General features: G+C 51.9%; 53 protein-coding genes (2 of these 53 only partly in view). 28 read left to right on the forward strand and 25 right to left on the reverse strand.

Annotated features, from left to right (window positions below; translation table 11 throughout):
• The 6 genes from GJR99_RS11855 to GJR99_RS11880 form a co-directional block, all read left to right on the forward strand.
• Positions 1-837: the 3' portion of a hypothetical protein gene (locus GJR99_RS11855; protein WP_151112404.1), read on the forward strand. It extends 165 nt beyond the left edge of the window; 837 of the gene's 1,002 nt are visible here — the last part of the coding sequence; the start codon falls outside the window, past its left edge; its stop codon occupies positions 835-837.
• Positions 838-1,018: 181 nt separating this feature from the next.
• Positions 1,019-1,957 (forward strand): ImmA/IrrE family metallo-endopeptidase, encoded by a 939-nt coding sequence (locus GJR99_RS11860; RefSeq protein ID WP_151112406.1) that lies wholly within the window; start codon positions 1,019-1,021, stop codon positions 1,955-1,957.
• 73 nt (positions 1,958-2,030) lie between these two features.
• On the forward strand, positions 2,031-3,983 hold the full coding sequence (locus GJR99_RS11865; protein ID WP_151112408.1) for a hypothetical protein: 1,953 nt from the start codon (positions 2,031-2,033) through the stop codon (positions 3,981-3,983).
• A gap of 203 nt (positions 3,984-4,186) precedes the next feature.
• Entirely contained in the window at positions 4,187-4,720 is a 534-nt protein-coding gene (locus tag GJR99_RS11870; RefSeq protein ID WP_225317626.1) for a hypothetical protein, read from the forward strand.
• 69 nt (positions 4,721-4,789) lie between these two features.
• The gene (locus GJR99_RS11875; RefSeq protein ID WP_151112410.1) at positions 4,790-5,047 is read left to right on the forward strand and encodes a hypothetical protein; all 258 of its coding nucleotides are present in this window, start codon (positions 4,790-4,792) and stop codon (positions 5,045-5,047) included.
• 155 nt (positions 5,048-5,202) lie between these two features.
• Positions 5,203-6,045: a transcription initiation factor IIB gene (locus GJR99_RS11880; RefSeq protein ID WP_225317627.1), complete on the forward strand. Its 843-nt coding sequence runs from the start codon at positions 5,203-5,205 to the stop codon at positions 6,043-6,045.
• A gap of 18 nt (positions 6,046-6,063) precedes the next feature.
• On the opposite strand, the gene GJR99_RS11885 is transcribed toward GJR99_RS11880, so the two are convergent.
• Entirely contained in the window at positions 6,064-6,348 is a 285-nt protein-coding gene (locus GJR99_RS11885; protein ID WP_151112414.1) for a DUF3006 family protein, read from the reverse strand.
• Positions 6,345-7,781, reverse strand: a complete 1,437-nt coding sequence (locus GJR99_RS11890) for a lamin tail domain-containing protein (RefSeq protein ID WP_151112416.1) — start codon at positions 7,779-7,781, stop codon at positions 6,345-6,347. Before GJR99_RS11890 ends, GJR99_RS11885 begins: the two co-directional genes overlap by 4 nt.
• A gap of 304 nt (positions 7,782-8,085) precedes the next feature.
• Between GJR99_RS11890 and GJR99_RS11895 the strand changes: the two genes are divergently transcribed.
• Positions 8,086-8,568: a hypothetical protein gene (locus GJR99_RS11895; protein ID WP_151112418.1), complete on the forward strand. Its 483-nt coding sequence runs from the start codon at positions 8,086-8,088 to the stop codon at positions 8,566-8,568.
• A gap of 94 nt (positions 8,569-8,662) precedes the next feature.
• On the opposite strand, the gene GJR99_RS11900 is transcribed toward GJR99_RS11895, so the two are convergent.
• From GJR99_RS11900 to GJR99_RS11925, 6 genes are read right to left on the reverse strand one after another with little or no spacing between them, the layout of a single operon-like run.
• Positions 8,663-10,732 (reverse strand): VirB4 family type IV secretion system protein, encoded by a 2,070-nt coding sequence (locus GJR99_RS11900; protein ID WP_151112420.1) that lies wholly within the window; start codon positions 10,730-10,732, stop codon positions 8,663-8,665.
• Positions 10,725-11,834 carry a hypothetical protein gene (locus tag GJR99_RS11905; protein ID WP_151112422.1) on the reverse strand — a complete coding sequence of 370 codons (1,110 nt, stop codon included), beginning with the start codon at positions 11,832-11,834 and terminating at the stop codon, positions 10,725-10,727. Before GJR99_RS11905 ends, GJR99_RS11900 begins: the two co-directional genes overlap by 8 nt.
• 6 nt (positions 11,835-11,840) lie before the next feature.
• Positions 11,841-12,908 carry a hypothetical protein gene (locus GJR99_RS11910; RefSeq protein WP_151112424.1) on the reverse strand — a complete coding sequence of 356 codons (1,068 nt, stop codon included), beginning with the start codon at positions 12,906-12,908 and terminating at the stop codon, positions 11,841-11,843.
• Positions 12,909-12,910: 2 nt separating this feature from the next.
• Positions 12,911-13,753 carry a hypothetical protein gene (locus GJR99_RS11915; protein ID WP_151112426.1) on the reverse strand — a complete coding sequence of 281 codons (843 nt, stop codon included), beginning with the start codon at positions 13,751-13,753 and terminating at the stop codon, positions 12,911-12,913.
• On the reverse strand, positions 13,750-15,492 hold the full coding sequence (locus GJR99_RS11920) for a hypothetical protein (protein WP_154325989.1): 1,743 nt from the start codon (positions 15,490-15,492) through the stop codon (positions 13,750-13,752). The genes GJR99_RS11915 and GJR99_RS11920 overlap by 4 nt, the downstream gene beginning before the upstream one ends.
• A gap of 25 nt (positions 15,493-15,517) precedes the next feature.
• On the reverse strand, positions 15,518-15,847 hold the full coding sequence (locus tag GJR99_RS11925) for a hypothetical protein (protein ID WP_151112428.1): 330 nt from the start codon (positions 15,845-15,847) through the stop codon (positions 15,518-15,520).
• 1,145 nt (positions 15,848-16,992) lie between these two features.
• On the opposite strand from GJR99_RS11925, the gene glmM reads away from it, so the two are divergent.
• A complete protein-coding gene (gene glmM, locus GJR99_RS11930) occupies positions 16,993-18,342 on the forward strand; it encodes a phosphoglucosamine mutase (RefSeq protein WP_151112429.1) in 1,350 nt (449 codons plus the stop codon).
• A gap of 223 nt (positions 18,343-18,565) precedes the next feature.
• Here the strand turns inward: glmM and glmU are convergent, their stop codons facing one another.
• The 4 genes from glmU to GJR99_RS11950 all read right to left on the reverse strand — a co-directional run bounded on the left by glmU (position 18,566) and on the right by GJR99_RS11950 (position 22,389).
• On the reverse strand, positions 18,566-19,774 hold the full coding sequence (glmU, locus tag GJR99_RS11935; RefSeq protein ID WP_151112431.1) for a bifunctional sugar-1-phosphate nucleotidylyltransferase/acetyltransferase: 1,209 nt from the start codon (positions 19,772-19,774) through the stop codon (positions 18,566-18,568).
• A 121-nt stretch (positions 19,775-19,895) separates the two neighbouring features.
• Complete coding sequence (locus GJR99_RS11940) at positions 19,896-20,774, reverse strand: hypothetical protein (RefSeq protein ID WP_154325990.1); 879 nt, start codon at positions 20,772-20,774, stop codon at positions 19,896-19,898.
• On the reverse strand, positions 20,771-21,511 hold the full coding sequence (locus GJR99_RS17935; protein ID WP_151112435.1) for a hypothetical protein: 741 nt from the start codon (positions 21,509-21,511) through the stop codon (positions 20,771-20,773). The genes GJR99_RS11940 and GJR99_RS17935 overlap by 4 nt, the downstream gene beginning before the upstream one ends.
• Positions 21,508-22,389: a hypothetical protein gene (locus tag GJR99_RS11950; protein ID WP_228717010.1), complete on the reverse strand. Its 882-nt coding sequence runs from the start codon at positions 22,387-22,389 to the stop codon at positions 21,508-21,510. The genes GJR99_RS17935 and GJR99_RS11950 overlap by 4 nt, the downstream gene beginning before the upstream one ends.
• A 361-nt stretch (positions 22,390-22,750) precedes the next feature.
• On the opposite strand from GJR99_RS11950, the gene GJR99_RS11955 reads away from it, so the two are divergent.
• Complete coding sequence (locus GJR99_RS11955; protein WP_151113954.1) at positions 22,751-22,993, forward strand: MarR family transcriptional regulator; 243 nt, start codon at positions 22,751-22,753, stop codon at positions 22,991-22,993.
• A gap of 270 nt (positions 22,994-23,263) precedes the next feature.
• On the forward strand, positions 23,264-24,181 hold the full coding sequence (locus GJR99_RS11960) for an NAD-dependent epimerase/dehydratase family protein (protein ID WP_151112439.1): 918 nt from the start codon (positions 23,264-23,266) through the stop codon (positions 24,179-24,181).
• Positions 24,182-24,230: 49 nt separating this feature from the next.
• On the opposite strand, the gene GJR99_RS11965 is transcribed toward GJR99_RS11960, so the two are convergent.
• The 7 genes from GJR99_RS11965 to GJR99_RS11995 form a co-directional block, all read right to left on the reverse strand.
• Positions 24,231-25,517, reverse strand: a complete 1,287-nt coding sequence (locus tag GJR99_RS11965; protein ID WP_151112441.1) for an RNA-guided endonuclease InsQ/TnpB family protein — start codon at positions 25,515-25,517, stop codon at positions 24,231-24,233.
• A gap of 363 nt (positions 25,518-25,880) precedes the next feature.
• Positions 25,881-27,185: a UDP-glucose 6-dehydrogenase AglM gene (gene aglM, locus GJR99_RS11970; protein ID WP_151112443.1), complete on the reverse strand. Its 1,305-nt coding sequence runs from the start codon at positions 27,183-27,185 to the stop codon at positions 25,881-25,883.
• Positions 27,186-27,287: 102 nt separating this feature from the next.
• Complete coding sequence (gene aglF, locus GJR99_RS11975; protein ID WP_151112446.1) at positions 27,288-28,019, reverse strand: UTP--glucose-1-phosphate uridylyltransferase AglF; 732 nt, start codon at positions 28,017-28,019, stop codon at positions 27,288-27,290.
• Between the two features lie 86 nt (positions 28,020-28,105).
• Positions 28,106-28,606 carry a metal-dependent hydrolase gene (locus GJR99_RS11980; RefSeq protein ID WP_151112448.1) on the reverse strand — a complete coding sequence of 167 codons (501 nt, stop codon included), beginning with the start codon at positions 28,604-28,606 and terminating at the stop codon, positions 28,106-28,108.
• Positions 28,599-29,132: a hypothetical protein gene (locus GJR99_RS11985; RefSeq protein WP_225317629.1), complete on the reverse strand. Its 534-nt coding sequence runs from the start codon at positions 29,130-29,132 to the stop codon at positions 28,599-28,601. Before GJR99_RS11985 ends, GJR99_RS11980 begins: the two co-directional genes overlap by 8 nt.
• Positions 29,133-29,203: 71 nt before the next feature.
• Entirely contained in the window at positions 29,204-31,003 is a 1,800-nt protein-coding gene (gene glmS / locus GJR99_RS11990) for a glutamine--fructose-6-phosphate transaminase (isomerizing) (RefSeq protein WP_151112450.1), read from the reverse strand.
• A gap of 175 nt (positions 31,004-31,178) precedes the next feature.
• The gene (locus GJR99_RS11995; protein WP_151112452.1) at positions 31,179-32,342 is read right to left on the reverse strand and encodes a sugar phosphate nucleotidyltransferase; all 1,164 of its coding nucleotides are present in this window, start codon (positions 32,340-32,342) and stop codon (positions 31,179-31,181) included.
• A 263-nt stretch (positions 32,343-32,605) separates the two neighbouring features.
• Here GJR99_RS11995 and GJR99_RS12000 point away from each other — a divergent pair, with 263 nt between their 5' ends.
• From GJR99_RS12000 to GJR99_RS12050, 11 genes are all read left to right on the forward strand, one after another.
• On the forward strand, positions 32,606-33,193 hold the full coding sequence (locus tag GJR99_RS12000; protein WP_151112454.1) for an acyltransferase: 588 nt from the start codon (positions 32,606-32,608) through the stop codon (positions 33,191-33,193).
• Positions 33,190-34,266 (forward strand): DegT/DnrJ/EryC1/StrS family aminotransferase, encoded by a 1,077-nt coding sequence (locus GJR99_RS12005; RefSeq protein WP_151112456.1) that lies wholly within the window; start codon positions 33,190-33,192, stop codon positions 34,264-34,266. The genes GJR99_RS12000 and GJR99_RS12005 overlap by 4 nt, the downstream gene beginning before the upstream one ends.
• Positions 34,259-35,245, forward strand: coding sequence for a Gfo/Idh/MocA family protein (locus tag GJR99_RS12010; RefSeq protein ID WP_151112458.1), 987 nt, complete (start codon positions 34,259-34,261; stop codon positions 35,243-35,245). The genes GJR99_RS12005 and GJR99_RS12010 overlap by 8 nt, the downstream gene beginning before the upstream one ends.
• The gene (locus GJR99_RS12015; protein WP_151112460.1) at positions 35,242-36,615 is read left to right on the forward strand and encodes a nucleotide sugar dehydrogenase; all 1,374 of its coding nucleotides are present in this window, start codon (positions 35,242-35,244) and stop codon (positions 36,613-36,615) included. Before GJR99_RS12010 ends, GJR99_RS12015 begins: the two co-directional genes overlap by 4 nt.
• Positions 36,608-37,651, forward strand: a complete 1,044-nt coding sequence (locus GJR99_RS12020; protein ID WP_151112462.1) for a glycosyltransferase family 2 protein — start codon at positions 36,608-36,610, stop codon at positions 37,649-37,651. The genes GJR99_RS12015 and GJR99_RS12020 overlap by 8 nt, the downstream gene beginning before the upstream one ends.
• A complete protein-coding gene (locus GJR99_RS12025; protein WP_225317630.1) occupies positions 37,644-38,309 on the forward strand; it encodes a polysaccharide deacetylase family protein in 666 nt (221 codons plus the stop codon). Before GJR99_RS12020 ends, GJR99_RS12025 begins: the two co-directional genes overlap by 8 nt.
• A 256-nt stretch (positions 38,310-38,565) precedes the next feature.
• On the forward strand, positions 38,566-39,231 hold the full coding sequence (locus tag GJR99_RS12030) for a PHP domain-containing protein (protein WP_225317664.1): 666 nt from the start codon (positions 38,566-38,568) through the stop codon (positions 39,229-39,231).
• 8 nt (positions 39,232-39,239) lie between these two features.
• Positions 39,240-40,442, forward strand: a complete 1,203-nt coding sequence (locus GJR99_RS12035; RefSeq protein WP_151112467.1) for a carboxylate--amine ligase — start codon at positions 39,240-39,242, stop codon at positions 40,440-40,442.
• A gap of 99 nt (positions 40,443-40,541) precedes the next feature.
• Positions 40,542-41,585: a DUF354 domain-containing protein gene (locus GJR99_RS12040; RefSeq protein WP_151112469.1), complete on the forward strand. Its 1,044-nt coding sequence runs from the start codon at positions 40,542-40,544 to the stop codon at positions 41,583-41,585.
• Complete coding sequence (locus tag GJR99_RS12045; protein WP_151112471.1) at positions 41,582-42,490, forward strand: glycosyltransferase family 4 protein; 909 nt, start codon at positions 41,582-41,584, stop codon at positions 42,488-42,490. The genes GJR99_RS12040 and GJR99_RS12045 overlap by 4 nt, the downstream gene beginning before the upstream one ends.
• Positions 42,491-42,686: 196 nt before the next feature.
• Positions 42,687-44,600 carry a hypothetical protein gene (locus GJR99_RS12050; protein ID WP_151112473.1) on the forward strand — a complete coding sequence of 638 codons (1,914 nt, stop codon included), beginning with the start codon at positions 42,687-42,689 and terminating at the stop codon, positions 44,598-44,600.
• 97 nt (positions 44,601-44,697) lie between these two features.
• Here the strand turns inward: GJR99_RS12050 and GJR99_RS12055 are convergent, their stop codons facing one another.
• The 3 genes from GJR99_RS12055 to GJR99_RS12065 form a co-directional block, all read right to left on the reverse strand.
• A complete protein-coding gene (locus GJR99_RS12055) occupies positions 44,698-45,768 on the reverse strand; it encodes a CgeB family protein (protein WP_191967119.1) in 1,071 nt (356 codons plus the stop codon).
• A 353-nt stretch (positions 45,769-46,121) separates the two neighbouring features.
• A complete protein-coding gene (locus GJR99_RS12060) occupies positions 46,122-47,675 on the reverse strand; it encodes an oligosaccharide flippase family protein (protein ID WP_151112478.1) in 1,554 nt (517 codons plus the stop codon).
• 3 nt (positions 47,676-47,678) lie between these two features.
• Positions 47,679-49,316 (reverse strand): alkaline phosphatase family protein, encoded by a 1,638-nt coding sequence (locus tag GJR99_RS12065; protein WP_151112479.1) that lies wholly within the window; start codon positions 49,314-49,316, stop codon positions 47,679-47,681.
• Positions 49,317-49,400: 84 nt separating this feature from the next.
• Here GJR99_RS12065 and GJR99_RS12070 point away from each other — a divergent pair, with 84 nt between their 5' ends.
• From GJR99_RS12070 to GJR99_RS12080, 3 genes are all read left to right on the forward strand, one after another.
• A complete protein-coding gene (locus GJR99_RS12070) occupies positions 49,401-49,865 on the forward strand; it encodes a dTDP-4-dehydrorhamnose 3,5-epimerase family protein (RefSeq protein WP_151112481.1) in 465 nt (154 codons plus the stop codon).
• A gap of 69 nt (positions 49,866-49,934) precedes the next feature.
• Positions 49,935-51,008 carry a glucose-1-phosphate thymidylyltransferase gene (locus GJR99_RS12075; RefSeq protein WP_151113956.1) on the forward strand — a complete coding sequence of 358 codons (1,074 nt, stop codon included), beginning with the start codon at positions 49,935-49,937 and terminating at the stop codon, positions 51,006-51,008.
• A gap of 2 nt (positions 51,009-51,010) precedes the next feature.
• Entirely contained in the window at positions 51,011-51,190 is a 180-nt protein-coding gene (locus tag GJR99_RS12080) for a hypothetical protein (protein WP_151112483.1), read from the forward strand.
• Here the strand turns inward: GJR99_RS12080 and GJR99_RS12085 are convergent.
• A complete protein-coding gene (locus tag GJR99_RS12085) occupies positions 51,178-52,080 on the reverse strand; it encodes an SDR family oxidoreductase (protein ID WP_151112485.1) in 903 nt (300 codons plus the stop codon). The two genes, GJR99_RS12080 and GJR99_RS12085, sit on opposite strands and share 13 nt — an antisense overlap.
• A gap of 53 nt (positions 52,081-52,133) precedes the next feature.
• Between GJR99_RS12085 and rfbB the strand changes: the two genes are divergently transcribed.
• A complete protein-coding gene (gene rfbB / locus GJR99_RS12090; RefSeq protein WP_151112487.1) occupies positions 52,134-53,075 on the forward strand; it encodes a dTDP-glucose 4,6-dehydratase in 942 nt (313 codons plus the stop codon).
• Between the two features lie 704 nt (positions 53,076-53,779).
• On the opposite strand, the gene GJR99_RS12095 is transcribed toward rfbB, so the two are convergent.
• The gene (locus tag GJR99_RS12095) at positions 53,780-53,932 is read right to left on the reverse strand and encodes a hypothetical protein (protein ID WP_154325991.1); all 153 of its coding nucleotides are present in this window, start codon (positions 53,930-53,932) and stop codon (positions 53,780-53,782) included.
• Positions 53,933-54,050: 118 nt separating this feature from the next.
• Positions 54,051-55,586 (reverse strand): hypothetical protein, encoded by a 1,536-nt coding sequence (locus GJR99_RS12100; protein WP_151112489.1) that lies wholly within the window; start codon positions 55,584-55,586, stop codon positions 54,051-54,053.
• A gap of 369 nt (positions 55,587-55,955) precedes the next feature.
• Between GJR99_RS12100 and GJR99_RS12105 the strand changes: the two genes are divergently transcribed.
• From GJR99_RS12105 to GJR99_RS12115, 3 genes are all read left to right on the forward strand, one after another.
• Positions 55,956-56,402 (forward strand): hypothetical protein, encoded by a 447-nt coding sequence (locus GJR99_RS12105; protein WP_225317632.1) that lies wholly within the window; start codon positions 55,956-55,958, stop codon positions 56,400-56,402.
• Positions 56,403-56,579: 177 nt separating this feature from the next.
• Positions 56,580-57,308: an ABC transporter ATP-binding protein gene (locus GJR99_RS12110; RefSeq protein WP_151112491.1), complete on the forward strand. Its 729-nt coding sequence runs from the start codon at positions 56,580-56,582 to the stop codon at positions 57,306-57,308.
• A gap of 121 nt (positions 57,309-57,429) precedes the next feature.
• Positions 57,430-57,671, forward strand: partial view of an ABC transporter permease gene (locus GJR99_RS12115; protein WP_225317633.1) — the 5' end (the start) only. It continues 865 nt past the right edge of the window; the window shows 242 of its 1,107 coding nt (coding positions 1-242); it begins with the start codon at positions 57,430-57,432; its stop codon lies beyond the right edge, outside the window.

Raw genomic sequence — 57,671 nt, forward strand, 5'->3', positions numbered from 1 at the left:
CACTGGCAGAACCTTGATGATGCGGTCGGCAAGGTGTTCTTCCTCGTCGAAGCGAACGTTGGCGGGACTGGGTGGCAGCCCATCTTCCGCGCGACGCCGTGGATTGGACAAGAGGTAAACAACGCGTACATTCGGCAGGTTCCTGGTACGACGGGGATGTATCGCGTGAAAGTGCCCTTATCGCAGGCACTCAACCAGGACCCACGATTCAGTGATGGTGATGGTCCGGATGCGTCTGCAAGTCCGCTTGTCATCGCAGACGAACAAGGCAAGCCAGACTACAGCACGCTTTCGTTCCCCGGTGGAGTCGATGAGAGTTCGTTCCTCGATGGGACGAGCATTGGGAGTGCAAGCGCGTATCCCGGTGCCCACCAAGAAGGCGGCCACCAGAACAACTACCACGACATCGATGCGGGGTACTACGGAGCTGCAGCGGATACCTCCGCACTAGACAACCCGAACGATGGAAGTGACCAGACGACGGTGGTCCAACTCCGATACACGTTCGAACTGCAGCGTCCCAACCTGGGTCAGCTGAAGTACCTCGTGGACTTCACGGGGCTGTCGACTGATGAAGAGAAAAAACAAAAGGCAGCAGACGAGCTCGATTGGCTCGAAGTGTCTGATATCGATGCAGGAAACTCGAAGATTGTGATGAACGGCGAAGATGGAAACACCAACTTCGGGAATCCATCCGGAATCCCGTACAATTCGCTCATCGCGAATGCCGACGACCACGTCGGGGTTCTGTCGACGGTTGCGAGCTTCAACGTGAAGGTTCGGAACGAGGGAAGTGACAGTGGTGTCACTGGCTCGTCGAACACCAACGCATCATAGGTTCAGACGTGTGTGGCCTCCCAGATTGAGGTCACCGTATCGGCTCTCCAGACCTTTTTGCGGTGACTGGTGTCCATCTTGTTTGTTTCAGCACCCTTCTCGCTAGCCTGTCTCTCGTCGTCTGAAGGTTTTGTCACCCCCTGACGGGTGCGGGGCGAACTCATTTCCCCGCTGAGTTCAGATGGCTACGACAGAATCTACCCACAGAGAGACATCGTTCAGTGACCGAACCACCCGTGACGATGAGATGCACCTCGTCGTCGATGAATGGCTTGCAGACCTCACCAACGACACAGAACTGGCACGAGAAAGCAAGGTGTTCAAAGACTGGCTCGACGTCCAGAGTCGCTTCCACGACTACTCGGCTCGGAACAGCCTCCTCATCGCACTCCAGTGTCCGAATGCTACACGGGTTGCTGGCTACCGAACGTGGCAGAAGGAGTTCAAGAGACAGGTGTCGAAGGGCGAGTCGGCAATCTGGATCTGGGCACCGATTACGGCGAAGGCGTGTCCGGTATGCGGCGAGACGAAATCCAGACACGACAAAGACTGTTCGAGTGACGGCGTCCCCTACGAGGAGTGGACGACCCAACTGCTCAGTTTCAAGCCAGTTCCAGTGTTCGATATCTCGCAGACAGAGGGTGAGTCACTTCCAGAACTCGACACCGAGGCACGTGGCGACGCAGGCGATTTGGTCGACAGACTGTGTTCAGCAGCAGACTCACTCGCACTCGACGTGAACCTCGTCCATCCATCGGACTGGACGCACGGCGCTGCACGCGGTGTCTGTGAGTTCCCTGAGCGAGGCCAGCCACGTATCGAGGTCGAGCGACGCTCGAACGAGGCAGACATGGCGACGACATTGATCCACGAATTCGCCCATGGGTTGCTGCACGCAGACCGGTCGAACCTCCCCGAACGGGCGAAACGAGAGGTCGAAGCAGAGGCAGTTGCGTACCTGGTTGGTCGGTACGTCAACTTGGATGTGGACAATTCGGCGTTCTACCTTGCGGCTTGGGTAGGTGAGGATACAGACTCCGTGTTCGAGCGACTCAATCGGATTCGGTCGGTCGCACAGTCTATTTGTGACGCAACAATCGGGGTGGCATCGAACGATTGAAATCCACTCCAATTTGTTGTAGGATGGGAGACAAGTAGAAACAAATACATGTGTTCTCTATCTGCCTACTTGTATGCGTTATGTTGCGATTTTCATCATTGTTCTCTCAACTGTCGCTGTAGGGGTTCCAACGCCTGTTGGAGCAGTTGATGAAGTGACGTACGAGGGTGCTCTCATTACGATGCCCGCACCAACTGAGAGGAAGCACCTCGAAAATACAGAGCAAATTCTGTCTGCTGTTGGAATCGAGACAAAACAACATGCATCGATGTTCTTTTTGCGCGACGGAACTCAGTACCTTGTTCTTTCGGATACAGAGCCCTCAGTTGGCGAAGCTACTGTTTCCGGTGTCGAGGTTCTTCCAGCAGATGGCGGGATGGGGATCATCGCCGCATCAGATCTCGATATTGACGAAACCGGAACCAAAGTTCCACTTGAAAAGGTTGAGAAGAACCCGGAACAATACAAATTCCAGTTTATTCAGGTTACAGGTTCGATTACACAGCTCTCACATACTATCGATGCAGCAGATGGCAAGTACGTAGTTCAAGAGTCAACCGCTGGAATCAGTGAGACTCGTGAGCCGTTCTCGTTGATCGAGGGTCCCGGCCGAGAAGGGAGATGGGCGACAGTGAACCTCTCGATGGCGAAACAAGAGGGCAACTTGGACAACAAACCTGCTGGTCAACTTCCAATTACGACCACGAGTATTGGATTATCAAATCACGAGACGAGGTGGTGGATGTCAACCAATGCAACCGTAAATATGGTTGTTCTTAGTGGCGGAAATAGTGGTGTTGGTGCCGTTGTCGGGACTGTCACGCCGCTTTCAACCAAGGTCTCGAGCCTCGAAGAACTCTCTGCTCACTCTGGGGAGGTCGTTATGGTCACGACGAACGCAGTTGGAAGTTCGATTAGTTCGCAGGAAACACTCTTGTCAGCGACCCGGTGCGCTCCGTCATCTATTACGAATCCTGTGACTGGGTGTCTTCCAGTCCCGACAGACGGTGTCGTTCATAGCGGGGTTCTCTTTGACCCGTCTGTCCAGAAGCCGACTGACCTCGTCTACTACGCCGGGGTTTCAAATAAGATACAGAATACTCCTGTGACCCCAGAAAAAGGGACGTATCGTCTCACTGGGCGCGTCGTCGATGCTAGTCGAATTGATCCACGGCTCGAAGGAAGCGCACTCATCGTCTACGACCGCGAGCGAGTTGGCGGTCTCGCCACTTCGAGTAGAATCGCGAATCAGGCCGAGTCCAAACTCACAGAGTATATTCAGGAGCAACAACTTTCTTCTGAATCTGAGTGGAATACAATCGAAGCGAGTGCGTCTGCTTCGGCATCTGTGAATAACCAAACTACGACTCCGAGTTCTGGCAGTAACAGAACGAACCAGACTGGGACTTCAGCACCGACCAATAGCAATACCTCAGATGGGAACGAGGCAAGTCAAGAGACTTCACAACCGCCAAATGCGTCTGTCGTTGATGCAGAGTTTACCCAAAATCCAATTTCCTCTGATTCGACCACACTTCAGGTGACAATAGAGAATACGGGCGGTGCAGGCTCGACTATCGTAGACGTGACTGTTGGTTCATCATCCAGCTCAGAGAAACTCAAGGTGCCAGCAGAGACTACGGTCACCAAAGATGTCTCGGTCGACTTCCCTGTTCCATCCTCGGAATCAGTCAGCGAAAAATCGGTTGACGTGGACGTCGAACAAATTGACGTAGGTACACTCACTTGGCGTTCACCGGACAAACCCTTGAACAAAGCGAACCCAGTGAGTTCGGTCACGAATAGTCTGCAAAAGGTGGCTGGCGATGAAGAGACTCGCGAGATATTGGGTGTCTATACTGGACTCTTCGGTGGTGTCCTTCTAGTTTCGGCTGTCATCGTCTCGTTAATCGATATGGTAGGAAAGTTACTCGGGAAGCCTCGCTTAGAGATGGAATACGAGTTGCACCTTTGGGTCAGTGCAGTAGTGGTACTCGGATTCACATACCTCTTGTTACCTACCTGAAACGGTCAAGCTGGTAAGCTTGCTGTCGGTGTGTCTACCGTAAGTGAGCTACACTTCTTGCCTTCCTGTTGGTTGTTCATGGTGGCTCGTGGTTCGTTGGTGCGATGCAATTCATTCCTCAACTGCCTGGTTGCCATTGCTCAGCCATTTTATCTCCCCCACAGGAGTGCGGGGGAACTCATGAATGCCCCTGAGTGAGCCTAATGACTGTCTCAAACAACCACGAGCGACGCGTATCAACAACCGGTCCAGACCTCGGCCACGACTTGGTCCGCATCACTGAATGGGTGCCTGGAAGCGAACCGACCGACTACGATATCGAACTCTCAGACCTCGACGGCTACCGAACGCGTTTCTGGCGCTGCCGGAAGTGTGGCCAAGAACGGAATCGGAAAACTGAATTCAGAGAGCCATGTCCGGTCGTCGACGGCCAGACACTCCTCAGCGACGGTGGCTACTCTCTCAGTGAGTCGCGGACGTGGAAAGCACTCACCGAGGAAATGGACGTCCGATTCGGTGACGTTGGTCCCACCTACGAAGTCGATTCATCGAGCGGTAACACATACGATGTGGATGTCGAGGAAGGGACGTGTTCGTGTCCAGACCACCGGAAACGTGGTGTCGAATGCAAGCACCTTCGACGTGTTATCTTCGAGATTCGAACGCGAATACTTCCACAGCCGAATGGTCGGTTTGCGACGTGTGAGTTCGATACACAGCACCCACTTCATCTGTAGAGACCCTACACGAGAGATTTTATCGCCCCCTGAGCGGGGGCGGGGCGCACAATGCCTCGCTGATTTCGAATGAGTACAGACACAATCCAAAGAGTCGGGAGTATCGTCGAGCGAACCGAACAGAGGCACGAACTCGTCGTCGTGACCAAGTGGCGAACATCGGCCGACACGTCACTCGAAGATTTGACGTCGTTCGACCAGAACCGACGTCGGTTCTGGCGGTGTCGAGCGTGTGGGCGAGAACAGCCGACGACGAACAAGTTCGACGCAGCATGTCCAACGAGCACGATGAGCGATGACTCCCCACCAGTTCAGACGTCAGACTGACCGCCGTTTTATCTCCCCCACAGGGGGTGCGGGGGTGCCCACGAAGGGCCTTTCCTCACACAGAATACATGTCTCTGAGAGAAATCTACGACCGAACGTTCGACGAATCGTGCGGGAGATCCATTGATGCAACTGCCTGCCCTGAATGCGACGGCATGCTCGAAACGGAGGGTGGCGAAACGAGGTGCGACGAGTGTGGCCTCATCGTCGACCAGTACTACATCGACCACACCCACGGCCCACGCGTGTTCGATGACGACCCAGAACCGACGCGGCGGACGGGAAGTCGGCTCACACCCGCTCGACACGACCGGGGCCTGTCTGCAGAAATTGGCTACAACCGTGATGCGAACGGGGCTCGCCTGCCATCGAAGAAACAGTGGCAACTCCATCGGCTTCGACGTGAACACCGTCGTGCTCGGTTTGGGTCGAAAGCAGAGCGAAATCTTGCACACGCACTCCAGGAGATTGCACGGATGGCGAGTGCCTTGGACCTCTCACAGAGTGTGGCTGAAGAGGCTAGTCAGACCTACCGGCGGGCACAGAACCACGACCTCATTCGTGGACGTTCGCTCGAAATGATGGCCGCAGGGAGTCTGTATGCGACGTGTCGGTGTCGTGGTCTCCCACGTCGACTAGACGAAATCGCAACCGTTGCTCGATGCACGGTCGAACAGGTGCAAACGGGGTATCGAGCGCTCAACAGTGAATTGAGAATCAACGCACAGACGGTAACTGCACGGGCGCACGTTCCACGGCTCGCATCGGATTGCGGTGTCTCAGCGGCTGTCCAAGGCCGGGCATACGAACTTGCAGAACTCGCTGACGACGAAGGGATTTCGAATGGACGGAATCCTGCTGGTGTCGCAGCGGCTTGCCTATATCTCGCAACAAAACAGCGTGGAGGAACGCAGACACAAGCGGACTTTTCGACAGTGGCAAACGTGGCTGTCCCAACCCTCAGAGCCAGATATTACGAACTGAGAGAGCGGGTCTGAGTTACGACGAGACCGAGATTACGACGTGTCGTCGCTCGGCGGCCGACGGGACAGTCGGTCAAACCGTGACTGAGCGGCTTCAGTCCGTTCTTCCGTTTCCTCCGGTTCGTACGTTCCACTTTCGTACTCTCCTTCGGAGACGGTGACAGTCAGTACCGAATTCTGCTTTCTCGCACGCCAGGGGAGTTGAGACCGGTCGACAACGAGCTGGTCGATATCCTGGCCATCCTCTTCGATAAGCAAGACCGCGAGGTCGTCTTCGAAGTGGTCGACTGTTGCCGTGTATGTCCCATCTGGAATCATGTGTACGCCTCCTCAACTACGGTCGCACCGGTATTATTCAATACGGTGATAGTATCGCCACCATTGTTCCAGATTGCCGACTCCGACCCCCAGTAGAGATCGGTCGTTGTGTCGGTGCCCCTCCCAGTGTGGAGCGTGATGGTTGCACCCGCCTCGAGTGTCGTGTCACCCGGGACGGTGTACGTTCTGCCTGCCTCATCAGAGATTGTCCATCCGGAGAGGTCGATCGAGTTGCTCCCTGTATTCTCGAAGACGATGTATTCATCGTTCAGGTTCTCACTCTCTGTCCCTTCGGCATCGGCGTGAACCTCCGCGACGGCAAGCGAAGCACTCATGGTCTCAGTATCAACCCCACCGTCGGTCGCGATCGGTGTGAGGGTCGACACATCCCCCTCTGCTGTAATCTCGGTTCGGATGGTTACATCGGGTCCCGTCCCGGGTTCGATAGCAGCCCCATCACGGAGTTCTGTTGGACTGGTCGGTGCCTCCTGTTGTGTACTAATTGTCACGCGCTCACCATTACTCGCAAAGACAATCGTCCCGTGAGTTGCAGTCCAGTATGTCGGGATTGACTGTGCTGCTAACCGCTCGAGTGTCTCCTCATTCGGGTGTCCATATTGCGAATCGTAGTCGCTTGAGACGACTGCAATCTTCGGCTGGACAGCTTGCAGGAATGGCTCGCTCGTGCTGCCTTTCGAGCCATGGTGGCCGGTCTTCAGCACGGTGGCTCGTAGGCTTTCGTCATAGGTGTCGACCATGTACTCTTCGGCTTCGTGTTCGGCATCGCCCGTGAACAAGAATCGAGTCGACCCAAACTGTGTCATCAGGACGATGCTGTTCTCGTTGCGGTCCTCACTTGCAAGGTAGCCCTCTGGAGGCGACAGCACCGTCGAAGTCACCTGTCCCATCCTGATTTGATCGCCTGCTTGCGTCCGATAGAGTGGCACGTCGTATTTCTCAACGGCGTCAAGGTACGCAGCATACGTCTGCGATGTCGATGCAACCCCTGGGTCGTAGATTGCACCAATTCCGTTCGCCTCTGTTTCGTAGTATTCGATGATTGCGGCGTTCCCACCGATGTGGTCCGCGTCGGCGTGGGAGGTCACGAGATAATCCAGTCGTTGGATATTGTGTGCCTGGAGATACGCGAGAACCGGTTCACCATCATCCCGGAAATCGCCGGAGTCAATGAGCATTGTCTCTCCGTTCGGTGCGATGAGAAGCGTGCTCACCGACTGGCCAACGTTGATGAAATGAACTTCAAGCGTTCCGTTGAGCGACGTGACTGTAGTTGGTGACTGGGTTGTGGTTGCCTCCTCTGCTGTTGTCGTTGGTTCGCCAGTGGCCGTGTCAAGTGTACCACTTCCACCACCGCTACACCCCGCGAATAAGACAAGAAAGACGACCGCAATAGTTCGGAAAGATGCAGACATACTACATCGGTTGGCCGCTTATGATATACCTCTATCCGATTCTTAGCTACGATGCTTCTCCAGTCTCGTGCAAGTGAGAAGAACACACTAAACACAACTGACCGGCCCACGAACTCTAATCAGAACGACGATAGAAATCCACTCTGACGCTGTTAGAATTAGTGTGCAACATACAGGGATTGTCGCCAGCAAACGGTCACCGCCGTTTAACTAGTCTGTAGTAAAGCTGGAGGTGGGCGGATTTATCAAAACAAAGACTTGTTCGCCGGTTATATATTTGGACCGTGTCTCTCTCCTGTACAGCATGTCTCGAACTGGTCCAGACTACGTGGAGTCAGAAGCAGAATTACATCGAGATCTCGACCTCAAGCAGAAGCAGGGGGAAATCTCAGAGGAAACGGCCCAATCTTTCCGTGACCTCTACGAGTTCGCCAAGGAACTCGGGGATGATGTCCGAATCGGGAAAGCAAAGAACGCCAACTTTCGCATGTACGTCGACGCACATCAAGAAGACTATCACACTAATCCGAGCGTGTTCTCGGCCAACGTTTCTGGATTAGTGAAAATTTGGCCAGCGAACATGCCATACCGAGATAATGAACAGCCACCTGTGACTTGGGACGAACAGGACTACGTCAAGTTCAAACGGTCGTTCCAGGGTCTCCAAGGGATTCCTCAAGGTGATCAGGAAGTGAGTTTCCAAACACTGGTCTCGACTGGAAATCTCGATGCGTTCGAAGCAATCGTAGAAGAATTTGTCAGCACTTGCCGGCAAAGAGCCGATTGACGGGTGACCTCGGATGGCCCATGAGAGGAGCGCGCGAACCCCGTCAACGGTAGAGCATCTCGCTAGACCCCACCGCTGAACCAAAAGTACCATCTCAAGCGCCTGGGAGCGACCCCGAAGCTGACTCCGTTGGGTCGAAGTCGATAACCTGCTTCTCCTTGGGCATCGCTTCGACTCGGATACCACGCCACTCGCCGTCGACGCCGACAAGCGCTTCTGAATACCCTGCATCCTCATTCCCGGGAATCGCATCCTGCACGAAGCGCATCTGCGCATAATTCAGGCCGAATTCCTTTGCCCACGCTTCGTCCATCCCATCGAGGTGGTGGAACTGCTTGACAGCACACTGATCGAGGATTGCCTCAGACTCAGCATGTTCGAAGAACTCGTCGACGGTCTGGGTGACGAGTCTGATGGATAAGTCGTGATGTCGGTGATGACGGAATACCGTCTCCAAGAATGCCAGGCTTGCGGCGTCTTGCATGATGTACCGTGCCTCGTCGATGACGAACACGACTTCCTTGTCAGTCTCTTTGGCGCGTTCGTAGACGAGCGAGATGAGAAGTTGCATCGTCAGTGCTGTGCTACTGCTGACGCTGCCTTCTTGCTGGGCCAAGTCAAGGTAGATGACCTTCTCGTCGCGAATGTTGAACTCGGATGCTCTGCCCAGATTTGCATAGCGGCCGCCTTCCTCGAACAGGCGAAGTTGCCCAAGGAGCCACGTTGCGTCGTCACGGAGTTTGCTCGCCTCGGCGTTTGTGCGAACAACGAACGTTTCAGGAGATTCGACCATCTCTTCGAAGACGTCCATCATATCTCGGATGGTTGGACTCGGGTTTCCATGCGTCGCGATCTCGTCAGTGATTCCCTGTCGTTCGTACGCTTGTTGGAGTCCGAGTTCGAGCGTAGTTCGACGGTCTCCAAGTGTGATACCGCGAAGAGCGAAGTAGTTCGTCAGGAAACTCATGGCGTCATCGAGTTTCTCGTTGAACGGACTCGCATCCTCACCCATCGCTCGCTGGACGTGTTCAGGTGTCTGGCGAATCTCCAATGGGTTCAGTCCGAGTGTCCCACCAACCGTAACCCGCTTCGCGTTGAGCGCCTCAGCCACACCAGCCCAGTTGTTGAGCGGTTCGAGGATAATCCCAATCCGGTCTTTGCTTTGTTCGATAGAGCGGATGAAGTTCTGCTTCGAACCAAAGGATTTCCCAGAGCCAGTATCGCCGACTGTGAACATCGCATAGCCGTTGTCACGAGCAAACGGGTCGATAACGACCGGGCTGTGGGTGTCTTTGTGAATCCCGAACTCGACGCCACCCTCTTCGAGAATCGTTGCGTTGTGTGGTGAGGAAAGGAGCGCTCCAACAGCACCACCGAGTGTGATTGACTTGCGGCCCAACACGTTGGCACCGATAGGTGCTGCTGATTGGAGGGCGAGGTCTTGTTTGCAAATCGCAGTTTTCGGTGTCAGACTGGCTGGCTCATCCCGAAGTGCGCTCTTGATACTCTGGACGGCGTCACGTAATTCGTTGCGTGTGTCTGCACGAACAGTGACGAAGAGCGCTTGGTCGAAGACACGGGTCCCGCTCTCGACAGCATTGTACGTCGCCGCAGCTTGATTTGCTCGCTGTTGGAGGTAGCCACCTCGAACACTCTTTTCGAGGTCAGCGTCGACCTGGAGGTCGTCGGCAATCTCTTGGAGTTCGTTCCGAGCACGCTGTTGGTTCTTCGGTCGAATATGAGCGGTGAGGTCGAACTCAACGTCCGTCAGTTGGAAGAGGTCACTGAGGTAGCCATCATTCGGGTAGTCTGGGTAGTCCGTGATGTAGAGCGTCGACGTCCACTGTTCGCCAACGCGGGCCGCACGCGTCCCCCACTCGATTGCAGCGGGTGCGATTGTCGTTTTGTGTGACTCTGCGATATTGTCGAGAAGTCGTCCCTCAGTGTGTCCGGTCTGGATCGTTTCCTCGTCGAAGACGTCCGTGAAGTCGACTTCAGGTTCTTCTTCTGTGGCGTGGCGTTTCCATGCAAAAATGCCAATGAGTGCGATTACGAGCACTCCAGCAGCATAGAGTGCAGCACCTTCCGGTGACGTCGGCTGTCTAAGCCAGTCAAGGAGTTGATTCATGAACTCGCCCCCAAACTGGAGAGTGAGATTATGCATCGACACCATCCTCTCGCCGAGAGCTTCCGATGACGGGCTGGTTGCGAATGATTCGTTTGGGGTTGTCGTAGTCGTGTTCGCGGCCGTTCCAGAAGTCCATCGCTAACACGAACAACTCGACAGTGCTGAGTCGACGAGCAGACCATCCCGGTGCCTGTTGGATGAATCCAGAATCCACAGATTCGATTCGAGTATCGAGTCTCTCGAACATCCGTGCACGCTGTTCGGGCTTCGTGAGGTCTTCGCGACGTGTGACGAACGGGTTGAACAGGATCCCAATAACGGGGATTTGGGTTAGTTTCTCTGCAGGCGTTCGCTCATCTCGGAAGCGGTCATAGACCTCCAACGGTGAGACTTCGACGCCGATGAAGAACCGAATTTGTTGGGTTCCTCGGTCTTTCATCGCCCGTGGGCGCGTCTCTCTGTATTCTTCGAGGAGTTCACGGAAGATAGGATTCTGTGTAACGTCTTCGTCGGAAAGGCGCTGTTCGATCTTCTCAGTGAGTTGCTCAACCGGGAACGACCGCGTCGTCGCGTGGAATTTAAGCTTCGAGTTGAGTTCCTTGTTTGCGAACTCGGCACCTGCGTCTTGGAGACTCGCCCAGTCATCCGACATAGCGAAGTCCATATTCCCGGGATTGACTTCGATGAACGCCTCCATCACACCGTCCGAACGTTGTATGGCACCCGCACCGGGCCATGCACGTTCGATGTTCGTGAGGTCCTGTGTTCGTTCGTCGGGCTTGAATGGTGTGTAGTTCGCGAGACCACCTTCGTTGCGAATGGAATTGTCCTCAGATTCGGCGGCACTGAACGTCCGGCGTGGTCGCTTCGCGTATCGATACACGTCTTTCGACCACGCCCAGGCAGTGAGGTGGTCCGGTGCGACGTAGACGACGGCGGCACCAAGTCCGAATCCACCTGCGATGAATGGTAATGCAAGTGAGTCGATTCCAGTGAGTCCGGCGATGAACAATCCGAGAAGCGGGAACCCAATGAGGACGCCAACATCTCCCTCCTCGATATTGAGGAATGGGATTCGGCTTTCCTCCCCGAATTGGTTCATGATACGGCGTTCTGCAGCGTCTGAATCAGTCGACATGATGAATTAGCGATTGTAGTTGTGTGGGTCGTTCTCGGTTCGGCGATACGAGGATGTGGTCTGGGTGTCGGAGTTACCGTCACCCTTTGCAGCGGCTTTCTGTGCGATCATCTGGCCAGCGGCGGCTTTCGGTCCCCATCGAGCAGCAGTCGTCGCGACACTCGCGCCACCGATGTATGCACCAGTTGCGACGCTTCCGACGACGACTGCGCCTCTGCTGGCCGACCCAATGGCCTTCGCAGTCAGTGGGGTTGCATACGCGAAGGTCTTCCACGTGAGGTAGAGGGCGATGACAGGGAGTGAGACGGCGACGAGGTATTGGAGGAAGGCAGTCGCTGGCGAAAACGTCCCACTGGCGAAAAGCAGGTCGTAGCCTTTGAACACTACCGCTGCCGGAAGTGGGAGGACGACCAAGGGAACGAATCGCTTTGCGAACCCGATTGCGATGTCTGAGAGTACTGGGATGTTTCCGTAGCCAAGTGCGATGGCAATCGGCATCCCATAGACGTAGACGTACAGCAGGATTTCGCGGATGAAGAATAGTGCCTCAATCGACCACATTGAGATGCCACCGATTGCGGCGAGTAGGAGTCCTAAGAGTGGGTTGGAGACAGTTACATGCAGCAATTGAATCATTGCATCTGATAGTGATCCAAGACTTGGAAGTAATGCGATAGTGAGGCCGTCAACTAGGTATAGAGATAGGACTCCCACCCAGTACCAAGTGATGATCAGAAACGCCCCAGTCCAGGCGGTTTTCTTTGTCTTCTGGGCTTGGTACCCACTACCCATATTGAATATTCGAATGACATGACGGCCTTGTACACTAATCAGAAGGAGCAAAAACGAAACCAGCATGATTTCACCCCCAACAAGCGCGTCCTGAATAGTAGGCCACGGGGCGTTTGAGGGGCTCCCAAACATGAATGCACCAGCTGTATTCGGCGTCGGAGTCCCGAACATTGACTCGGATAGGGTATTGTACCCTTCTTTGAGTCCGCTCTCGAAGAGGCTGATAATCCAATCGACGATGTCTTTGAAGCCCTCAATAACGACGTCTATGAGCTCAACCATGGTTACGGGGCAGAAATCTCGATATCGCAGTCACGCATCTCTTCTGAGCCAGAATATGTGACTTTGAACGTTTTCGTAATCTCCAGGCCGGTAACTGTGGACTCGATAACTACTGTGAACTCCCCCTGCGTCCCGTCTGTTGAGCATCCCATTCCTTCATCGCCAAGCTTTGGACCAAAGGGGACTGTGGTACTGAATAGATCGATTTGGTCGTCTGGTGGGACAACAACATGGTCAGTCCCGTACAAGCCGCTTCCTTCGTAATTCTCTGCTAAATAAGGAACATCACCGCTAAATCGAAGCTTGACAATGGCATCGGGACCTGTACCCAGATTTCGAACTTTGACATACGCTTCACTATTTTTGATTCGGTTAGTCTCACTCTCCCCATAGACCTCATCCCACGGCTTGTCTGGGTTGTTCCTGAAGAGGCCGATATCGACGATCTCGAGTTCGGGTTGAATCTCCAAACTCATCTCAGCGAGAACATCCTCATCCTGAACAGCCAGGACACGATATTCACCAGGGTCGTATGCAGTGCCAATCTCGAACGAAACCCGTCGAGCGCCGGCAGCAACCTCACGCTTTCCGAATAGCTCGCCATTCGGCTGAATGAGATTGACCCGCTCTACATCAGCACCACCCCCGAGTTCGACAACAAGCGCGGTGCCCTCAACAGCGACTCGACTCAGGACACCCTGACCATCGGAATCGTCGTTTGCGGTGGTGGCCCCACTACCGGTCTCACCACTACCGTTGAGACAGCCTGCAAGGCCAAAGAGTGAGAGACTGGCTGCTGTTCGGAGGACGGTACGTCTATTGAAATTTGATTTGTAGCGTTTCATGGATATCGTTCAGAATCATCTCTCGGACCGAAGAATCGGAGGACGCGCGTACCAGCATAGAGCATCACGACGAATGGGATGAACTGCCAGCCGACCTCGACGAGTAATCCAAACCACCCACTGAGAGTGCTGAGTGGGTGCCACCGCGCAGTCGCCGTGTCGGAAACGTACGCGGGATTAGCCACAAGCCACGCTCCGGGGTGGTAGCGTGCGGTGTAGATTCCGGGTTGGTCGACGGTCACAATGGCGACGCCTGACTCATTCGTCCGAACACGCCGGTCAGCGATTGTAATGTATCCACCACCCGGCTCTCCGTTGAGCGATGCTCGGCGGTCATCGGTAGTGAGGTCGATTGGCGAACCAGTCTCGTTGTCTCGAAGTTCGAGACGGATAGTCGCATCGTCGTTCGTCTGATTGATTACGTCGGCAGTAAGCCGACTTTCGCGGAGTTTACGCTCAGAGCTACCCCCCACGTTAGAGGTGATGGGCGTCGCGTTGATGCCGCGGACGATGCCTGCGACACGAAGTGCGTCGCGGTCGACGTCGTTTGATCGAACGGCGAGTCCGTATGTGGGCGTGTACGATTGGTCAACGACTTCGACAGAGACAGTGTCTGGAATTGTCGACTGCGGTGTTGCTCGTTCTTGACCCCACGATTCGAGTATCGTCGGCCCACCGCGAATCGGCTCAGTTCGTGGCCCAATCCTCGAGGGATATGCGTGGACATACACTGGAAGTGCGTCTGATGCAACCTCGGTCTCGTTCGTGTCGGTCGATCGAACGAGTGTATCCCAGCGTGGGTCACGAGCCGTGTAAAAACGCCAGACACCGCGAACGCTTGACTCGCCATCTTCGGTCAGGGTGTACCCTTGCCACGGTCGAGACTGGAAGATTGCGATACCTGCGTCGCCATTGGGATACTCCGCGTAGTAGGAGTACGCTCGCAGATTGTAGACCTCGACGCCGACCGAATCAGAGACGGTAATCGTTTCAGTCGGATACGTGACCGTCGTCTCAGTACGGTTTCCAATCGTAGTTTCCGTTGTCTCCTCGAGTCGGACTTCGATATCGGCTTCGAGGGAGAGTGTTGTACTCCACGTCTCGTCGAGTAGGTAGTCGAGTTCTGGGGTGTGACTCCCTGCTGACTCGGCGATGACGTCATCATCCGATTTCAAACGGACCTCAGAAACTTCGTCGTCGACGAGTGACCACCTAACAGACGAGCTCCCGGATTGACTCCCATTTGGAACGCGAACACGGTAGTCGACGAAGCCGCGAACAGTTCCACCAGGAGCGACGTACAGTGGCGTTTCGCCCGCCTCCAGATGGCCTCGAGTTGATGGGTGAACAGCGAACAGTGTCGCGTGCGCATCGTCGATGAAAACACCATCTTTGAGAGCGGCGTGTTTCGGGTGAACCGACGTCTGTGCGTTGCCTGCGTTCAGGTCACGGAAATCATTACGTGTCCACGTCGCTGCAGTCGCGGGTGGACGAGTGAACGTGATGTCCGTCCCGTTGGCAAGTTGTTGGATTGGGGTTCGATTTTCACCAAAGCGTTGGCGATACGTTGTCTCGTTCATGTACTCGTCCGAGTCACGAGACCATAGCGTCGCAGATTCGTTTTCGGTCAAGCCATTGTCTTCTGTCCCCGGGCGTGGTGGAGTTGCCGTGACGATGCCGGAGATTCCACTCGTGACGAGGAGGCACGCAATCACGATCGACCACGCGTCAGTACGCATCAGGGCTCGAAGGTGAGACCTCGAATTACCACGGCGCGAGGTTGACACACTGGGCGAGCGGCAGTCCCATCAACGACCCTGCAACAGTGTACAATGGGCCGAGTACAACCAGGATGGTTGCAGATTTCAGTGCTGCCCGCTTGTGTTCTTTGAGCTTGGCCTTCTGCTCGTGATTCATCGTGAATAACTCGAAGAGAGAATCACCTTGCCAAACAACGACGAGTCCGATGAGACCGAGGCCGGTCGTCAGTTGGAAGAAGCCCTCGATAATCTGTGGAAGTTTGCTTGCGCTGCAGACAACTCCCTGGGCTGCAACAGGTTGCGTGAGGACAAATAGACTCAATAGGACAGTCATCGCGACGATACGGCGAGGCGAAACAAACCGAGACGATTCTTGAATTGAATTGGGTGCAGTATTGATTGATTTGCCTTTTTGATTGGACATGTAGATTGCTTGTTGGTTGTGCCAACGTGGCTCAATTCCTGACCATCTCAACTTTGAGCTAGAATTAAACTCTATTGGTTGAAAATTTGTGGATTGTGTGTCAATATCTGGTTGTTTTCTAGATAATGGGTCATGTTTCAGGATTCAAAATAGAATTCCAATATGTTGTGTAATCCTCATTAGCAATGTGAAATTTAAAAATTGGCGGAATGTTTCATTGGGTTGTCGAGTAAATTTGAATCAGCGGTACGTCTGAGAGGCAAGTATATTGTGAAATAAAAACAATAGTGAGAGGTCGTTTTGTGCCTTCTCCACCGTCATATATAATAAAAATTATTATGTCTAATCTGATCTTTCTGCTTTATATTTCGTTTGTCTCATTCCCCAAGAAGAGCACGTGACTCTGAGCGGTACAAAAGTGACGGCCACGACGATGGTCTTGTTGGCGATGCTGTAACCCGCAGAATGCTCGTTCCAACAGAAACAAATGAATTGCTGAGTCTAAAATCGAGATGGAACCGAAAATGAGAATCTGCGGCAGCGGACAGAAACACTGTGGACTGAATATTCGGCCCTCGGAAGTCATGGGCTAGATCGCCCCCAGCTCAGGCATAGTAGTAGTCTACACTTTTGCTATTCGAGCTTTTAATCAAATATCTTATAATCAGTGGAATTCGGGTGGTTGACATAAATAATACAATACTGTGGTCATCAATGTGGTACCACGGACTGTAATTGCAGATGACTTTTTACTGGTGTGATTCGATGAGTTGGCTAGCTGTTGTAATGGGTGTAGGGCTGTTTTTTCAATGTAAGGTCACTGTTGGTTGACCTGTTGATGTTGTTCAGTTTTCCCCGAGAACAAGGTCCACACGGGAATCGAGATTTTTCTCTATTTCGCACTCGAGGTGAGTTCCTCGGGTGTTTGAGAGGGGTCTTGGAAGGACACGGACGGATGTTCCTGTGGGGTCAAAAATTGTGTATGCAGAGACTGTGTGGGGACATAATCTCAACTAAGGCGAAGCGTTCATGGCCTGAAAGATAAACCGTCGTATATGTTCGGAACAAGCGGTGTACGCGGTCCCGTTGGGGACCTCATTACACCCGAACTTGCGACGGCGCTTGGGCAGGCACTCGCGGCCTGCGGTTCGGAGAGTGTCGTCATTGGTCGCGATGCACGAACGACGAGCCCACTGCTCGCTGATGCTGCGAGTGCAGCGCTTCGAAGTGCTGGTGTCGATGTCGTCCGTGCTGGGCAAGTCTCGACACCCACGCTCGCTCGTGGTGTCGCTTGGTCCGAGTCTGATGCTGGACTCATGATTACGGCGTCGCACAACCCACCAGAAGACAATGGGTTCAAGCTCTGGCAACCCTCCGGGCAGGCATTTGGGGAAGCCCGCCGCAACGACATCGAAGCGGCGCTTACCACCGATGAGCGAACGTACGCCGCGTGGGATGCCGTTGGGTCTGAGCGAACCGACGAGACCCTTACTGCGAAGCACGTCGATGCACTCTGTGATGCCGTGGATATCGATGGTGACTGCTCGGTCGTTGTTGACCTCGGCAACGGAATGGGTGGTGCGACCGTCGAAGCCTTACTCCGGATGGGCTGTGACGTCCAAACACTCAATGCGACACCTGATGGTCGGTTCCCCGGCCGACCCAGTGAGCCAACTGCAGAGACGTGTGAGACGCTTTGCTCCGTCGTCGCGAACACGGATGCGGACCTCGGAATCGCACACGATGGCGATGCTGACCGGATGATGGCCGTCGACGAGACAGGGTCGTTCATCGAGGGTGACGAACTCCTGGCGCTGTTCGCCCGTGACGTCGTCGCTGACGGTGAGCGTGTTGCCGCACCCTTGAACACGAGTCTCGTCGTCGACGACGTTCTCGACGCACAGGGCGCCTCACTCACGCGCACGAAGGTCGGTGACGTATTCGTTGCCGAGGCTGCCCAGGACGACGATGTCGCCTTCGGTGGTGAACCCTCGGGTGCGTGGATTTGGCCTGATGAAACTCTCTGCCCAGACGGTCCGCTTGCGGCCTGCAAACTCGTCGAACTCGTCGAAACGCATGGGTCGTTGGCTACCCAGCGTACGGAGTTGGCGTCGTATCCACTTCGACGGGCGAGTGTGGAGACCACCGAAAAGTCTGCGGTCATGGCCGATGTTCGTGATGGGTTGCTGGAAGCGTACGACACCGACCGGATTTCGACGCTCGACGGCGTGCGTGTCGAACACGACGATGGCTGGTTCCTCGTCCGCGCCAGTGGGACACAACCGCTCGTTCGGCTGACTGCTGAAGCACGTGATGAGAAGCGGGCGGACGACTTGCTCGCTGAGGCACGGCAGTTCGTCGACGACGCACGAAAGTCCGTCGCTGGGGTAGAGTCGTCTAACTGAACCCACTCTTTTGTTTCCAGTCGAGTACACCCCTTTCGGGGATTGGGCGTCACTGTACACCCTTCAAATCACCGGGTGTCAAGCCTGAAATAGTGCCTGAAGATTTCGACGGCGACGTTGAACGCGAAGTCGTCGTGTCCTATTACGACGACGCGATGGCACGGTGCGGTCTGTGGGGCGACGCTCGCTGGCGTTCGTAGAGGTAGCTCGTCAGACTGACTGTTTAGTTTTCGAACTGAGGGTCCTTCAGAACGACTTCGTTGGGTTTCGTTCGTGCACCTGCGTCGAGTTTCACACCTGCGTTGAGGGTCGTTTGGATTCCTGTCTTCACGTCGTCGCCACAGACGACACCGAATTTTCGCCGTCCAGTCGAGGTAATCTCACCTTTCACCGGTGTCTTGACGGCTTCGTTATCGTGCCGGAGGTTCGCGACCATGGTCGACGCACCGAAGTTCACGTCACGCCCGAGGATGCTGTCACCGACGTACGAGAGGTGGCCGACTGTGGCACCTTCCATGAGGACGCTATTTTTGACTTCGACGCTGTGGCCCACCTTTGCATCTTCTGCGATGAGTGTGGTTCCCCGGATGTAGGCGTTCGGCCCAACAGTCGCCCCACTTTTGATGAGTGCAGGCCCTTCGATGACGACACCAGCATCGACGGTTGCGCCGGCCTCGACGACGACGTCACCACGGATGGTTGCGTCCTCGTGGACGTCCCCTTGGTGTTTACGAGAGAGCTCACCGATTTTCCACTCGTTGGCTTCGAGGAGTTCCCATGGTCGGCCGACGTCCAGCCATTGTTGGAAGGGAACTGCAGTGACAGCGTGTTCGTTGCAGGCGCGTTCGAGCACGTCTGTGAGTTCGAGCTCGCCGCGTTCGCTTTCGCCCACGTCGAGCCACGCCTGTGCCTCAGCGGGGAAGACGTACGCGCCCGTGTTGATGAGATTCGATGGTGGGTCTGCCGGCTTTTCGATGACGCCCGTGACACGAGTGTCGTTTGTAGACTTCTCTGTGTACAAGACGCCGTACTGGGTTGGATCTTCGACGCGGTACGACCCGACTGCCGGTGATGACTCGTAGAGGCGTGTGAGAGAGGCTTCGTCGTAGAGCGCGTCGCCATTGAGAACAGCAAACGGTCCGGGTTCGAGGTGTGGCTCAGCAGCACGGACGGCGTCAGCAGTCCCGCGCTGTTCAGTCTGTTCTGCAAACTCGACAGGGACGCCCGTGTACTCGTCACCGAAGTATTCTCGGACAGCCTCTGATTCGTACCCGACGACGACGATGAGTTTCGAGGCACCGGCCTCGACGGCGGTTTCTGCCGTGTGTGCGGCGAGTGGTTTGTCTGCTACCGGGAGCATTGGTTTTGCTCGGTGCTCGGTGAGCGGTCGCATCCGGGTACCCTGTCCAGCAGCGAGCAGGATTGTTTGCATGCTTGTTGTTGGTAATACGATTGCTTTATTCACTTCGAACCACGGATGTTTCGTAAGCGATTCACCATTCGGTAGGATATTTCCCGCGTTTTTTCAGTTCTTTCTCTCGTATTTACCTCTCTTATACCGGTTTCACTCGGAGCTCACCGAAGCCATATCGGGAGTGGGAGCCAACTCGCGTGAGCGCATTCTTCGCGGTTTCGACCGGACGGTCTCCCAGATACTTCACGACTTGACCGTGGTCGACGGTCTGCAGACGGAAGACCTCGCGTTGTTCGAGTATCTTCTCTTCACGGAAGCGCAGATCATCACGATCTTCAGCCCACCACCACGGGATAGGCTGGTCCTTCGTTCCTGGGTACTCGGATTCGAGGACGAACGGCGTCACCAACTCGATGAGGTATGTGTCTGTCTTTTCGAGCCGCGAATAATTCAGTTCGTCAAGGTCCACCATTTGGGTGTCTTTCAGCGTAACCTCGCCGTATCCGTAGTTCCGCTTCCCACCAAATTGGGTTCCTCCTAATGTATCTGCATGTAGAGGGAGCACCGTTGGGTCATCAGCGTGCAAGTAGGCGTGGATGTACCACTTCGTGGTCTGACGGTCTTTTCGTTGGTCGGGCCGTCGTCCCATGATAGTCTCGTGAGCTAGTACTGGATGCCCGCAGTGAATCCGGAGGTCGTGCGTGTTCAACGCGTCTCGAGCACGGGATTCGAGAAGCCACGAGTGGGACGCCTGCCGATGGATGAATAGGTCGTCGTAGGCTTCAACGTCCGGCAATCCACTGCCGAGATACGGACGGCCACCCGACAGACTGTGCTCCTCCGGGAACGTTCCGAACTGACCGGGAACGAATACTCCGTGACTGGCTGACAGTCCTTTGTGCGTCTCGTAGTCAAGCTGTTGACCGAGTGCGTGAAGGATAGCATTCCCACTCACGTAATACGGGTGTCCGATGTAGTCCATTCGTAGCTCCCAGAGGAGTTGCTGGATGCGTGTCATCGGTCGGGTCTCCACGATGCGAACTCCTCGATATACTGAAGTGCGGTACTCCACGACCAGATGCGACGTAGGTTTGCGTCGAGTGTCATGTCGTACTTGTCACGGTCCGTCTCGAGTGGATGTGCTGTGAGGCGATTCCACGAGGATGCCCAGGATTGCCATGGACGATTCCCCAGCCGGGAAGATGGGCGTCCACCGTCATTTGCGTCGAGACGAAGTGCGAACCGTTCCCCGTGGAAGACAGTACGGAATGGGAAGACATCGCCTGCCAAGTCAACAACTAGTCGAAGGTCGGAAAACGTGTGGCCAGCACGGTAATTGTCGAGAAGCGCTGCCACGAGAAGCGTGTGGTACTTGAGAGACGTGTACGGGTGATACACCGACTCACTGAACAGAGTAGCTACATCAGACGTCAACCACTGCTCGTGGGCCGTCTCTGCATCTTTGATGGTCAGGAGTTCCGCCACTTCCCTCTTTACCGCTGCCTGAGGAAACGTCTCAGGGCTGTAGGCTGTCTCGCCAGTTAGGAGCGACAGGCGTGTGTTGTCTACGTGTGTTGAGACAGTTGGTTTCTGTACACTCTGTGGACGTGAGAGTGCTGCTGCATCACTATCAGCGCCCTGTGGAACCGGTTGGTTCACACGGACACCGGAAAACGTCTCACGGGCGTTATTGTGGCTCTCCCCCGTGAATTTGTGAGCGTCGTGACGGTACGCGAGTAGCATCGCGTCGCTCATTGCCTCGTCTCCACACGCTCAGTGAGCGCCGACTGGAACTCTGGAAGGTAGTCGTGAGCCCACTCGTCGTCTTTCGTGTCCATTTTATTTGTGTTGCTTTTGCCCCGGTCGAATACGCGCCAGAACTCGGACTCTTCGTAGAGCGGGTTCACGAGTTCACAGTCAACGATACCCCCGCCGAAGTTCCTCGCACCACCGAGTTGATGCATGAAGTCTGTTTGGTGGGTGTTGAGGTACTCGACACCCTCTGCGAGCAGCCCAATGAACTCGGGTTTAACCTCGCGGAACGAGAGATGCCACGCACCGTCAAGATTCGCTACGGCGTCTACCTCGGTGTTCCGAAGTGGCTCGCGATTATCGCCTTCGTTACGTGAGACGACGTTCCGATTGAGGCGACGATAGTGACCCTCAGCTTGTCCGCGTGTGTAGTCTACACTGGTGCGGACAGGCGAGAATTTGATTGGACGACGCATTACGTTCCCTGGGAAGTTTCCGAATCCACCAAAGAGGTCGAAAATCACGCACCCGTCTTCATACTCGTCTAGACACTCGCCCTTTGGATGATAGCCAGCATCAAGATCACGGTTGTAGAGTCCTTCTTTGCGGAAGTTGGCATTGGATTCGCCTGGGTGGCATGCTGTTCTTCCATACCGTTGTACGACGCACTCCATCCCATGGCGAAGCCACCCTGACAGAGAGAACGCTGGGATAATTCCTCCAATCTGATTTTGGGGGTCGGTATCGACGTAGTTGCCATTCGAAGCGTGGTGGCGGTCAGTGATAATCGAATCGTCAATGACGAGTAGCTCAGACTTGATTCGGACGAATACATCACGGAACGACGCGATCTCTATATCTGAGAGAGTCATTGTCGACATCAGACCTCCTCTGGACGTCCTTGTTCCCGAAACACTCTACAGTCGTGGTCTTCAATTTGTTCAGGAAGGCCGACCGCATTACAAACAGGGCACTCCTGTAGATGTGGCTTTAGATACTGGTCATCGATCTGTTCGACAGATTCTTGCTGCGCTTGGTCTGAGTTCTTCATGCTTCGTCTGATGGGCGAAGCGTGGGGGCGGTGTCTCCAGCACCGTCCTCGATTTCGATGAGGTATCCCGCGCTTCTCACTACTCTCTACACGGTAGTGTTACTTAGGTCTTTGCTAAGCAAAATGCTAAGCAAACGTCTCTGCGAATGGCTGAATATTATGTCTGGGAAGGGGGAACGCACACACAACAGATGGTCAACGAAAAATACGAACCAAACGAGCGGGAGGATGTTATTCTCGATTTGTTCAAGCAAGGACAGGATTCTGGCAATCCATGGGGACGAGTTAACCCATTGTATCTTCGAGAACATTCAGACCTCGACAAGGGCCAGGTCGAATATGCACTCCGGAATCTGACAAACGCTGGCTGGATTAAGCAGCTGAATCGTGGCGGCCTCTACGAGTTGGTAACTGATCCCCGTGAAAGAGAGTAATCTTGGTCTGATTTTATTCTATTACAAGAGTGGATGACACTCTTTTCGGCAGGTGAGGTATCTTCGATGTGGTCCTTTCTGTTTTGATCTGTTGATTGTGTCCGGTTCTCGAGTATAAATTCGATTCCCCTGACGTTCGGCCGAGCCAGCAATACGCGACCACCACGGTGTCTGTTACGAAAACCGTAGTTGTTTGACAGGCTATTATCTTCAGGGATGATTTGACACCCTCTTCGGCACATATTTGTCACTTCGTGAGTGGTTCGAGATATGGAAGGAAAACGTGTCCTCGTCACCGGTGGGGCCGGGTTCATCGGTTCGAATCTCGCCAACTCGCTCGCAGAAGACAACGAGGTTGTCGCCCTCGACGATCTGTATCTCGGAACGCCCGAGAACCTCAACGAATCCGTGGATTTCCATGACAAGAGTGTCCTCGACGACGATCTGCCGACTGAGGATGTGGACGTCGTGTTCCACCTCGCAGCGCTGTCGTCGTACAAGATGCACGAGGAAGACCCGACGAAAGGTGCTCGTGTGAACATCGAGGGGTTTGTCAACACCGTCGAACAAGCACGGAACGACGGGTGTGACACCGTGGTGTACGCAACGACGTCCTCTATCTACGGGTCGCAGACCGAACCCTCTCCGGAAGACATGCCGGTCGAGTCCCGCACGGGCTACGAGGCGTCGAAGTTAGCTCGAGAGCGATATGCCGAGTACTTCCACCACCACTACGATATGCAGTTGGCCGGGATGCGCTTCTTTTCAGTGTATCAAGGATTCGGCGGGGCCGAAGAGCACAAAGGCGAATTTGCTAATACGGTCGCGCAATTCGCAGATCAGATTGCAAACGGTGAGTCGCCCGAACTGTTCGGCGATGGGTCGCAGACGCGTGACTTCACTCACGTCGACGATATCGTACGTGGTTTAGAGATGGCCGCTGACGAACGACTGCAAGGCGTGTATAACCTCGGAACGGGCGAGAGCTATGACTTCAACGAGATGGTTGGCATGATTAACGAGGTTCTCGGGACGAACGTCGAACCAGTGTACATCGAGAACCCGTTCGAGGTGTACGTCCACGACACGAAGGCGGATTACTCGAAGATACACGAGGCGACTGGGTGGGAGCCCGAGATTACGTTCGAAGAAGGCGTCCAGCGCGTGTGCGAACCGTATCTGGAGTAGGTAATCCGACTGGAGTGAGAGAGTACATTTCGTGTCAGTAGCTTACAAATCACTTCGCAGGCTTGTCAGTGGACTCCCCTTCTATCTCCGCGACGGAGAAGGCGTTGAACTCGCCGTTCAGGTTCAGCGTCCCTGACGCTAGCGCACACTGACTTGGTGCGCCTCCACTCGAAGACTTTTGCCCCGACTGGAGTTCTTTCACGAGGTTATGAGCGATGTTTTTGCTCGCATTGTAATCTGCATTCAGTTCGTATCTGCACTTCTGGCACACGAACTGGTGTTTTGACTGTCGATTCGACTTGTGTGTAAACCCACACTTCGAACAGCGTTGACTCGTGTATACTGGGTTGATCTGTCTAACCTCGACGTCCAAGACCTCTGCTTTGAACGTAACATACTGATACAGACGACGGAACGCCCATGCATGAAATCGCTTCATACCGCCCATCCGCTTACGAATGTCAGTTAGATTCTCGAACGCGATGTGGGTACAATCGTAAGTGGCGGCTTCTTCGAGAATTTGATTCGAGGTGCGGTGCAGCTCGTCCTGCATCCAGCGGTGTTCGCGGTTGCTCATCGACTGAATCGTCAAGTGTGCAGACCGCGTTCCGGTCTGATGCATTGAGCTACGAGTCTTCTCGAACTCGCGCTGACGATGGTTCATCTCGTCAGCGTTCCCGATGAACACACCCGTTGAGGTTACAGCGAGAGACCCGTCTACGTTCAGATCAACGCCAAGGACTGTTTGGTGCTTGGTATCGGTAGACTGAGCCATGGCCGACTCTATTTCGTCGGTAGCTCGCATCATTCTCGCGTGAAGATAGAACGATTCTGTAGACTTGTCGTACTGCAACGTGGACATGCGAAACTCGAAGTCTTCGTTCAGCAAGTACTTCCCAATGGGAGTGCCGTCTGGTTCTTTTGGGATTACATAGTCACACTCGACCCGACCGTTAACTGTGGCGAGCGAAACGTAATCTCGGTGGAACGTCGCAGAACGCTTGTCGTAAACGATACTCCACGCTCTGAAATGTGGCTGACTTGCCTTGTCACCTTTCTTGAGTCGCACAACACCGCTTTTCGTGGCCTCGATACCACGCTGAATTCCTTTCTGGACGAGATTTGCAACGAGCTCTGTTTCCTCACGAAGTGGTTGATAGAGTGCGCTGTGAGCGTCCAGGTATGAGGTTACGCAGTAGCCGTTTGGATGTCTCCACGCCCAGTCGGCTGTTCTATTAGCGCAGTGAAGGAATTGGTCTTTGGTTTGATGGAGGTCATCGCACCGCTCGGTGGGCACGTCGAGCTTCACTTTCACGGTGCGAATTATCCCGGCCACATCAGGGTTTGGCTCTGTTTCCGTATTTAAACATTCACATGAAAGTGTACCTTGAATTGATTTCCTCCTTCATAACAAGTGAATTGCGCCAAGGGCGGTAGCTGCTTCGATGGTGGTACGCAGATACAGTCCTAGCTTGGTGGGTGAATTCACTTGGGTGGTCTGAGTTGGGTATATGACACCTATGTGGGCATCAACTGGAAGGCGTCTGCAAAAGAGATAATAGACAGTGTCAACCGCGAACAGGACAAAGACACAGGGCCGCGTTAACTCAGGGACAAGGAGAACGGTACGAGGATCGAACACAATATTTCACCGACTGTGTTGTGTTAAATCCAGCCAAACAGAATTCTGGCTTCTTGACTACCAGGTAAGGCCTTCGTAGGTCATCGCCTCACGTGGTTCGATTACGCGACGGCCATCGACCACAACCTGCGTTTTCATTTCCTCGAACTCATCGTCGAGCACGGCGAATTCATCCCAATCTGTACAGACGACACACGCAGATGCATCGGCAAGTGCATCAGCCGCAGAGTCCGCATAGTCGATTTCGGGGAATCGTGCTTCCATGTTTTCAGCCGCGACGGGGTCGTACGCTGTAACGGATGCCCCGCGTTCACGCAGCCCTTCGATGACAGGAATCGCACGCGAGTTCCGAATGTCGTCGGTTCCAGGTTTGAATGCAAGTCCAAGAACGGCAACCTTCTGCCCACTCACGTCCGTGTGATCATCTAAGAGGGAGAGTAGACGTTCTGGCTGGGAGTCGTTTACTTCGACTGCTGCTTCGAGGACAGCTGGCGTGTAGCCCTGTTCTTTCGCCGCGTGAATGATCGCATTGGTGTCTTTGGGGAAGCAACTTCCTCCCCATCCAAGTCCACTCCGTAGGAATTGTTCTCCAATTCGATCATCGAGACCGATTGCCTCTGCAACCTCATACGCGTCGACACCGAACTCTTTGCAGACGTTTCCGATGTCGTTAATGAGCGAAACCTTCGTCGCCAAGAATCCGTTGTTGGCGTATTTAATCATCTCTGCTGTTCGGGTGTTCGTTTCGACGATGTGTGGGTCTGCGTCGGCGATGAGCGGCGTAAACACGTCGTGCATGTCTTCGAGTGTGCGTTCATTATCCGCACCAAGGACTACCTTTTCTGGGTGACGGAAGTCGTGAACTGCGGTCCCTTCGCGGAGGAACTCTGGGTTCATGCCTATTCCGAGCAATTCGCCTTCGGTTGTGCCACTTGCTTCTTCAATAATCGGTGTGATGACTTCCTCCGTCGTCCCCGGAACGACGGTACTCTTGACGACGACAGTGTGCCATCCTGATTTTTGGGCGAGTGTCTCACCAAGTTGTTTCGCACCGGCCTCCATTATGGAGAGGTCAATTCCACCATCGGACTTTTGTGGGGTAGGCAAGCAGAGGAACGTCACATCTGTATCGAGAACCGCGGAATAGTCCGTGGTCGCTCGAAGTCTGCCAGTTCCATCTTCCCCTGCATGCATTGCGATGAGTTCTGGTAGTCCATCTTCGTGAACAGGTGGTTCACCACGGTTGATTGCATCTACAATTCCGGTGTCGATGTCCACGTTGACGACGTTGTGGCCGAGGTCAGCAAAACAGGCTGCAATCGTTGTTCCCACATACCCACTCCCGATGACAGAGATATTCATTGCAACAATTGTCTAACGTAGGTCATATGAAATGCCCGAAGAAGATGGGACAAAACGTTCGACACGAGCCTCCAATGGAACCCGAATTCTGTTCAGTGCTGCTTACTTCGCTTCTGCAAGCGGTTCGTCACTGAGACGTTTTTCGGCCTCGTCTCTGTCTTCAGGGTACCCGATATCCAACCGCCAGCCATCAATACCAATTGCGTCGATTGTCCGTCCACTGTGGATAAGCAGGTCGATAGCTTCGCTTATTTCGTACTCATTACGATTCGACGGCTGCACGAGATGGCACGCGTGGAAAATCTCCGGGGAGAACGTATAGAAGCCAGTCATCACGAGGTTCGATGGCGGATCATCTGGCTTCTCAACGACGTCGGTGATCTCTCCATATTTGTTGGTATCACAGACTCCGTACCGGCTTGCTTCTTCCCAGGGGACTTCTTCGACGAGGAACGCTGCATCGGCGCGCTGTTCCTGTTGCCGATTAACGACGTCACTGAGATTAGCGTTGAAGATGTTGTCGCCAAGCATGAGCATGAAGTCGTCATTGATGTGCTCTTCGACGGTGAGGAGTGCATGGGCGAGTCCCTTCTGCTCTCGCTGGTGAGCATACGTGATTGGCATCCCCTGGAATTCGTCACCGTAGTGTTCGATGATTCGTTCTTTGAGGTAGCCGACAACGACGACGAGTTCGTCAGCACCGAGTTTGGCGAGTTGCTCGAAACAGTGTGTAAGGATTGGTTTGTCGTTGACCTCGACCATTCCCTTCGGTTTGTCTTCTGTGAGTGGGCGAAGACGAGTTCCTTTGCCTCCTGCTAAGACGACTGCTTTCATGTTAGCATCTGTGGAGTTATCTTGTATAGTTCTTGTTACCTATCTCACTTTCCGCACTGTGTGAGAGATCGGTTCTCGATCGCATTTCATGATTCATATGGCTCCCCTTGGTATCGGGTCACACCGTATACGAGGAGGGCAATTGTACCAAGGACGATTGCTGGTCCGACGTCCGTACTCAGGTACAGGCCCGGTGTTGGCGGGTAGATTCTCGTGAGTGGCCAGAGGAGTGGATACGATACTCCAGTGGGTTTCAGTAAGAACGCGTCTGCGATGAGGTGCGACGAAGCGCCTAGTGAAAGAAGGAAGAAGACCTGTTTTCGTTCCTTTGCGTGGACTAAGAGGACGCCAATGAGAACTGAGCAGATGACTGCACCAGTGGTGTGTAGACCGAACCAGTCGAATGGGACCCCGAGAAGTTGCTCGATTCGAGCGCTTGAGAGAACCAGCTCAGCCTTCGCCATATCTGGAATGAACGCACCGGCCATCGCCACCGTCACGTAGGGTTGTGTGATCCACTCGTAACGCCACGACGCAACCATGGCGAGGCTGTAAGCCAAGAGCGCGTGTGAAAGCAGATCAGGCATCGGGCTCCTCCGTCTCCTGGCTCCAGACACTGATGTTGCTCAACCTGAGAGGTGTTGAACGTGGCTCCAACGACCAACTCGCCCAATCGAGACGCCACGTTCGAACGAGTCTTCCGAGTACCCATACGCCGGCGACGAAGGAGACAGCGTACATGTACAGGTAGTTCGAGGGCGGAACTGTGTAGGCGTTCAAGGCGCGAATCGTGTGGTCTTCTTCGACGACACCGAACACTGCGAGTCTGTCTCCTTGCTGTGCGTCGACGTCCGCGCCGACAACTTGGAGAGTGACGTGCTCACCAGCCCTGTACTCGTCGGTGATCGTGACCGGATCAGTCTCAACAACCGTCCCGGCGAGGCTGGCTTGCTCACCTACCCATGCATCGTACTCTGTCCCCATCTCGGTCGAACTTGGATACGCACCCACTGCAGGATTCGGTGCAAGTGACCCGAACCACATTATAAGTCCCAGTAGACACCCCAGTAGGACGATGATGCCAATGAGGCGTCGAACTGGTGTCTGTTGCATTACTCGCCAGTACCTAACTTGGGTGAATAAACGTTCCCGAAAACGAACCGATTCAACAGTACCGACGTCAGTTATTCGACCGTCACGGACTTCGCGAGGTTCCTTGGTTTGTCGATGGGGCGACCCATCTCGTTCGCAACGTGGTAGGCGAATAACTGCGTCGCGATATTGGCGACGAGTGGTTCGAGTCGCCCGAGGTTCGGAATCTCGATTGTGTGCTTGCAGAAGGACCCCGAGTTGCCCTTTGTGGTGAGCCCGATGACTGGTGCGCCACGTGACTCGACTTCTTTGACGTTGTTGAACGTCTCTTTGGGCGACGCACTCTCGTTGAGGAAGGCGAGTACAGGCGTGTTCTCGGTGACGAGCGCGAGTGGGCCGTGCTTGAGTTCGCCAGCAGCGAAGCCCTCCGCGTGGGTATAGGAAATCTCCTTGAGCTTGAGTGCACTCTCAAGGGCAACAGGCTGTGCAAGTCCACGTCCAATGAAGAAGAATGCGTCACTGTCAACGTACTGCTCTGCGAGACATTTGATCTCGGGTTCGGCGTCGAGGACTGATTGGACGGCGTTCGGGAGACGGCGGATGTTCTTGAGAATGTCTGCACCATCGCCTGCGGAGAGTGTGCCACGGGTTCGGCCGAGATAGGTCGCGAACAGCGTGAGTGCCGTCACCTGCGAGACGAAGGTCTTCGTCGCTGCAACACCGATTTCGGGGCCGGCTTTGATGAACAGCGAATCGTCGACTTCGCGGGTGATGGTGCTTCCAACCGTGTTGGTTACGGCGAACGTCGTCATCCCAGGTGCCTTTGCACGACGGATTGCAGAGAGCGTGTCTGCCGTTTCACCGCTTTGTGTGACTGCGACGACGAGGGTGTTTTGGGTATCGTGACCGTCGTACACTTCGTACTCGCTCGCGATGTCGACACGGACGGTGACGTCGATGAGCGGTTCGATGAGTTCTTTCGCGTACAAGCCTGCGTGATAGGAGGTTCCGCAGGCGACGATTTGTATTTCGTCGATGTCTCGGAGGAACTCGTCGTCGAGTTCGATGTTGAGCGACGCATTCCCTGAGAGTTCGTCGATGCGACCGGAGATTGCTTGTCGGAGTGCGTATGGTTGCTCGTGGATCTCCTTGTGCATGTAGTGGTTGTGACCGGCTTTTCCGGCTGCCGACGCATCCCAGTCGACCGTCTGGATTTCGCGTTCGACGCGCTCGCCGTCATTGAAGATGGAGATGCCGTCAGCACTCAGGTGGGCAACGTCTCCGTCTTCGAGGTACGACACCCGGCGTGTGTATTCGACAAATGCGGTCACGTCGCTTCCGAGGTACATCCCATCTTCACCGTGACCGATGACGAGTGGGCTGTCTTGGCGTGCTGCGACGATACCCTCGTTATCGACGTGAGTTGCCGCGATTGCGAAGCTGCCTTCGAGTTTGTCGAGGACGCGCGTGACCGCTGCGCGAAGGTCTGCGCCACGGGCGATTTCTTCTTCGATGAGGTGTGGAATGACTTCGGTGTCCGTCTCGCTCTCGAAGATGTGGCCACTGAGTTCCTCTTTTAACTCTGTATAGTTCGAGATAATACCGTTGTGGACGACTGCAACGTCTTCACGACAGTCTGTGTGTGGATGAGCGTTCTCGTCGGTCGGCTCACCGTGAGTCGACCACCGTGTATGGCCGATTCCGTGAGACGCCTCAGTCCCGGTTGGAATCGTCAATCCGTCGATCGTCCCCTCTTGTTTGTGTACGTCCACCTGGTCACCGACCAGCGCAATTCCTGCCGAATCGTACCCGCGGTACTCTAGGTTCTTCAATCCTGTAGAGAGAATGGATGCGCTTTCTCCCCTGCCAATGTATCCCGTTATTCCGCACATAGTAGTGTAGGCTCCCTCATGACTGCTTCCGATGGTACATACCACTTGGTCTGCAGATACTAGAAATAAAGAATAGGGGTATTTAGTGTTATTGCACCGACTAATTTAGACGTGAATATTCATTTGCGAATTATAAGATGAGTGTTATAACGTAGATATGGATGTACCACCTGTTTCAGCCTCGGAAGACGTGTGCATCTCCCGGAACTCGACCGGAGAGTGTCGACCCGCTCTCGACGTGGACGCCATTGCCGATGATAGTTCCCGCTTCGACCGTCACGTTCCCACCGATTGTGACGTTGTCTCCGATGAAGCCGCCAAATTTGATGTCCGTGTACAGTTCGTCGTCGACTCGAACGTCAGTTCGGCCCCCCTCGATTGAATTCAGCGGTCCAATTTCTGAGCCCGCACCGACAATGCAATCGGTGATGACTGCCCCCGGTTTGACGATTGTGTCTTCGAGGATGACCGCATTGGTGACGACGGCGTTCGCACCGATGGTGACGTTGTCTCCGATGACTACGTCGTGGAAGAGACGTGCGCCAGGTTGGATATGTGAGTGGTCACCGACGACGACGGGGGTACCGAGTGTTGCGTCTTCGCTAATACTTGCAGAATCGGCGACCGCCGAACTCGTTCCTGACAACACTCCATCGTTAACCGAAAGGAGGTCCCACGGACGAGAGAGCTCGAGCCACATCCCATCATAGTGGACGGCGTGGAGTGCGTGATTTTGAATGTACTCCCTGAGTGTGTCGGTGAGTTTGAGTTCGCCGTAATGGTCGGTTTGGCGAATGGCCGAGAAGATTTCTGGGCCGAAGGCGTAGACGCCTGCGTTGACGAGGCTCGATGTGACTTCGTGAGGTTCTGGTTTTTCTTGGATATCGACGACTCGGCGTGCTTTGACTGCAACTGCACCGTAGGCGGTCGGGTCGTCGACCTCGGTGATTGCCATGCACGCTTCGTTCGTCGACCGATAGCGGTGGATAAGCTCCTCAAGGAGTTCTGGTTCGACGATTCGGTCGCCGTTGATTACGAGGCAATCGCCACCGATGTTGTGTTCCGCTTCAAGGAGAGCGTCTCCCGTGCCACGGGGATTCTCTTGGACGACGTATTCGATATCGACGCCCCAGTCGTCGCCGTTTTGAAAGTGGCTTTGGACTCGTTCGCGTTTGTGGCCGACGACAAGGACGACCTCGTCGATTCCGGCTGCTTCTATGGAGTTGATGATGTGCGCTAAGAGCGGTTTGTCACCGATTGGAAGCATTCCCTTCGGTCGTGCTTTTGTGAGTGGATGGAGACGGGTCCCTTCACCGGCAGCGAGGACGATGGCTTTCATTTTCGTGTTCCTCTTCCCTGGGAAGGTACAGTCATTTCCAAGTTTCTCCGCTGAACTGTTCTGGGCTCTGTTGGTGCTGCCACGTTATTCTGACTTGCCGGTTGTACCATGATGTATTTTTGCATGCTCAGTGGACATTTACACGAATGGAGTGTGATTAGCGGTGATGTCTGAATGAGACGATATTCTTTTTACAGATGATGTATAGGTTCGAGATAACGTGAACCGTTCTAGAATCAAGAAATTCAGCACTACGTAATAGGATGGCGAGTTCAGTTTCTCTTGGGGAAGGGTGTGACATCGCGTCTGGCGCGACAGTTGGCCATTGGTACGACTCGGATACTCAACCTCCCGTAATCGGTGACGAGGCAACGATTCGCACAGGCACGATTGTGTACGACGACGTCGCAATCGGCAACCGATTCAACACCGGACACAACGCCGTCATTCGGGAGCTCACAGAGATCGGGGACGACGTCTTGGTCGGTACGAATACCGTGATTGACGGCCGGACCTCGATCGGGTCGGGTGTGAGTTTACAGACGGGCGTGTACATCCCGTCTCACACGACGATTGGAGATGACGTGTTTATCGGCCCTCATGCCGTCCTCACGAACGACCCGTTACCGATACGAGCAGATGTCGACCTCGTCGGACCGACAATCGAAGATAACGTCTCGATTGGCGGGAATGCGACGATTCTTCCTGATGTCACGATTGGAGAGGGCTCGTTCGTCGCAGCTGGGGCAGTTGTGACGACCGACGTTCCACCGAACACCCTAGCAATCGGTGTGCCTGCGGTGCACAAACAACTGCCACCAGAATTAGACACCCCTAATCAAATCCGATGATTCCAATTGCAAACCCCGAGATGGGACAAGCCGAAAAGGACCGTGTTGTCGAGGTGATGGACAGTGGGATGCTCGCTGACGGCCCCGAAGTTCGTTCCTTCGAAGACGAATTCGCGTCGTACTGCGGTACCGAACATGCTGTCGCGACATCGAACGGGACGACCGCACTCCATGCTGCTCTCAAAGCAGTTGGAATTGGGGCAGGGGACCGAGTTCTCACAACACCGTTCTCGTTTATCGCCACAGCGAACGCGATTCGTCTCACGGGGGCAGATCCTGTCTTTGCAGATGTCGATGCTGCAACGTATAATCTCGATCCAGAAGTTGTCGAGGAAGTCCTTCGTGAACAGGGGGACGAAATTGATGCCATTCTGGCTGTCCACCTCTACGGACTACCATGCGACCTAACGCGATTGTCTGAATTAGCTTTGGAGTACGACATCCCACTCATCGAAGACGCTGCTCAAGCACACGGTGCGACGTTCGAGGGTGACAAAGTCGGGTCGTTCGGAGACGCTGCCTGTTTCTCGTTCTACCCTACGAAGAATATGACAACTGGAGAGGGCGGAATGATTACGACCAGCAACGACGAAGTCGACGACAAGGCCCAGCGATTCATCAACCACGGCCGTACGGCAAAGTATGGCCACTCCGAAGTCGGCCACAACTTCCGCATGACCAGTATGAGTGCGGCAATCGGCCGCGTACAACTTGAACGACTCCCTGAATATATTGAGGCTCGTCGAGCAAACGCCGAGACACTCACAGAAGGGCTGTCGTCTACGTCTCTCACACTCCCATTCGAACCAGAGGACCGGACTCACGTCTATCACCAGTATACGATTCGGACTGAGGACCGGGACGACCTTCGGTCGTATCTCGAAGACCACGACGTTGGTTCGGGTGTCTACTATCCGACTTGCATGCACGAACAACCCGTCTACGACGACATCGACCACGACGCACCGGTCGGTGAACAGGTTGCAAGTGAGGTGCTCTCACTCCCCGTTCATCCCACACTCTCCGAGGGTAATCTCGACCACATCATCGAGGTGATTCAAGACTATGAGTAACAACGATACCCCACTCAACGTTGGAGTAATTGGTGTTGGTTCAATGGGCCGACATCACGCACGTGTGTACAGTGAACTCCCAAGTGCTACTCTCGTCGGTGTCTCCGACGTCGACACAGAACAAGCACGGGAAGTCGCACAAAAACACGGAACAGAAGCGCTTCCGATGGACGACCTGCTCGACCGGGTTGACGCCGTCTCAGTCGTCGTTCCAACGCAGTATCACCTCGACACAGCAAAGCAGTGCCTGTCTGCAGGTGTTGCGCCGTTGATCGAAAAACCGGTTGTGGAAAACCAACGACAGGGTGAGGAACTACTCTCGCTTCGAGATACGGTTGGACTTCCAGTGCAGGTCGGCCACATCGAACGCTTCAATCCGGCAATTCAGGCACTGACCGACGTGCTCTCCGGGTTGAACGTCTTGAGTATCAAAACCGAACGCCTCGGCCCACCGCCGAGACGAGAGATCGACGACAGCGCTGTCCTGGACCTGATGATTCACGACCTGGACATCGTCCTCTCACTCGACGATAGCGACGTCGAAGAAGTCCACAGTGCTGGCGTTCGAGAGAACCGACACGCGACTGCGACGCTCCAGTTCGAATCAGGTACGATCGCGAATCTGACTGCGAGCCGGCTTACTCAACGAAAAGTCAGACGGTTGGTCGTAACTGCGGAAGAGTGTCTCGTTGAGGTCGACTACATGGACCAATCTATTGAGATTCATCGCCGATCGGTTCCGGAATATATCGAGAACGGTGGTGACATCAAATACCGTCACGAGAGCATCATCGAACGGCCAACCGTCAATCATGGCGAACCACTGAAGAACGAACTCGAATCGTTCATCGGGGCCGTTGCAAACGGTTCGGAACCTGTGGTCACGGTCGAAGATGGGCTCAACGCGCTGGAACTCGCCCAGACCATCGACGAAAACGACGCGCCCGAACACAAGAAAACAATCAACCCGATACAATGAGTACGAAATTAGCCGACAAACTGTACGGTTCTGAACGGCCAGAACCTGTGCAGCGCGAGGCCCTCACCAATGGTCAAATTCCTGTGGCTGTGTATGGGCTCGGAAAGATGGGGCTTCCGCTTGCGTCTGTATATGCTGAGACGACTGGAAACGTCACCGGAGCGGATGTCGACCCCGATGTCGTCGAGACGATCAACAGCGGTGGATGCCATGTGAAGCGTGAACCTGGACTCGATGCTTTCGTTTCAGAACTCGTGGCTGATGAATCACTCACTGCGACGCCGGAGCCACGAGACGCTGCAGCACGAGCGAACGTGCACGTGGTAATCGTCCCAACCCCGATCACCGACGAACACGAACCGGACCTTGCCATTCTCGACGCCGTTGTCGAGGATATCGCAACTGGACTGTCACGTGGAGACCTCGTCATCATCGAATGTACGGTCCCACCACAAACCACAGCACACCGAGTTCGCTCCACACTCGAATCGAAATCCGGTCTCGAACTCGGTGAGTTCGGCCTCGCGTTCTGTCCGGAACGAACTTCGAGTGGGCGAGCGTTAGAAGATATTCGAGGCGCGTATCCGAAAGTCGTCGGTGGGGCTGACAACGAAAGCACACGCGCAGCGACCCTCATTTACGAAGAGATCAATTCGAAAGGAGTGCTCCCGGTCTCGGATACGACCACCGCCGAGGCAGTGAAAGTCTTCGAAGGCCTGTACCGAGACGTCAACATCGCGCTCGCGAACGAGCTCGCGACGATGACTGACGAACTCGGTATCGATGTCAACGAAGCCATCGAGGTTGCGAATACGCAGCCGTTCTGTAATATTCACGACCCTGGCCCAGGTGTCGGCGGTCACTGCATTCCGTTCTATCCGTACTTCGTCATCGAACCGTTCGAGACGGAAACACCGCTCATTGAGACAGCACGCGCTGTAAACGACTCGATGCCACAGTTCGCTATCGACAAGCTTAGAGAGGAGTTCGACGCTGAGGGCATGGCGTTCGAAGACTCGTCGATTCTTCTGCTTGGTCTCACTTATCGCCCCGGTGTCGAAGAGATTCGCGCCTCTCCTTCGTTGGATATCGCTGCTATCGGTTCGGAGTGGGGTGCGGACATGTACGGTGTGGACCCGATGCTAGACGATACGTCTGCATTTGACCTCACACAACTGGACCTCGAGGATATCTACGAACAGTCGTTCGATGCAGTCGTGATGGTGACGCACCACGACGACTTCGACGACATCCGGTGGGACGAGATTTCTCGCTCGGAGGGGCAACTCGTCGTAATCGATGGTCGTGATACCCTCGACTTAGACGGGAGTGACCACCGTGTCTACACGATTGGAGGTGGATATGTATAGAGAACATACGATAGGAGTCGTCATCCCTGCGTACAACGAAGAGGGGTTCGTGGGGGAAGTCATCGACACGATGCCCCACTACGTCGACCGGATGTACGTCATTGACGACTGTTCGACCGACGGCACGTGGGATGAAATCCAAGAGCACGCAGCGGAAGTCAACAGACCGCTCGACGACGAAGAGACGTTCAAGTTCCGTGAGGATTCGGTAGAAGCGCTCACTGATGGAGGGGCTGCGTTCGACAATCGGGTCGTGCCGATCCAACACGAAGAGAATCGCGGTGTCGGCGGTGCTCTGAAAACGGGCTATCTACGGGCACTTGAAGACGAGATAGACATCACCGCAGTTATGGGTGGCGACGGGCAGATGGACCCCGATATTCTGGATCGGTTCTTAGACCCAATCGTGGAGGACGATGCAGACTACACGAAGGGGAACCGTCTTCTGTACAAAGATTACCGTGAGGGAATGTCGAAATGGCGGTTCTTCGGGAACTCGATTCTGACATTCCTCACGAAGATCGCCAGTGGGTACTGGAAGATGATGGACCCACAGAACGGCTACACGGCGATTTCCTACTACGCTCTCGACAACGTGGGAATTGAGGATATGTACGAGTACTACGGGTACTGCAACGACCTCCTCGTGAAACTGAATGCGAAGGGCATGAAGATTGCTGACGTCGCGATGCCAGCGGTTTACGGTGACGAGGAGTCAAGTATCAAGTACTCGTCGTACATTCGGAAGGTCTCGCGGATGTTGCTGGGTAATTTCCTCTGGCGGTTGAAAATGAAGTACCTAGTATTGGATTTCCATCCGCTTGCGATATTTTACGTGTTCGGTGCAATGACCACATTTGTTAGCCTCCTCGGCCTTGGTTGGTCGATTTATTCAAAAATTGCCTGGAATAACTCTCTCTTCGTTCGTGGTTCTCTCAGCCTGATGCTCTTTATGACTGGGAGTTTGTTCCTGATGTTCGCGATGTTATTCGATATGCAGGTGAACGAAAGCAAGGAGGTTCAGATCCATGACTGACGAGAACAAGCTCGCTGTCTCTGTTGACGTCGAAGATTGGTACCACGTTCCGGCAGTAACGGGGTCTTCTTTTTCGGAATACAGTGATGTTCACGAGTTCTTCAACAAATGGGATAAAGAGTACGACTACCTGACTAAACCAACTCACAGGACTCTTGACCTTTTTGAAGAACTTGGAATTAAGGCGACGTTCTTTGTTGTTGCAGACGTTATTGATAATTATCCTGGTTTAGTAGAGGAAATTGCTAATCGAGGTCACGAAATTGGCTGCCATGGTTTGCATCACGAGTGTGCAATTGATCCTGATACGAAAGAGCCACGTTTCACAAAAGAAGAATATCGCGACCAGATATCAATAGCGAAGCAGAAGCTCGAGGATGCAACTGGAGAAGACGTCATCGGTTTTCGGGCACCTAACGCTTACGTGAGTGGATGGGTACTTGACATCATTGAAGATCTCGGATTCAAATACGACTCATCCGTAGCACGAAACTCATTATATAATAAGACTGACCAATCATTAGACTGTATTGAAACAGAACCATACACACCAAAAAGTGGATCACTTGACCCAGGTGGAAATAGAGAACTTGTCGAATTCCCATGGCCATATTTTGACTCAATAATTGGGAAAGTGCCTACTGCGGGGGGCCATTGATAAGATTGTTTGGCCGCCGAATTGTCGAGGCAGGAGTTACTCAAAGTCTTTCGCGTGGTAATTCCGTATTCTATTTCCACCCTGTTGATATCGCACGTCAGACATTTCCAAAGGTGGGTAACATTAAACGTCGACCTGCATATTGGATGTTTAAAGGAAAGCGCGCGGAGAAGCGGATCAGAACATTGCTAAAAAATATGAATAACGTAGAATTGACTACCTGTCGAAAAGTCCATCAGGAGGTGGTTGATCAATGATGTGTGATCTCCATATTCATTCGAAATATTCCTTTGATTCCTTGATGAGTCCTTCTCTAATTACCCGTGTGGCAAAAATCCGAGGGCTATCTGTAATCTCAATCACTGACCACGGAAATATGAGGATCTATAATAATGAATTTTCTGACCAAAACCGCAAAGAAATTTTTGAACAGCACGGGATATACATAATAAAAGGAATGGAAATTAAAACTAACTACGGAGATATTATTGGTTTGTTTTTGGAATCTGAGATTTCATCAACAGAGTTTGACGATGTTATTTCTGAGATTCGGAGCCAGAATGGGGTCGCTGTATTACCCCATCCATTCCATAGGAAAGTTAATCCAAAAGAGTTGTTACCAAAAGTTGACCTTGTTGAAACTGTTAATGGCCGTTGTAATCCTGAGCAAAATATGAAAGCGAGGTCGTTGGCAGAACAAACTAGCACGCCCGTTCTTGGAGGGAGCGATGCGCATATCTATTGGGAGATTGGTCGGGTTCGTTCTAACTTCTCTCAGAATTCAGACAATCTATCATTTTCACCAGACAGTGATTCATGGATAGTTAATAATCAACGCACAGTTGAGGGATCTCCTCTCCCATACCTTCTGACACATGGAGTAAGTTTCATCAGTGGTCGAATAAAAAGGATATTAAGGTGAAATAATTAATGACCGTTCTGGTATTAGACGGAAGTAAGCGAGCTTCGTTAGCTATGGTTCGATCCTTGGGCCGGAATGGTGTTCCGGTTCACGTTGGTGAGTGCCATCATGGTTCTTTATCTGCCTTTTCGAAATACGCAACTGAAAGTGTACAGTACGCCAATCCCCAGGATAGCCGTGAGGCGTTTGTAGATGACATTAAACAAATTTTATCTCAACACGATTACGAGATGGTGCTTGCTTCTAGAGAGGTTACTACTCTCCCACTGTCATATTATAAATCTGAGCTCGAAACTGAAACAATCATCCCTTATCCTGGTTGGGAAATGATGAAATTAACGGTAGACAAGTCAGAAACTTTTAAAATTGCAGAAGAGATTGGTCTTCCGACACCTGCCACATATTATTTAGATTCTCCAGACGAATTAAACAGACTTACTGATGATTTAGAATACCCATTGGTAGTGAAACCACGATCAAAAACAACTTGGGTGGGTGACAAACCTAAAATGATGAAAGTCACTTCTAGCAACTACGTTGACAATTTTGAGGAACTGCAACAGATAACATTGGAAATATACGATGCTGTTGGAGTAATGCCACTAATTCAAGAATATATCCCAGGAGATGGGTATGGTGTTGAGGCTTTGTGCGACGAGGGTCAAATTCAATCTCTCTTCATGCATCGACGCCTTCGAGAGTATCCAATCACAGGTGGTGCAAGTACATATCGTGAGAGTGTCTGCAAACCTGAATTAGAACAACCAGCAGTTGACCTATTAGCATCTTTAGAATGGAATGGTGTAGCTATGGTTGAATTCAGGTTAGATAATAGAGATGGATTGCCAAAGTTGATGGAGATTAATGGACGGTTCTGGGGTTCGTTACCACTTGCTATCGCTGCAGGTATTGAGTTTCCTTATCAATTGTATCAACAATATCGTGGTGAGACGGTACCGTCTGTTAACTACGAAGAAGGAGTAACAAGTCGTTGGTTATTACCTGGTGACCTACTTTGGTTTGTGTCGTCATTGAAAAACAGCTCTAGTAAGTTAAACACGGTCCAACAGTTTGGTGCATTTCATAACCAAAATTACGATATTCTCTCGATAAGTGACCCGTTACCAGTTATTGGAGCAATACAAAACATGTTGCACCAAGGTATTGATGTGTTGAAGGGGAATAGAAACTTATCTGGAGAAGTCATATAACGCAGAGATCTATACAATATGACAAAAATCTTGGGAGAACTTAATCGTGAATACTAACCTTCATCACACAGGTTATAAAACTGGTACCTGGTAAATATTATGGACGTACTATTTGGAATTGGACACCCAGCCCATGTTCACTTCTACAAGAACGCCATTAGCAAACTAAAAAACAAAGGGTATGATGTCCATGCCATCACCAAGCGAAAGCCTCTAGCAATTGAGTTGCTTGAGAGGTACAGTATCGATTATACTATTGCAGGACGAAATAAAATCCAGAATAAAAGTTTACTGAAAACAGGATTGGCCTTCATTTCTTTTGAGATCGATGTTCTGAATGAGGTGAGAAAACACAATCCCAGCATAGTCACTGGGGTTGGTAGCATTGCACTTTCACATGCGTCCAGCGCGTTTAATTGTAAGTCGTTGATATTCACGGACACAGAAAATGCAAAGTTAGCCAATACAATTGCATTCCCATTTTCTGACTACATTTACACACCTGAGTGCTTCGAAGAAAACATTGGCCGAAAGCAATTTTGTTATCCGGGATATCATGAGCTCGCATATCTACACCCCAACTGGTTTGAACCAGACCCGACAGTTTTAGATGAAGCAGGAGTTGATCCAGATGAGAGATTTGTGATTCTTCGATTAGTCTCCTGGGATGCAATTCACGATATTGGAGATGGAGGATTCGAAGACGTTCAAGACGTGATCTCCAAAATTGAAGACACCGATACTCGTGTGCTGATCACCTCCGAAGAGAGTCTTCCTGATGAATTAGAACCGTACCAAATTTCAATAGAACCGCACAGGATTCACCATCTAATGAATTTTGCAAGTCTATTTATTGGCGAGAGTGCAACGATGGCTACCGAAAGTGCTGTTCTAGGTACACCGTCGATTTTTGTGTCTACAAGTCAGAGAGGATACACAAATGAGTTGGAAGACAAATATAGACTGGTATTCAATTTTTCCGAGAAAAGACGTCAGAGAAACGCAATAAATAAGGCAATCTCGATACTCGAGAATTACGACCGAAGAATTTGGGAAGAAAGAAGAGATGAGATGCTTGGTGAAAAAATTGACACGACTGGATTCTTACTCAGTCAGATTATGTCGCTTGAGGAACTAGAATGAAAGTTCTAAATTTAGTCACAACACCAAGACCATTTTTTGATAGCCAATTACAATCACTACGCGATTTAGGGGTTGAAGTTGATGTCTTGCCGGTTCCTGGACGAGATTCTCAAGAAGAGTCCCGATCGATCACAGATTACTTTGAATACTATCCTCAGGTTCTCAGCGAGCAATCCAACAACTATGATATTATACACGCAAACTATGGAAATACAGCTCCATTTGCAGTTTTTCAGCCCACACGACCAATCGTAATTACGTATTGGGGGTCTGATTTAATGGGTCCACTCAGTGCTTTTAACTCTAGTTTTTCACATGTTTTTGATGAAGTAATTCTTCCGTCACCCGTCCTCAGCGAATATATTCCAAACGAACATCATGTGATTCCGTTTGATGTTGACACAAAGCTCTTTAGACCAATTTCTATGTCAGAATCAAGGGATGTATTAGGATGGAAAGACGGTACTAACTATGTATTATTCCCATATTCCAAAAGTAGAAGTGAAAAAAATTACCCTCTTGCAAAAAAAATTGTGGATGACATTAATCGAAGTGTGAATTTAGTCACCATCTCGGACGTTGAACACGAGATGATGCCCCTCTACATGAATGCGAGCGATGCGGTCCTTGTAACGTCAAAACGCGAAAGTGGGCCAATGGTGGTTAAGGAAGCCGCATTGTGCAATGTTCCTGTTGTTTCTACTGATGTAGGGTTTGCATCAGATGTACTATCTGATGTGAAGAATTCATATGTATGCAATTCAGAAACCGAAATTGTCAATAGATTACAAGATATTCTTAGATCTGGACAGCGATCAGACGGACGGAAGCATGCTGAAAAATGGGGTAAAGAAGCAATGGGAAAAAGACTACTCAAGGTTTACGAGTCAGCATTATCTAAATAGCCTGTAATTGTCGGAATAATATTTGTTGCACAATTTACACTCAATCTAATTTTCTTTCGTTGATTGATCGTTGATACGTCCTTTGGAAACATCTGTCTTGCAGGTACACTGTCTGTAGCTCCTTCAGCTGTCTCGACTACGATACCACCAAGCTGTATCCGCAACAATTTTCATCTTGGCAAGTAGCAATATTCCCGTGATATACCGATTGAGGAATGCAATCGAAAACAAACATTTTCTGGCGTCCGTTCTTATCGCCGTTGGAGTCTTTGGTGCGGTTGTGGCGTTTATGTCTCCCAACGCATACACAGTTGCCCTTCCCCCTGCAATTGTCATTGCAGGCTTCTGTTTATTTTGGACTTCTGATGCAGACCTTCCGGTTCTGCCGATCGGTCCTAAACCTGCTCTTATTTTCTGGTTTATTGCAGGCTCTCTAAATATATTGATATTTGTCGGCTCCGATTGGACACGGACTATTTTTGTCCATTATGCAACCGTTCTGTGGCTCATTACCACCGGAATTGCGGTGTTCTCAATTTCAATTAGGGCAATTCCGCTGATTGTGGGATGGGCCACTGCACATCGTATCATGATATACTACAGCAGCTGGGATCCACTCGGAAATGATACTTTATTCCACCTTCACCATGCCGGGGAAATTGTTCGTATTGGATACGTGGGATCCCTATCTACATCGAAATACGCATACACACCACTGTTCCACGTTGGTACTGCAATCTCCGGCATAATCGGAAACATCTCGATGGAATCTGCAGGTTTTCTGTCTATTGGAATTCTAGCAGTAATTATCCCCATCCTCGTCGCGGCTCATCTTGGAAAGTTGCTATGGTCTCCAAAAATTGGCGCTGTAGCTGGATTTCTTGTTCCGCTTGGTGACTTTACAATAGCTTGGTCTGTGCGCCCTACTCCAACAACGCTCGGGTACTTGTTCTTTGTAATCACATTCGGTGTCTTGTTGACATCTTTTCGCACACAGAGTAATGTCTTTGACAAAGTAAGTCTTGGTCGTGTCAGAATTAGTAAGTGGAAAGTCGTACTTCTAATCATCATGATTGGTATGTATGCTACACACCAAATTTCAACGTTCATTTTAGTAATTTCTTTAGGATGCTTGATGTTGAGTTATAGATTGTTCAATCAAAACTACTTCATAATTATGGGGCGGATTTTTATCATATCTGGGGTGATAATGTCTGCTTGGTGGCTTGTTGTTAGGTACTCTGGACCTTCGAGTTCACTAGAATTCTTAGTAGTTGTTTTAGTGAATTTAATAACTAGACTTATCGAGACCTCTACTGGAGCAGTTTCAGAACCAACTGGCGAATTCGTCCTTTCCGGAGCACGTGCTCTTACGGTCTACCAGTCGTTTGGACTATCCATACTCCTTGGCCTTGCATCGTTAGGAGGGGGAATCTGGTTATCATCTTCAAAATCTCAACGAGAGGGATTAGCCATCTCGGTTGTCGGAGGCTCCTTAGCATTCTTCGCATTTGCTGGTCCACTGATTGGTATTAATTTCTTGATTCCGAGGCGATGGTTCGTATTCTTCTATTTCCCTGCCTCAATCCTAGCTGCGGTTGGATTACGTGGCCTGTTGAGAGTCCGTGTTCCTACGATATTGAGCAGCCGAGTGTCGCTAGGTGCGACAATGCGAACCATAATGGCTATTCTTGTAATATCATCTATGTTCGTTGGTATGGGGTGGAATTATATGGGTGCCATGGACAACCCACCATTAGATAAAGCTCCTGGGTCAGATCGACACATCACAACAGCAAGTGAGCAACATCTCTACTCTTTCGTTGTCTCATATCGAAGCGGAGAGACAAGTATTGTTGCTGACTTTCGAGCGCATCAATTACTAGTCAGACATTATAGGGTTAATGCTCTTCATCTGAGGTTAAAAAATAATAAAATCCTTCATTCTGGTCGACTACTGGCAGTTGACAGAAAGTATGCCCATTCAAAACATGCAGGGTACTACGTCTGGTCGCATAATACTTGGTGGCGTGTCTATGGACCAGTCTCGTTCCCACGTGGGTCAAAACCTTACGATAATGGTGATGGAAGTCTTTTGTGGGCCCCTTAATGAAATATAGTATAAATTGATGTGTGAAATGGAATGACTCAGTGGTTAACAGAACGGTCAATATTGTATGCCTTTTCGTTTATAATAGTACAACCATTCATGCTAGTTCAAGAACATCGTCGAGTATCTCCTTGGCTCTTGATTTAAACGTGTGATCTCGTCTAGCGGTTATATGCCCCTGTTGGGCAATCGAATGTCTCTCATTGGGGTTTTTCAGATAGTATCGTATTTTTTCAATCAAATCATCTGAACTATAATAGCATACTAAGTCCTTATTATTCTCGAATAAATTAGTGATTTGACTGTTCTGGTCGACAAGCTGGAATCCACCTGCACCTAGTATTTCAAACGTTCTTGGGTTCACAGCTTTTGAGGCATCAGGACGATGGATATTCAGGCAAATAGATGACGAATTATACAACTCAGATACTCTTTTTTGACCAATATTATAATTATTCAAGCTTTTGTCTATTTTTCTACGTTTAATTTTAAATTCGACTACTGACTTTGGATTAGACCAATTCCAATTACTGCCCCATATCTCAACGTTTTTGTTTGGAAAACTATTAATTACTTTATTTAATATCTTTATTCTATTTTTATATAATTTACCAACGAAAACTATGTCTGTGTCTCTTTTTGAATAATCTTTTGCGGAATAGTTCTCATCGTCGAAAGCCATTGGCAAAAATTTGCATGATATTCCCCGGGAGTTCAGGTATTCCACATCTGTAGCGTCGAACAGGTAAAATAGGTCACTTAATGCCCCGATTTCAGTAGCATTTGGACAGTGAGATAAATCATCGTATATCCATGTGACAATTACTGTGTCGGTCTCTTCTTGGATTTTCTGAACTGTAGAAGGCTGAACAAGGTCCCCCCGAATTATCAATAAGATGTCTGGCAAGCTCTCTTCAATTAAATTTAATAATTCCTCGTTATACTTACCAACTTCAAATCGGTGTTGTTGCAACTGGTATTCATGTCGTTCTCCTAATGAATCAAACCCAGATATTTTTGATTTTAAATATGATAGATACTTGGTGAGATTTTTTGAATATATTTCTGGCCACTGATGGAGAATAATGTTTGCCCCACACCTCCTAAACCCATTAGAGATTGATTTCACGTAACCATGGTGGTTTGGCCCTGAGACTATGACATCCATGTTCATAAATTCAAATATTCATTCATAAAGTCTTTACTGCATAATATATTGGTGAATTACCACTTCCGGTTTTGCCAATTTGAGGAACGAACTGGTCGTTGGGGCAGTATGAACGGTGTTCACTGTTCAGTTTCACGTTACCGGTTCGGCGATTTTTACAAAGAAAAAACTGGGAACCGACCGCTTCCATAATTCATTGGTGGATAGCAACGCGAGCGCCGGAGGGTTGGTTCATACCACTCGCATAAGACGTATCTTTCAACGACTGGGTCAAGCGCTCAAAGGGCGAACACAGCTTTACGAGGTACTATCTAGGCAGTACACATGCAAAAATTCCAAAGGACCTCCGCCAGCTACTCTTCAGAATTGAGTACTGCCACCCCATCTCCCGGTGAAATTATGGTTTGTACAACGGAGAACCCGAGTCGATCATCAATTCGGCTAGCAACCTGAAAATCATCCTCAGAAAATCCATTAAATAGGCGTAGCCCCAAAACGAATGTACCCACGACGGTGGGTGGTAAAATGAGGGCTGTGGGGAACTTCCCCAAATTGAGAAAGACAATAGCCCAGCCTATTATGCAGGAGGGTATAATCCCGAGCCAGACCCTGAATAGTTTATTAGTATACGGCGTCACCGAACGTAAAAAGTGAATTTCGAGAACACCAATAGCACCCCCCACAGCAAGTGCGGTACCTGTTGCTATTCCTGCTCCAAGAATCCCCAAAGTTGGTATTAGAACGAAGTTTAGCAATGTGTTGGTGCAAACGAGCACAGCAGTGTTGAAAAGTGTGAGTCTGGTATGTCCAAGCCCTTCTAGGACCATTCCTTCTGGCCCGAAAGATGCGTTAATGAGATAGCCGACCAGTAGCGTGACTAGTGCAGTCGCTGCAATAGAGTATTCACTGGTGAAAAATATTGATAGATAGGTTTTTGGAGCCAATATTAGTGTGAGTGCAATTGGTAATGTAAGCATGGTAACCCACCGCGTCGCTAGCTGGTACCGACTCTCGAGGAGAGCGGAATCGGATTGATTCTCAGCAATCATGGGCTTAAATATCGGTGTAATTGCACTGAGAACAATGAGTAAATTGCCGGATAGTAGGTATGCCACTCGATATTGTCCTACTTCGGTAGAACTGTAAAAGTAACCAATCACAAAATAATCGATTTGACCAACGAGTGAATACAGAACTCCAGCAAACACCAAGGGAACAGAGTATGACACAAGGTCTTTGTTTGAGACATTCTTCGAATCTGTATTCAGTATCCAGCCAGCTTCATAAAATAATAATATTGACCCAAGTAAGATTGCGATTAATAGTCCAAATATCTGGCCAGCAATGAGTCCAAACACCCCATATCCCGCGAATACAAGACCTGCTGCGCCAATCGTACGCACGAGCGGATTGAGCAAATCGCGCATTAGGACACGGCATTCCATCTTTTTTATACTATTGAATGAAGAACTTAGGATTTTGTAAACCGTGTATAGCGGAATTAAGGCGGCTAGGTATGGTATGAATCCTACCAGCTCGGGCTCCTGAAACAGCGCCGAGACCTGTTCTTTAACTGAAATTAAAATCAACGAACCAATTAAAGATGTAAATATGCCAATTGAAAATACAGTTATGAGTGTACTTTTTGCGTGTCCGTATTCAGATTGGTTTAAAAATTTGGGGATAAAATAGTCCAATGAGCGGTTGATATTCAAACTAGTAAAACCCTGGACAAACATTACAATCGAGATTCCTAAGGTAAACAAACCATATTCAGATGGAGAGACCAATCGGGTTGCCACAATAACAAAAATAAAACCGAGACTTTTGCCACACACTTTACCAAATAGGCTGATACCTCCCTGGCTTGCAAGTGTAAAAATGCTACTATCTTTCTGATCTTCCATCTGTCAGCCAAGATATCCCATGTCGCTCAACCGTTTTTCAATTTCCGCTTCTTCATCATCGCTCCATTGTCGTCCACCTCTGTTTGACCGCCCATACTGGTCTGACTTCTTGATGTCTTTTTGGTTTAAAATTCTGCTTGAAAGTGCACTTTTCATAACAGACCCATCGATCACGTTTGGGATTGGACAATCTTGAAGGTGCAATAATGTTGGTGCAATATCCAAAACATTTGCTCCATCGAAAGTCCCTGATCTGAATGATGGGCCGCTCGCGATTAATATCCCCTCTGATCTGTGGTCTCCTGACCTATCATGTTTGTTCTGTGCTGAAGATTGCAGAAGCGACTCTGAGTATCCTCCCTTCAACGTACAGTTTGGAACTGTCCGGACAATCAAGTCTGGCGCATCATCTAATTTCCACCCCTCAAATTCCTCATCACTTCGGATCACGCTCTCCACAAGTTTCTCACCGGTTTCTGGATGCTTTATCGAACATATTGACTCACAAACTTCTTCGACAATTTCGTCGTACTGTTCTGGGCTGACTTTCCCTTTACTAAATCTATTTTTTAGATTAATATACAGTGCTTGTCCAGATAACGTCGTAAAGAATGCTGTTGTATCTCTCCAAACCATGTTTCGGTGTGGCTCGTGTCGGAGGTTGCTTCCGAATAAGAACCAAGATTCTGGAAGAACTGATTTAATGATACTGTCTAAACCAACTTGGTTCATAACGTGCCATCCCTCCACAACTATTGTTGAAAGGGCACTTTTAGCAATATTATTCTTAGAACCTGGCGATTTCCTCACAAGAAGTCCTTCTCTTTCTAGCCATTCATCGATGTATATGTCGTGTGAAAGTGGACCAAAACCGTGATCTGATATTACTACGACATCACAGTTATCCCCAGTTTCTTCCAGCAACTCACCGATTCCCTGATCAACGGTCTGGTAGTACTCTTCAATCGCTCCTGATAGTGGTGACTCAGGATCATAGCGTGGGTGCGTTTCATCGAAATACTTCCAAAAAAAGTGTTGTATCCGGTCTGAGCCGTCATAGACCGTCATTGAGAAGTCTGTTTCATTCTTTCGAATGAGTTCAAGAAAGATTTCAGTTTGGCGCTCAGCAACTTCGATTAAATTCTGTTTGAATGCTTCGTAGTCCCCTGCTTGCTGTAAGGACCAATCTTCGAACAAATCTTCAACAGGCCCTACATCCTCCAAGAGCGACTCAGGAGTCGCAAAATCTTTAACGGTGTTTGGTGTTGGAAACCCAGTGACCATAAACCCGTCAACGTCTTCCGGCGGATATGTGAAGGGAACCTTGAATAACCCGGTTGTTGTTCCTTCATTGTTCATAATTTCCCAAAATGGTGTTGCACTCCGATCTGACGAGTTGATTGAACGTCTGTTGTAGTTCTCGTCAAAAGTACTGAAATCAAAGATGCCATGCTTGCCTGGATTGGTTCCTGTTTGGATTGAAGTCCAAGCAGGAGGAGAAACAGGTGGTGTAATTGACTCTAGTGGCCCAGAAACACCCTCCTGTTTGAGTTGAGCTATATTAGGCAACTTCCCTTCTTGAATTAAGGGATTAATTACGTCCCACTCTCCACCATCAAGTCCAATGACGAGAGTATCCATGTAAGTAACGTCTTCTCATCAATACATATGAATCCTTAGGTATACATCGTAAAGCAAATACTCCAACGTTGGGAGGAACAATTGATGATCCACGACGTCGAAGTCCGCGACCTCCAAGTCAACACCGACGAACGCGGCCACCTCGTTGAAGTATTCCGAAGAGACTGGGATGAATACGAAATCGACCCGGAGATGTCCTACTACTCGATGACGTACCCCGGAGTCGTCAGAGCCTGGCATCGCCATCTCGAAGGCCAAATCGACCACTTCGCATGCCCCAAAGGCCGCATCAAGGTCGCAATCTATGACGACCGAGACGACTCGCCCACAAAGGGCAAACTTGACGAGTTCATCATCGGTGAACACAACCAGCAAGTCATCCGCATCCCTGGCGATTGCTGGCACGGCTTCAAGGCTATCGGTGACGAGCCGGCGTTCCTCATCAACTACCCTACGAATCTCTATGACTACGAAGACCCCGACGAAGAGCGAATTCCGTACGACGATGAACGGATTCCGTACGACTGGAACGCCGAGGTTCACGGATGAGACCCAAACAGACAGCAATAGTGGGGTCACAAACATATTTAACACATGATTGGAAAGTCACATCTGTCGATGAAAGGCGTCTTACTGTCGGGAGGGACTGGGTCTCGACTTCGGCCCATCACCCACACCGGACCGAAGCAACTCGTCCCAGTGGCGAACAAACCGGTCCTCGAGTACGCAATCGAGGACCTCAAAGAAGCGGGCATCACCGAGATTGGAGTTATTCTTGGACACAAAGGTCGGGAGGAAATTCAAGACCTCCTCGGCGACGGCTCTGAGTACGGTGTCGAAATCACGTACATTGTCCAGGGGAACCCACTCGGCCTCGCGCACGCGGCAGGGTGTGCGAAGGACTTCGTGGGCGACGACGACTTCGTGATGTACCTTGGCGACAACATCCTCAAGCAGGGTGTCGTCGATCTTGTGGAGAGCTTTGAGTCGGGAGACCACGGGGCGGGTATCGCACTCCAAGAAGTAGACAACCCGCAGCAGTTCGGCATAGCGGACGTCGACTCGGCGGGCAACGTCACCGAACTCATCGAGAAACCCGACGAACCCCCGACGAACCTAGCACTCATCGGGATGTACGTCTTCTCGCCGGCGGTCTTCGACGCAATCGAGCGTTTAGAACCTTCGTGGCGCGGTGAACTCGAAATCACCGACGCGATTCAGACGCTCCTTGAAGACGGCTATGCAATCGACTCGCACGTCGTAGAAGGCTGGTGGAAAGACACTGGGAAACCCGAAGACATCCTCGAAGCGAACCAGCTCGTCCTAGAAGATAAGTCACTCCGGAAGGAAGGTACGATAGAATCCGATGCAACCGTCGACGGCCGTATCGAACTCCACGAGACGGCGACCGTTGAAGACGGCGCAGTCGTCCGTGGGCCTGTCTCTATCGCCGAAAAGACGGTCATCAAGTCGGGAACTTACGTCGGACCGTACACTTCGGTCGGTGCCAACTCGACGCTCGATGGCGTCCACATCGAGAACTCGGTCGTCATCGGTGATTCGATTATCGAGGCGTCCGGCCGAATCGTCGATAGCCTCCTTGGGAAAGGTGCGAACGTCGGCAGTGCTGACGAGTTCCTTCCGGAAGGTCGCCGGCTCATCGTTGGCGAAAATTCACAGCTGAAACTCTAACAATGCAAATCATCACTCATGCTTGCACGAAGTGCGGTACCATCGTCTCTGCAAACGAACTCGAATCGAACCGCGTGATGAAGTGTCCCGGACTTGGCTGTCAGAACGTCGTTCGGTTCGACGACCTCCCTGCAGACGACCGTGAACACTTCATCGAGAACAGAGAACGCTACGACATATAATCGCTGAACGAGCCTTCGATTGCGACGAGATCGTCTGCCAGCGTCGGCTGTGGACGTCCCAGTTCTTCTTCCACCTTGGAGACATCCAAGCACGAGTTTTGTGGTCGGGCTGCCTTACGGTTCAGGTCCGACATAGACGAAGACTCGATGAGTGCATCGTCGCCGCCGGTGAGGTTACAAATCTCCTCCCCAAACTCGTATGGTGTGACACAGGACCGACTCGTCACGTGGAACGTTCCAGTTGCGTCTGCTTCGAGCAGCGAGCGCGTCGTCTCTGCGACGTGACCTGCACGACTCGGTGTGAATTGCTGGTCTGTGAATAGCGGTACTTCGTCACCTGCCGCCAACGTCGATGCGACCCACTGTGGGAACCCAGTCAGTTCACCCGTGTCTCCTCGGGCTCCGTAGACGAACGATAGGCGGAGGATAAGCGCATCCGAGTCAGCATTACGAACGGATTCCTCTCCTGTAAGTTTCGAGGCACCGTATTCCTGAACAGGTCCATTCTCCCCGTCCTCTACGTACCGTTCGTCCGAGTCCCCGGCGAAGACGTAGTCAGTTGAGTAGTGGACGAAGTCGATATCTCGTTCGGCACAAACCTCGGCGATAGCACCTGGAGCAACACCGTTCACTTCGTTTGCGAGTTCAGAATTTGTCTCACATCCATCGACATCGGTGAAGGCAGCACAGTTGACGACGGTGTCGACTTCGTAGTCACTGACGAGTGTTGCAACTCGCTCAGAATCTGTGATATCGACTTCATGAAGTGGAATATCGAACTGCGGCGGTTCTGAGTGATACCCACCGACCACGTCGAAACCCTGCCCGAGAAGCGTCTCCACCACGACGCTTCCGAGTAGTCCATTTGTCCCAGAAACCAGTGTGCGCATGCAACCTCCGTGTCGATGAAAATGTAAATATATACCGCCTCAGACATTCGTGTATGGACATACTCGTTACTGGTGGCGCTGGATTTATCGGATCCAATTTTGTTCGGTTTCTACTCCAAGAACGCGACGACTCGGTAACCACGCTGGATGCACTCACATACGCAGGGTCGCGTGACAATCTCGAAGGCGTTCTCGATGACCCGAACCACCGATTCGTCGAAGGGGACATTCGTAACCGTGAACTCGTCGAAAATCTTGTGACTGACGCAGACGCAGTCGTCAACTTTGCTGCGGAATCTCACGTTGACCGCTCGATCAACGGTGCGGAACCGTTTGTCTCCACCAACGTCCAGGGGACGCAGACGCTCCTCGATGCCGCCCTCAAGGCCGACATCAACTGCTTCCTCCAGATATCGACTGACGAGGTCTACGGAGAGATTCACGAAGGCCACTTTACTGAAGACGATCCACTCAACCCACGAAACCCCTACTCGGCGACGAAAGCGAGTGCAGACTTACTCGTCCAGAGCTACCGAGAAACCCACGACCTTCCGGTACTCATCACTCGAACCTGTAACAACTTCGGCCCACGCCAACACCCTGAGAAGCTCATTCCAAAGTTCCTTAAGTATGCTGCAGCAGGTGAGACACTCCCCGTGTACGGTGACGGGTCGAACGTCCGCGAGTGGATATACGTCGAGGACAACTGTACGGCACTAGATACGGTTCTCCGCGACGGGAAAATCGGCGAGATATACAACATCGGGAGTGGAGTCGAACTCTCGAACATCGAAACGACGGAAAAGATTCTCGAAACAGTCGGTGGTTCGACTGACCAAATCGAGTTCGTCGAAGACCGTGCTGGACACGACCAGCGGTATGCCATCGACGCGAGTAAAATAAAGCAAATTGGCTGGGAACCGGAGTGGAGCTTCGAGGAAGGACTCGAAGCATGTGTCGACTACTACCTCGGGGGGGAAACCGTTGATGTCTAAAGAGTCGCTCCTAGAGGACAAGCCGATTCCAGACGACGAGTGGGAGACTATCGTTCGAAACGTACCACTCGTCTATCCGCATCCTTTCACCCGTCTCGCTTGAGTATGACGTTGCAGTCAAACACTCGCAATTGAGGCTTTTGGGGTTTCCAGCAGTCCCAAAAGTACACACCATAAATTTCGCATTTTTCGACACAGAGGTTTTCAGCGTGAGGTGATTCGTACCAATGCCAATAAAATGCGTTACCTGACTCATCATTTTCTCCCCCACTATTGCATTTCAAGTCGATAATGGCTGGCGAATCCAAAAACTCGACCCGCTCAACTTGGCCCCCACTCGAAGTGGAGGGATAACCGTGAGTCAGCGGTTCACTTATTGTCATTTCACCATTCCCACCATCGACATTTGTCACACGGCCGAATTGCCAGCGTCCACCAGCGTCGGGTGTCGACTCCAGGGGCAGCGTCCGTGTCGTAGGTGCCTTCCATTGGTCGTCTCTCTCACCGGAGTACAGAAAGAAGTTCTCGAATCGTTGAGCGGAGAGACCGGCCCACCGAGTTTCGTTGCCCAGAGATTGACCTGCCCGGTTCAACACGTTTCCACCGAGTATGGCGATTCCCGAGGAACTACTCGTGGGATTTCCTAAGAGAGCATCTCTTCTTCCTAATTCACCAGCCTGTTTTACCGTGCGTACGCGACCCCGTTAGTCCGCGTCCGAAAGGACGTGACGTGTGGTCACAATCGGACTCGGCGCGTCTACCAGTCGCCGAAGCGTGTCTTCCATCGTCTCACTGTCACGGTTCTGTGACTTGATGTACCCGTGGAAGGCTTCCGACACCCGAATGGATTTGCTCATATGTCAAACATTGTCACAGAGTCGCATAAGTGCCATTATTCATACAATTTTTTGAGTTTCAGACCATCGATACGGTGTCTCTACCGGATACGTCGGCGAACAGGGGAATAAATGATGGTTAGCGGAATGACGGCGGGACCTGCACAACCTCCACACCGTTGGCGAGTTCCGTCTTGAGGTGCCGGTAGATGATGGCCACGACGATTAGCCAGAGGAGCACCAGCAGGTACGGAAGCAGACTGCGAGATTGCTCGACAGGTGATTCAACAACCCCTGCATCGAAAGTGTCGATAGGGGCACCGATGTCTGCACCGGCGACGGGCGTTTCCGTCTCGGGAGTTTCGGTCACCTGCACGGGAGTCGTCTGGCTGTCACCGCGTGCGTCGGCACGCTCTTCGTCGCCACCGCTGTCATCCACGTCTACCTCCGGAGTGTTCGGGGCGTCGGGTGTCGGAACGGCGGTTGTCGTCGACGAACTCGTTTGCGCCCCACCACCACCACCGCCACCACCGCGTTTCGACGACCCACCACTGGACGCTTTCGTGTCGTCGTCGGTGTTGGACGAGTCGTCGGTTGGCGTGCTGGCGCTCTCGTCGTCAGTTGGCGTCGATGTGTTCTCGCTGGTGGGCGTCGACGAGTTGTCGATTGGACTTGTGCTATTCTCGTCGACAGGGTCTGTCGAGTTGTCCGTTGGGTTCGAACTATTGTCGACTGGGTTCGAACTATTGTCGACTGGACTCGACGAGTTGTCGGTCGGTGCAGTGCTGTTGTTCGTCGGACTGCTGGTGTCGTCGGTGGGGTCGCTACTGTTGTCGGTCAGTGTGGAACTGTTGTCCGTAGAACTGGAGGTGCTGTCTGTCGGTGTAGTGTTGTTGTTGTCTGCGGGGTTGTTACTGTTATCGACTGGATTTGACGAGTTATCGACGGGGCTCGACGAGTTGTCGTCGACAGGGGGAGTGCTGTTGTCGTCGGTGGGGTTTGAACTATTATCTACTGGGTCAGACGAGTTGTCTGATGGATTCGAACTGTTGTCGGTTGGGTTAGTGCTGTTGTCGGTTGGGTTAGACGAATTGTCATCAGTCGGCGTGGAGTTGTTCTCATCGCCGACGTCACCGGTTCCGTTGGAGTCACCACTGTCGTCGGTGTCGTCGTCGACGCACTCATCGACACCACCGGATGACCCAGTCTGTTCACTCTCGTTGAGCAGGTCCGACACGTACTCAGAGACCTGTTCGCCCACGGTTTCATTGGATGCCGAATTCTCGTCGGAAAGCGTACACTGAGTCGGCTCCTCGACGGGCGAGTCCTCACAGTGTGGATACCCGCTCGCGTTGACCAGGTCGTGGACGAAGTCGGAGACGTTCTGTCCAATCGTCTCTGACTCACCGGAGTCGAGGTCACACCTGTTCGAGTCAGAACCCTGCTCAGTCGATGCATTCGCGGCGTTCCCAGTCGCCGCATTACTGGATGTATTCGCGTGCGCTTCCGGAGTGGTCGCATTCGGTTCGTCAGCCTGGAGGGGACGCCCATCGACACTGCCAGAAGCACTGGCCACTTGCGCATCGCTAGATTGGATAGCGACGGCGGGAACGATTCCCGACGTCAAGATAGCCAGAGAGATAACGAGAATCGTGATAGTCTTGAACGGCACCATAGTACGTCATCTGAGAAATTGTTTTATGCTGATAAGGTAATTCTCAGAATAACTTGGGTTAGACGCCCCATTCCTGCCGAATCACGTTATTTGTGGGTGGTAACTAGGGGGTGCAATTCGATTGTGAGCCCCACGAAGACTCCGGGCCATCCGCTCTCCTTCTTCAATTCATCGAAGGTGTCGCTCTTCCAGCATCCAGACGTATCATATACTTCTCGGTTCACTATGATGCCCGCCCCGGAAAGGGTGTTACAATTGATTCCGCCCGCAAAACCGCGTAGTAGTAGGCAGCTAAGACGGTTTACCTACTCGGTTAGATTTTAATTACCGTTGTTCACCGATTTGTAACTAACTCAATTGCTGCCGTTGATGACAACGATGGCCGCACGGACAGACACTGTCTCACCTCCACTCGAATCCTCAGCGATACAGAGTCGAGACTGGCGGTTCTGGCTGGGAATGGCAACCGACAGCACTCAACTTCTCGTGATGGCTACTCTGCTTGTGCTGAGTTTGGGGGTACTTCCACTGTACGAACCCATCTGGTGGTGGGACATCGCCATGCACACTTCCTGTAGCGCAATCATCGTGCTGTGGTTATTCAGGCTTCGCGTCACAGCAGGTGGTGCACTATTGGTCTTACTTTCCGTCAGTGTTGGTTGGGAAGTACTCGAAGCCGTGACACCACACTTCGTGTTGATGGCAGGGGACACGGTTGACACCGTCGGCGACATCGTCTCAAACACGTCTGGCTGGGCTCTAGTCGTTCTTGCCCGTTGGTGGTTCGAACCCTTTGAAACATCGACTGGTTACTAAATTTGTACGCGAAAAGGCGTGTACGCGTTTGTCGCAGAAGCGGGTTCGATGTGGAACCCACTGTCCCCTTGAGTTGACAGCAAGGTCGGCTATCCATGTGAAAAGTGAAACGGCGGGACGAGACAAATCCACGATACAGCGGAACACCTATCAAATCGCTATCCAACATGTGTTCACATGGTCTCTTCGGATTCGAACACTTCCCGTCACGCCATTCTCTCGTGTGAGGGTGTGACTCGAGCCTATACACGAGGAGGTTCGGGATGGCGGCGATCGACATCATCGCAAACGGTCGTCGCCGTTGACGATGTCTCTACGTCGATTTCGACGGGTGACGTCGTCGGGCTCGCCGGCCCGAGCGGCAGCGGGAAATCGACACTCCTCCACTTGCTCGCTGGCCTTGATACACCGACTAAAGGTCGAGTCGTTCTCAATGGGACGGACACAAGCGGCCTTTCCGAGAGCGCTCGTGCAAAACTCCGACTTGACGAAGTTGGGATTGTCTTCCAGCATTTCCACCTTCTCCCGTCTCTCTCTGCCCGTGCAAATGCCGCACTCCCACTCGTGCAGCGAGGCGTTTCAAAATCCACACGTCGAAACAAAGCAACCGAACTCCTCAATGCAGTCGGCCTCGCAGACCGTGCAACTCACAAACCCTCTGAATTGAGTGGTGGTGAACAACAGCGCGTTGCTATTGCTCGGGCTCTTGTCACCGACCCCTCTCTGTTGATTGCGGACGAACCGACGGGTGAACTCGACAGCAACACAGGTCGGCAGATTCTCAATCTCTTGACCGACGTTGCTGATGACCGAGCAGTCGTCATCGCCTCGCACGACGATGCGGTCCTCGAACGGGCAGATAGAGTCCTCCGACTCCATGACGGGAGACTCCAAGATGAGTCATAACCTAAGACGACTGACGGGCGTTATCCGCCTTGGAGTTGCTCGATTCGTTGGTCGGCTCTTCGGTGGAGACTCACGCCAACTTTGGTCAAGCATCGCAGGCGTTGCTTTCGCGGTCATGCTCATGACGACTGTTGGTGGAATCTCACTTGGCCTGGCATCACAATCCGCTATCGAGAGCGAAGACGTCGACTACTGGGTAGTCCCTGACGCAGCCAGTGAATCAGCGATTGCAGTCTCTGTTGACGCTCCCCGACTGGGTGGTGTCCATGCCGTCACGGACCAACTCAACGCTGACGACCGAATCGACTATTCAACACCCGTGCTGATCCGGGTACTCAAACTCTCGAACCCACAGACAGACAC

It is taken from the genome of Haloferax marinum, assembly GCF_009674625.1.
GTDB lineage: Archaea > Halobacteriota > Halobacteria > Halobacteriales > Haloferacaceae > Haloferax > Haloferax marinum.

What these genes read in the sequence shown, in the direction of transcription:
- glmU (WP_151112431.1), bottom strand. Translation starts at nt 19,774, where the DNA reads ATGCAAACAATCCTGCTCGCTGCTGGACAGGGTACCCGGATGCGACCG.
- GJR99_RS12110 (WP_151112491.1), top strand. Translation starts at nt 56,580, where the DNA reads ATGGTCTCTTCGGATTCGAACACTTCCCGTCACGCCATTCTCTCGTGT.
- GJR99_RS11865 (WP_151112408.1), top strand. Translation starts at nt 2,031, where the DNA reads ATGCGTTATGTTGCGATTTTCATCATTGTTCTCTCAACTGTCGCTGTA.
- GJR99_RS12040 (WP_151112469.1), top strand. Translation starts at nt 40,542, where the DNA reads ATGGACGTACTATTTGGAATTGGACACCCAGCCCATGTTCACTTCTAC.
- GJR99_RS12005 (WP_151112456.1), top strand. Translation starts at nt 33,190, where the DNA reads ATGATTCCAATTGCAAACCCCGAGATGGGACAAGCCGAAAAGGACCGT.
- GJR99_RS12045 (WP_151112471.1), top strand. Translation starts at nt 41,582, where the DNA reads ATGAAAGTTCTAAATTTAGTCACAACACCAAGACCATTTTTTGATAGC.
- aglM (WP_151112443.1), bottom strand. Translation starts at nt 27,185, where the DNA reads ATGAATATCTCTGTCATCGGGAGTGGGTATGTGGGAACAACGATTGCA.
- GJR99_RS12035 (WP_151112467.1), top strand. Translation starts at nt 39,240, where the DNA reads ATGACCGTTCTGGTATTAGACGGAAGTAAGCGAGCTTCGTTAGCTATG.
- GJR99_RS11950 (WP_228717010.1), bottom strand. Translation starts at nt 22,389, where the DNA reads ATGTCGACAATGACTCTCTCAGATATAGAGATCGCGTCGTTCCGTGAT.
- GJR99_RS11980 (WP_151112448.1), bottom strand. Translation starts at nt 28,606, where the DNA reads ATGCCTGATCTGCTTTCACACGCGCTCTTGGCTTACAGCCTCGCCATG.
- aglF (WP_151112446.1), bottom strand. Translation starts at nt 28,019, where the DNA reads ATGAAAGCAGTCGTCTTAGCAGGAGGCAAAGGAACTCGTCTTCGCCCA.
- GJR99_RS11925 (WP_151112428.1), bottom strand. Translation starts at nt 15,847, where the DNA reads ATGACTGTCCTATTGAGTCTATTTGTCCTCACGCAACCTGTTGCAGCC.
- GJR99_RS12060 (WP_151112478.1), bottom strand. Translation starts at nt 47,675, where the DNA reads ATGGAAGATCAGAAAGATAGTAGCATTTTTACACTTGCAAGCCAGGGA.
- GJR99_RS17935 (WP_151112435.1), bottom strand. Translation starts at nt 21,511, where the DNA reads ATGAGCGACGCGATGCTACTCGCGTACCGTCACGACGCTCACAAATTC.
- GJR99_RS11860 (WP_151112406.1), top strand. Translation starts at nt 1,019, where the DNA reads ATGGCTACGACAGAATCTACCCACAGAGAGACATCGTTCAGTGACCGA.
- GJR99_RS11920 (WP_154325989.1), bottom strand. Translation starts at nt 15,492, where the DNA reads ATGCGTACTGACGCGTGGTCGATCGTGATTGCGTGCCTCCTCGTCACG.
- GJR99_RS11910 (WP_151112424.1), bottom strand. Translation starts at nt 12,908, where the DNA reads ATGGTTGAGCTCATAGACGTCGTTATTGAGGGCTTCAAAGACATCGTC.
- GJR99_RS12020 (WP_151112462.1), top strand. Translation starts at nt 36,608, where the DNA reads ATGTATAGAGAACATACGATAGGAGTCGTCATCCCTGCGTACAACGAA.
- GJR99_RS12075 (WP_151113956.1), top strand. Translation starts at nt 49,935, where the DNA reads ATGAAAGGCGTCTTACTGTCGGGAGGGACTGGGTCTCGACTTCGGCCC.
- GJR99_RS12080 (WP_151112483.1), top strand. Translation starts at nt 51,011, where the DNA reads ATGCAAATCATCACTCATGCTTGCACGAAGTGCGGTACCATCGTCTCT.
- GJR99_RS12100 (WP_151112489.1), bottom strand. Translation starts at nt 55,586, where the DNA reads ATGGTGCCGTTCAAGACTATCACGATTCTCGTTATCTCTCTGGCTATC.
- GJR99_RS12105 (WP_225317632.1), top strand. Translation starts at nt 55,956, where the DNA reads ATGACAACGATGGCCGCACGGACAGACACTGTCTCACCTCCACTCGAA.
- GJR99_RS12070 (WP_151112481.1), top strand. Translation starts at nt 49,401, where the DNA reads ATGATCCACGACGTCGAAGTCCGCGACCTCCAAGTCAACACCGACGAA.
- glmM (WP_151112429.1), top strand. Translation starts at nt 16,993, where the DNA reads ATGTTCGGAACAAGCGGTGTACGCGGTCCCGTTGGGGACCTCATTACA.
- GJR99_RS11885 (WP_151112414.1), bottom strand. Translation starts at nt 6,348, where the DNA reads ATGATTCCAGATGGGACATACACGGCAACAGTCGACCACTTCGAAGAC.
- GJR99_RS11915 (WP_151112426.1), bottom strand. Translation starts at nt 13,753, where the DNA reads ATGAAACGCTACAAATCAAATTTCAATAGACGTACCGTCCTCCGAACA.
- rfbB (WP_151112487.1), top strand. Translation starts at nt 52,134, where the DNA reads ATGGACATACTCGTTACTGGTGGCGCTGGATTTATCGGATCCAATTTT.
- GJR99_RS11895 (WP_151112418.1), top strand. Translation starts at nt 8,086, where the DNA reads ATGTCTCGAACTGGTCCAGACTACGTGGAGTCAGAAGCAGAATTACAT.
- GJR99_RS12030 (WP_225317664.1), top strand. Translation starts at nt 38,566, where the DNA reads ATGTGTGATCTCCATATTCATTCGAAATATTCCTTTGATTCCTTGATG.
- glmS (WP_151112450.1), bottom strand. Translation starts at nt 31,003, where the DNA reads ATGTGCGGAATAACGGGATACATTGGCAGGGGAGAAAGCGCATCCATT.
- GJR99_RS11985 (WP_225317629.1), bottom strand. Translation starts at nt 29,132, where the DNA reads ATGCAACAGACACCAGTTCGACGCCTCATTGGCATCATCGTCCTACTG.
- GJR99_RS12010 (WP_151112458.1), top strand. Translation starts at nt 34,259, where the DNA reads ATGAGTAACAACGATACCCCACTCAACGTTGGAGTAATTGGTGTTGGT.
- GJR99_RS12085 (WP_151112485.1), bottom strand. Translation starts at nt 52,080, where the DNA reads ATGCGCACACTGGTTTCTGGGACAAATGGACTACTCGGAAGCGTCGTG.
- GJR99_RS11905 (WP_151112422.1), bottom strand. Translation starts at nt 11,834, where the DNA reads ATGTCGACTGATTCAGACGCTGCAGAACGCCGTATCATGAACCAATTC.
- GJR99_RS12025 (WP_225317630.1), top strand. Translation starts at nt 37,644, where the DNA reads ATGACTGACGAGAACAAGCTCGCTGTCTCTGTTGACGTCGAAGATTGG.
- GJR99_RS11940 (WP_154325990.1), bottom strand. Translation starts at nt 20,774, where the DNA reads ATGACACGCATCCAGCAACTCCTCTGGGAGCTACGAATGGACTACATC.
- GJR99_RS12065 (WP_151112479.1), bottom strand. Translation starts at nt 49,316, where the DNA reads ATGGATACTCTCGTCATTGGACTTGATGGTGGAGAGTGGGACGTAATT.
- GJR99_RS11880 (WP_225317627.1), top strand. Translation starts at nt 5,203, where the DNA reads ATGCTCGAAACGGAGGGTGGCGAAACGAGGTGCGACGAGTGTGGCCTC.
- GJR99_RS11995 (WP_151112452.1), bottom strand. Translation starts at nt 32,342, where the DNA reads ATGAAAGCCATCGTCCTCGCTGCCGGTGAAGGGACCCGTCTCCATCCA.
- GJR99_RS12000 (WP_151112454.1), top strand. Translation starts at nt 32,606, where the DNA reads ATGGCGAGTTCAGTTTCTCTTGGGGAAGGGTGTGACATCGCGTCTGGC.
- GJR99_RS11900 (WP_151112420.1), bottom strand. Translation starts at nt 10,732, where the DNA reads ATGCATAATCTCACTCTCCAGTTTGGGGGCGAGTTCATGAATCAACTC.
- GJR99_RS11890 (WP_151112416.1), bottom strand. Translation starts at nt 7,781, where the DNA reads ATGTCTGCATCTTTCCGAACTATTGCGGTCGTCTTTCTTGTCTTATTC.
- GJR99_RS12055 (WP_191967119.1), bottom strand. Translation starts at nt 45,768, where the DNA reads ATGGATGTCATAGTCTCAGGGCCAAACCACCATGGTTACGTGAAATCA.
- GJR99_RS12015 (WP_151112460.1), top strand. Translation starts at nt 35,242, where the DNA reads ATGAGTACGAAATTAGCCGACAAACTGTACGGTTCTGAACGGCCAGAA.
- GJR99_RS12095 (WP_154325991.1), bottom strand. Translation starts at nt 53,932, where the DNA reads ATGAGCAAATCCATTCGGGTGTCGGAAGCCTTCCACGGGTACATCAAG.
- GJR99_RS11875 (WP_151112410.1), top strand. Translation starts at nt 4,790, where the DNA reads ATGAGTACAGACACAATCCAAAGAGTCGGGAGTATCGTCGAGCGAACC.
- GJR99_RS11960 (WP_151112439.1), top strand. Translation starts at nt 23,264, where the DNA reads ATGGAAGGAAAACGTGTCCTCGTCACCGGTGGGGCCGGGTTCATCGGT.
- GJR99_RS11955 (WP_151113954.1), top strand. Translation starts at nt 22,751, where the DNA reads ATGGTCAACGAAAAATACGAACCAAACGAGCGGGAGGATGTTATTCTC.
- GJR99_RS11870 (WP_225317626.1), top strand. Translation starts at nt 4,187, where the DNA reads ATGACTGTCTCAAACAACCACGAGCGACGCGTATCAACAACCGGTCCA.